55 protein-coding genes, 1 tRNA gene and 4 pseudogenes (1 of these 60 cut by a window edge) are annotated in these 57399 nt (G+C 56.1%); 28 read left to right on the forward strand and 32 right to left on the reverse strand.

What is annotated here, in order from left to right:
- On the forward strand, positions 1–371 hold the 3' portion of the coding sequence (locus KO498_RS17520; RefSeq protein WP_215961206.1) for an NAD-dependent deacylase. 325 nt of this gene lie to the left of the window's left edge; 371 of the gene's 696 nt are visible here — the last part of the coding sequence; its start codon lies beyond the left edge, outside the window; the stop codon is at positions 369–371.
- A 12-nt stretch (positions 372–383) separates the two neighbouring features.
- Here the strand turns inward: KO498_RS17520 and KO498_RS17525 are convergent, their stop codons facing one another.
- The 8 genes from KO498_RS17525 to parC all read right to left on the reverse strand — a co-directional run bounded on the left by KO498_RS17525 (position 384) and on the right by parC (position 10481).
- Entirely contained in the window at positions 384–893 is a 510-nt protein-coding gene (locus KO498_RS17525) for a copper chaperone PCu(A)C (RefSeq protein ID WP_215961207.1), read from the reverse strand.
- Positions 894–932: 39 nt separating this feature from the next.
- Positions 933–1280 (reverse strand): hypothetical protein, encoded by a 348-nt coding sequence (locus KO498_RS17530; protein WP_215961208.1) that lies wholly within the window; start codon positions 1278–1280, stop codon positions 933–935.
- Between the two features lie 135 nt (positions 1281–1415).
- Complete coding sequence (gene rpmB / locus KO498_RS17535; RefSeq protein WP_215961209.1) at positions 1416–1712, reverse strand: 50S ribosomal protein L28; 297 nt, start codon at positions 1710–1712, stop codon at positions 1416–1418.
- 162 nt (positions 1713–1874) lie between these two features.
- A complete protein-coding gene (locus KO498_RS17540) occupies positions 1875–3710 on the reverse strand; it encodes an ABC transporter ATP-binding protein (protein WP_252731519.1) in 1836 nt (611 codons plus the stop codon).
- Positions 3707–5539: an ABC transporter ATP-binding protein gene (locus KO498_RS17545; RefSeq protein WP_252731552.1), complete on the reverse strand. Its 1833-nt coding sequence runs from the start codon at positions 5537–5539 to the stop codon at positions 3707–3709. Before KO498_RS17545 ends, KO498_RS17540 begins: the two co-directional genes overlap by 4 nt.
- A gap of 225 nt (positions 5540–5764) precedes the next feature.
- Positions 5765–6898, reverse strand: coding sequence for a M48 family metallopeptidase (locus KO498_RS17550; RefSeq protein ID WP_215961211.1), 1134 nt, complete (start codon positions 6896–6898; stop codon positions 5765–5767).
- Positions 6898–8076, reverse strand: a complete 1179-nt coding sequence (locus tag KO498_RS17555; protein WP_215961212.1) for a YjgN family protein — start codon at positions 8074–8076, stop codon at positions 6898–6900. The genes KO498_RS17550 and KO498_RS17555 overlap by 1 nt, the downstream gene beginning before the upstream one ends.
- A gap of 68 nt (positions 8077–8144) precedes the next feature.
- A complete protein-coding gene (gene parC, locus KO498_RS17560; protein WP_215961213.1) occupies positions 8145–10481 on the reverse strand; it encodes a DNA topoisomerase IV subunit A in 2337 nt (778 codons plus the stop codon).
- A 170-nt stretch (positions 10482–10651) separates the two neighbouring features.
- On the opposite strand from parC, the gene KO498_RS17565 reads away from it, so the two are divergent.
- On the forward strand, positions 10652–11191 hold the full coding sequence (locus KO498_RS17565; RefSeq protein ID WP_215961214.1) for an SH3 domain-containing protein: 540 nt from the start codon (positions 10652–10654) through the stop codon (positions 11189–11191).
- Positions 11192–11206: 15 nt separating this feature from the next.
- Positions 11207–12034 (forward strand): SDR family NAD(P)-dependent oxidoreductase, encoded by an 828-nt coding sequence (locus KO498_RS17570; RefSeq protein ID WP_215961215.1) that lies wholly within the window; start codon positions 11207–11209, stop codon positions 12032–12034.
- On the opposite strand, the gene KO498_RS17575 is transcribed toward KO498_RS17570, so the two are convergent.
- Entirely contained in the window at positions 12018–12938 is a 921-nt protein-coding gene (locus KO498_RS17575) for a DMT family transporter (protein WP_252731520.1), read from the reverse strand. The two genes, KO498_RS17570 and KO498_RS17575, sit on opposite strands and share 17 nt — an antisense overlap.
- Positions 12939–13039: 101 nt before the next feature.
- Here KO498_RS17575 and KO498_RS17580 point away from each other — a divergent pair, with 101 nt between their 5' ends.
- From KO498_RS17580 to KO498_RS17600, 5 genes are all read left to right on the forward strand, one after another.
- Positions 13040–13243, forward strand: a complete 204-nt coding sequence (locus KO498_RS17580; protein WP_215961216.1) for a twin transmembrane helix small protein — start codon at positions 13040–13042, stop codon at positions 13241–13243.
- A gap of 17 nt (positions 13244–13260) precedes the next feature.
- Positions 13261–13833: a cob(I)yrinic acid a,c-diamide adenosyltransferase gene (locus KO498_RS17585; RefSeq protein WP_215961217.1), complete on the forward strand. Its 573-nt coding sequence runs from the start codon at positions 13261–13263 to the stop codon at positions 13831–13833.
- Entirely contained in the window at positions 13830–14552 is a 723-nt protein-coding gene (locus KO498_RS17590) for a hypothetical protein (protein WP_215961218.1), read from the forward strand. The genes KO498_RS17585 and KO498_RS17590 overlap by 4 nt, the downstream gene beginning before the upstream one ends.
- A gap of 215 nt (positions 14553–14767) precedes the next feature.
- Entirely contained in the window at positions 14768–15526 is a 759-nt protein-coding gene (locus KO498_RS17595) for an electron transfer flavoprotein subunit beta/FixA family protein (RefSeq protein ID WP_215961219.1), read from the forward strand.
- Positions 15526–16452, forward strand: coding sequence for an electron transfer flavoprotein subunit alpha/FixB family protein (locus tag KO498_RS17600; RefSeq protein ID WP_215961220.1), 927 nt, complete (start codon positions 15526–15528; stop codon positions 16450–16452). Before KO498_RS17595 ends, KO498_RS17600 begins: the two co-directional genes overlap by 1 nt.
- 353 nt (positions 16453–16805) lie before the next feature.
- Here the strand turns inward: KO498_RS17600 and KO498_RS17605 are convergent, their stop codons facing one another.
- Genes KO498_RS17605 through KO498_RS17635 form a run of 7 tightly spaced genes read right to left on the reverse strand, consistent with a single transcriptional unit; the run spans position 16806 to position 22213 of the window.
- Positions 16806–17696: a lysophospholipid acyltransferase family protein gene (locus KO498_RS17605; protein WP_215961221.1), complete on the reverse strand. Its 891-nt coding sequence runs from the start codon at positions 17694–17696 to the stop codon at positions 16806–16808.
- 18 nt (positions 17697–17714) lie between these two features.
- Positions 17715–17993, reverse strand: coding sequence for an HPr family phosphocarrier protein (locus tag KO498_RS17610; protein WP_215961222.1), 279 nt, complete (start codon positions 17991–17993; stop codon positions 17715–17717).
- A gap of 25 nt (positions 17994–18018) precedes the next feature.
- On the reverse strand, positions 18019–18408 hold the full coding sequence (locus tag KO498_RS17615) for a PTS sugar transporter subunit IIA (protein WP_215961223.1): 390 nt from the start codon (positions 18406–18408) through the stop codon (positions 18019–18021).
- Positions 18405–19313 carry an RNase adapter RapZ gene (gene rapZ / locus KO498_RS17620; RefSeq protein WP_215961224.1) on the reverse strand — a complete coding sequence of 303 codons (909 nt, stop codon included), beginning with the start codon at positions 19311–19313 and terminating at the stop codon, positions 18405–18407. The genes KO498_RS17615 and rapZ overlap by 4 nt, the downstream gene beginning before the upstream one ends.
- Positions 19314–19346: 33 nt before the next feature.
- Positions 19347–19763, reverse strand: a complete 417-nt coding sequence (locus KO498_RS17625; RefSeq protein ID WP_354667678.1) for an HPr kinase/phosphorylase — start codon at positions 19761–19763, stop codon at positions 19347–19349.
- A 5-nt stretch (positions 19764–19768) separates the two neighbouring features.
- Positions 19769–21460, reverse strand: coding sequence for a sensor histidine kinase (locus KO498_RS17630; RefSeq protein WP_354667679.1), 1692 nt, complete (start codon positions 21458–21460; stop codon positions 19769–19771).
- A 51-nt stretch (positions 21461–21511) separates the two neighbouring features.
- Positions 21512–22213 (reverse strand): response regulator transcription factor, encoded by a 702-nt coding sequence (locus KO498_RS17635; protein ID WP_215961225.1) that lies wholly within the window; start codon positions 22211–22213, stop codon positions 21512–21514.
- Between the two features lie 356 nt (positions 22214–22569).
- On the opposite strand from KO498_RS17635, the gene KO498_RS17640 reads away from it, so the two are divergent.
- Positions 22570–24168 (forward strand): phosphoenolpyruvate carboxykinase, encoded by a 1599-nt coding sequence (locus KO498_RS17640; RefSeq protein ID WP_215961226.1) that lies wholly within the window; start codon positions 22570–22572, stop codon positions 24166–24168.
- Positions 24169–24557: 389 nt separating this feature from the next.
- On the opposite strand, the gene KO498_RS17645 is transcribed toward KO498_RS17640, so the two are convergent.
- Positions 24558–25325, reverse strand: a complete 768-nt coding sequence (locus KO498_RS17645; protein WP_215961227.1) for a sulfite exporter TauE/SafE family protein — start codon at positions 25323–25325, stop codon at positions 24558–24560.
- 169 nt (positions 25326–25494) lie between these two features.
- On the opposite strand from KO498_RS17645, the gene KO498_RS17650 reads away from it, so the two are divergent.
- Complete coding sequence (locus KO498_RS17650; protein WP_215961228.1) at positions 25495–27165, forward strand: acyl-CoA dehydrogenase family protein; 1671 nt, start codon at positions 25495–25497, stop codon at positions 27163–27165.
- A gap of 196 nt (positions 27166–27361) precedes the next feature.
- On the opposite strand, the gene KO498_RS17655 is transcribed toward KO498_RS17650, so the two are convergent.
- Together KO498_RS17655 and KO498_RS17660 are read right to left on the reverse strand one after the other, a co-directional pair.
- Complete coding sequence (locus KO498_RS17655; RefSeq protein WP_215961229.1) at positions 27362–29032, reverse strand: sulfatase-like hydrolase/transferase; 1671 nt, start codon at positions 29030–29032, stop codon at positions 27362–27364.
- A 101-nt stretch (positions 29033–29133) separates the two neighbouring features.
- Positions 29134–31014, reverse strand: coding sequence for an acyl-CoA synthetase (locus KO498_RS17660; RefSeq protein ID WP_215961230.1), 1881 nt, complete (start codon positions 31012–31014; stop codon positions 29134–29136).
- A gap of 385 nt (positions 31015–31399) precedes the next feature.
- Here KO498_RS17660 and infA point away from each other — a divergent pair, with 385 nt between their 5' ends.
- The 6 genes from infA to KO498_RS17690 all read left to right on the forward strand — a co-directional run bounded on the left by infA (position 31400) and on the right by KO498_RS17690 (position 35189).
- Positions 31400–31618, forward strand: a complete 219-nt coding sequence (gene infA, locus KO498_RS17665; protein WP_008186030.1) for a translation initiation factor IF-1 — start codon at positions 31400–31402, stop codon at positions 31616–31618.
- Between the two features lie 4 nt (positions 31619–31622).
- Positions 31623–32198, forward strand: a complete 576-nt coding sequence (locus KO498_RS17670) for a Maf family protein (protein WP_215961231.1) — start codon at positions 31623–31625, stop codon at positions 32196–32198.
- Complete coding sequence (locus tag KO498_RS17675; protein ID WP_215961232.1) at positions 32195–33217, forward strand: ribonuclease E/G; 1023 nt, start codon at positions 32195–32197, stop codon at positions 33215–33217. Before KO498_RS17670 ends, KO498_RS17675 begins: the two co-directional genes overlap by 4 nt.
- Positions 33214–33396 carry a DNA gyrase inhibitor YacG gene (locus KO498_RS17680; protein ID WP_215961233.1) on the forward strand — a complete coding sequence of 61 codons (183 nt, stop codon included), beginning with the start codon at positions 33214–33216 and terminating at the stop codon, positions 33394–33396. Before KO498_RS17675 ends, KO498_RS17680 begins: the two co-directional genes overlap by 4 nt.
- 84 nt (positions 33397–33480) lie before the next feature.
- Positions 33481–33555 (forward strand) — tRNA-Phe (locus KO498_RS17685).
- A gap of 521 nt (positions 33556–34076) precedes the next feature.
- Positions 34077–35189, forward strand: coding sequence for a zinc-binding dehydrogenase (locus KO498_RS17690; protein WP_215961234.1), 1113 nt, complete (start codon positions 34077–34079; stop codon positions 35187–35189).
- A 260-nt stretch (positions 35190–35449) separates the two neighbouring features.
- On the opposite strand, the gene KO498_RS17695 is transcribed toward KO498_RS17690, so the two are convergent.
- The 5 genes from KO498_RS17695 to KO498_RS17715 all read right to left on the reverse strand — a co-directional run bounded on the left by KO498_RS17695 (position 35450) and on the right by KO498_RS17715 (position 39583).
- Positions 35450–35860: a GFA family protein gene (locus KO498_RS17695; protein WP_215961235.1), complete on the reverse strand. Its 411-nt coding sequence runs from the start codon at positions 35858–35860 to the stop codon at positions 35450–35452.
- A gap of 524 nt (positions 35861–36384) precedes the next feature.
- Positions 36385–36489, reverse strand: a complete 105-nt coding sequence (locus KO498_RS17700; RefSeq protein ID WP_215961236.1) for a DUF2474 domain-containing protein — start codon at positions 36487–36489, stop codon at positions 36385–36387.
- Entirely contained in the window at positions 36489–37493 is a 1005-nt protein-coding gene (gene cydB / locus KO498_RS17705) for a cytochrome d ubiquinol oxidase subunit II (protein ID WP_215961237.1), read from the reverse strand. The genes KO498_RS17700 and cydB overlap by 1 nt, the downstream gene beginning before the upstream one ends.
- 10 nt (positions 37494–37503) lie before the next feature.
- Positions 37504–38913, reverse strand: a complete 1410-nt coding sequence (locus KO498_RS17710) for a cytochrome ubiquinol oxidase subunit I (protein ID WP_215961238.1) — start codon at positions 38911–38913, stop codon at positions 37504–37506.
- Positions 38914–38947: 34 nt separating this feature from the next.
- Positions 38948–39583, reverse strand: a complete 636-nt coding sequence (locus KO498_RS17715) for a peroxiredoxin (RefSeq protein ID WP_215961239.1) — start codon at positions 39581–39583, stop codon at positions 38948–38950.
- Between the two features lie 119 nt (positions 39584–39702).
- On the opposite strand from KO498_RS17715, the gene KO498_RS17720 reads away from it, so the two are divergent.
- The 8 genes from KO498_RS17720 to KO498_RS17755 all read left to right on the forward strand — a co-directional run bounded on the left by KO498_RS17720 (position 39703) and on the right by KO498_RS17755 (position 46501).
- The gene (locus KO498_RS17720; RefSeq protein WP_215961240.1) at positions 39703–40173 is read left to right on the forward strand and encodes an Rrf2 family transcriptional regulator; all 471 of its coding nucleotides are present in this window, start codon (positions 39703–39705) and stop codon (positions 40171–40173) included.
- Positions 40170–40835: a Crp/Fnr family transcriptional regulator gene (locus tag KO498_RS17725; RefSeq protein WP_215961241.1), complete on the forward strand. Its 666-nt coding sequence runs from the start codon at positions 40170–40172 to the stop codon at positions 40833–40835. The genes KO498_RS17720 and KO498_RS17725 overlap by 4 nt, the downstream gene beginning before the upstream one ends.
- Before the next feature lie 98 nt (positions 40836–40933).
- Complete coding sequence (locus KO498_RS17730; RefSeq protein ID WP_215961242.1) at positions 40934–41149, forward strand: YgaP family membrane protein; 216 nt, start codon at positions 40934–40936, stop codon at positions 41147–41149.
- A 1-nt stretch (position 41150) separates the two neighbouring features.
- Positions 41151–41582, forward strand: a complete 432-nt coding sequence (locus tag KO498_RS17735) for a YeeE/YedE family protein (protein ID WP_215961243.1) — start codon at positions 41151–41153, stop codon at positions 41580–41582.
- Positions 41583–41585: 3 nt separating this feature from the next.
- The gene (locus KO498_RS17740) at positions 41586–42017 is read left to right on the forward strand and encodes a DUF6691 family protein (RefSeq protein WP_215961244.1); all 432 of its coding nucleotides are present in this window, start codon (positions 41586–41588) and stop codon (positions 42015–42017) included.
- A gap of 55 nt (positions 42018–42072) precedes the next feature.
- Positions 42073–42954 (forward strand): MBL fold metallo-hydrolase, encoded by an 882-nt coding sequence (locus tag KO498_RS17745; RefSeq protein ID WP_215961245.1) that lies wholly within the window; start codon positions 42073–42075, stop codon positions 42952–42954.
- Between the two features lie 14 nt (positions 42955–42968).
- Positions 42969–44648 (forward strand): bifunctional protein tyrosine phosphatase family protein/NAD(P)/FAD-dependent oxidoreductase, encoded by a 1680-nt coding sequence (locus KO498_RS17750; protein ID WP_215961246.1) that lies wholly within the window; start codon positions 42969–42971, stop codon positions 44646–44648.
- A 122-nt stretch (positions 44649–44770) separates the two neighbouring features.
- A complete protein-coding gene (locus KO498_RS17755; RefSeq protein ID WP_215961247.1) occupies positions 44771–46501 on the forward strand; it encodes a SulP family inorganic anion transporter in 1731 nt (576 codons plus the stop codon).
- 1245 nt (positions 46502–47746) lie between these two features.
- Here the strand turns inward: KO498_RS17755 and KO498_RS17760 are convergent.
- The 8 genes and pseudogenes from KO498_RS17760 to KO498_RS17800 form a co-directional block, all read right to left on the reverse strand.
- Positions 47747–48081: pseudogene (locus KO498_RS17760) on the reverse strand (integrase core domain-containing protein); the annotation flags it as partial.
- A gap of 157 nt (positions 48082–48238) precedes the next feature.
- On the reverse strand, positions 48239–48403 hold the full coding sequence (locus KO498_RS17765; RefSeq protein ID WP_215961248.1) for a hypothetical protein: 165 nt from the start codon (positions 48401–48403) through the stop codon (positions 48239–48241).
- A gap of 200 nt (positions 48404–48603) precedes the next feature.
- Positions 48604–49035, reverse strand: a complete 432-nt coding sequence (locus KO498_RS17770) for a universal stress protein (RefSeq protein ID WP_215961249.1) — start codon at positions 49033–49035, stop codon at positions 48604–48606.
- Between the two features lie 70 nt (positions 49036–49105).
- Entirely contained in the window at positions 49106–50599 is a 1494-nt protein-coding gene (nhaC, locus tag KO498_RS17775) for a Na+/H+ antiporter NhaC (RefSeq protein WP_252731521.1), read from the reverse strand.
- Between the two features lie 659 nt (positions 50600–51258).
- Positions 51259–52011, reverse strand: a pseudogene (locus KO498_RS17780) (Tn3 family transposase); the annotation flags it as partial.
- A 6-nt stretch (positions 52012–52017) separates the two neighbouring features.
- A pseudogene (locus tag KO498_RS18300) lies at positions 52018–52212 on the reverse strand (molybdopterin-dependent oxidoreductase); the annotation flags it as partial.
- Positions 52169–52591 carry a molybdopterin-dependent oxidoreductase gene (locus KO498_RS17790; protein WP_215961252.1) on the reverse strand — a complete coding sequence of 141 codons (423 nt, stop codon included), beginning with the start codon at positions 52589–52591 and terminating at the stop codon, positions 52169–52171. The gene KO498_RS17790 and the pseudogene KO498_RS18300, both read right to left, overlap by 44 nt.
- A gap of 329 nt (positions 52592–52920) precedes the next feature.
- Entirely contained in the window at positions 52921–53436 is a 516-nt protein-coding gene (locus KO498_RS17800; RefSeq protein WP_215961254.1) for a molybdopterin-dependent oxidoreductase, read from the reverse strand.
- 291 nt (positions 53437–53727) lie between these two features.
- Between KO498_RS17800 and KO498_RS17805 the strand changes: the two genes are divergently transcribed.
- From KO498_RS17805 to KO498_RS17815, 4 genes and pseudogenes are all read left to right on the forward strand, one after another.
- Positions 53728–54729 (forward strand): TRAP transporter substrate-binding protein, encoded by a 1002-nt coding sequence (locus KO498_RS17805; RefSeq protein ID WP_252731522.1) that lies wholly within the window; start codon positions 53728–53730, stop codon positions 54727–54729.
- Between the two features lie 185 nt (positions 54730–54914).
- A pseudogene (locus KO498_RS18480) lies at positions 54915–55244 on the forward strand (TRAP transporter small permease); the annotation flags it as partial.
- 165 nt (positions 55245–55409) lie between these two features.
- Positions 55410–56708 carry a TRAP transporter large permease gene (locus KO498_RS17810; RefSeq protein ID WP_252731555.1) on the forward strand — a complete coding sequence of 433 codons (1299 nt, stop codon included), beginning with the start codon at positions 55410–55412 and terminating at the stop codon, positions 56706–56708.
- A 115-nt stretch (positions 56709–56823) separates the two neighbouring features.
- A complete protein-coding gene (locus KO498_RS17815) occupies positions 56824–57150 on the forward strand; it encodes an NIPSNAP family protein (protein ID WP_215961256.1) in 327 nt (108 codons plus the stop codon).
- Positions 57151–57399: the final 249 nt, after the last annotated feature.

Consider the following 57399-nt stretch of genomic DNA (forward strand, 5'->3'; position numbering starts at 1 on the left):
AGCTTGAGGGCGCGCTATGTGGTGCCTGCGAGAAACGCTGGGCGGCCCCTTTGGTCATGCATCCAAGCGACACATGCCCGCACTGCAACGCGGCGGCAACGCGGCCCGACATCGTCTGGTTCGGAGAAATGCCCTACGGCATGGACACGATCGAAGACGCCCTTGCGCGCTCGACGTTGTTTGCTTCGATCGGCACTTCGGGCAATGTCTACCCTGCTGCCGGCTTTGTCGCCCAAGCGCGGCAAAACCGCATCCCGACCATCGAGCTCAACCTCGAAGCCTCACAAGGCGGCACCCTGTTTGACGAGCGCCGCCTAGGCCCCGCAAGCAAAGTTGTGCCTGCGTGGATTGATGAGCTGTTGTCAGCCTAGATTAACACCGGATCAATCGCTGTGGCTGTGGCTTTCGTCGTCGCCGTGCTTGTGCTCATGATCGTGGCCTTCCATCTTCATCTCGGGCTTGCGTTCAAGATCAACAGGAACTTCGACAACCATCTCGCCAGCTTTTTCAAACTGCAGCGTTACGGTGATCGTCTCGCCCTGCACAAAAGGCTCGTTGAGGCCCATGAACATCACGTGATAGCCGCCGCGTTTCATCTTCAGGCCTTCATGCGCAGGCACGGGCATACCGCCTTCGACTTCGCGCATTTGCATAACGCCATCATCGGCTTTGATATGCGTGTGAAGCTCGACACGTTTGGCCGCATCAGAACTGGCGCCGATCAGCGTGTCGTCTTCGCCATGGTTTTCGATGGTCAAAAATGCGGCACCGGCCTTGGCAACAGGGCTTGAAGAGCGCGCATAGCTGTCGGTGACCATGAGGCCCTCGGCATATGCCGGCGCAACGAGAGAAACAGCCGCAATGGCTGCGAGAATTGTGGTTTTGAATGACATGATATGTCCTTTGATTAGCTGATGTTTGAGTGGAAACCGTCAGATGATCAATGGTGGAGCGCGCGCGTTCTTGCGCAAAATGTGCTGCGTAGGAGCTTCAGTTCGTGTCGCCACGCTCAACAAAGTCGAGCCGCCGAGAACAAGCTCTGCCGCCACTGGCTGCTCTGTCAACAAAGCAGCAACCACAAGGGTGCAGTCAGGGCAGAGATGCGGCGCGCTCGTGGGCTGCCCCTGCGCGTCAACCAGCATCACTATCGGGCCGGAGCCGGAGCAAAGAACCATCAGCCCGGTCGCCGGGTTCACCATACGGGCTTGCACCATAGCACCGCCCGTCAGCACGAGGGCCAGAGACAGCACAATGGCGAGATATGAGCGAAGCGTGGTCATTCTGTTTTCGAGTCTACGCCTCTCATTGCGGAGTTCAAAGTGACAAAATGAAACAGGGCAAAGCCCGCCCATCCACACAAACAAAAACAGCCCCGCCGCTTGGGCAGGGCCGTTTCTAACTGTCAGCAAAGAGGCTTAAGCTTCGGCTGCTGCCGTCTGCGCCTTAGCAATCTCTTTTTTCAGCTTCAGGTTCTTTTCTGAAAGCTCGGTGTCTTTGGCTTTTGCCAAGAACTTGTCAAGACCGCCACGGTGATCAACCGAGCGCAGCGCCGCTGCAGAGATGCGCATCTTGAAGCCGCGGCCCAGTGTTTCTGACTGGAGCGTGACGTCGTTCAGGTTCGGCAAGAACCGACGGCGCGTTCTGTTTTTCGCGTGGCTGACATTGTTGCCAACCATCGGGCCTTTTCCGGTCAATTCGCATACGCGTGACATGGCTTGTTCCTCATCTTCTCATCTGCCGCTCGCCTCTTGGCAGAGACTGCTGGCAATAAACATGGGCGCCGTCGCGCAGCGCCCGTCAAATCCGTTGTCGGTCTTTAGGCGGAATCGCTTCGCCCGTCAAGCGCATAGAGCGCAGGTTTTGAGACAAGCCGCTCAGAGTTCCAGAAACCCGCCCGACTGATGCGCCCAGAGATCGGCATATATCCCGCCACGCGCCAGCAAATCATCATGGCTGCCCTCTTCCACGATCCGCCCCTCGCGCATGACAATCACCCTGTCCATCGCCGCAATCGTCGACAGCCGGTGCGCGATCGCCAGCACGGTTTTGCCCTTCATAACGGTCTGCAACGCCGACTGGATCGAAGCCTCGACTTCACTGTCCAAAGCGCTTGTTGCCTCGTCGAGCACAAGGATCGGCGCATCTTTCAAGATCGCCCGCGCCAGCGCAATGCGCTGCCTTTGCCCGCCCGACAGCTTGACGCCGCGCTCGCCCAAATGCGCCTCATAGCCCAAGCGCCCCTGCCCGTCTTCAAGGCTTTGGATGAACGCGCCCGCCTCAGCGGCATCAACCGCGCTCAGCAACTCTTGCTCGCTGGCGTCAGGGTGCCCGTAGGTGATGTTCTCGCGTGCCGAGCGGTTGAAAAGCGCCGTCTCCTGCGTGACCATGCCAATCGCGCGTCTGAGGCTCGGCTCGCTCACATCAGAGATGTCTTGCCCGTCGATTGTCACCTTGCCAAGCTCGGGGTCATAAAGCCGCAAAAGCAGCGAGACCAGAGTTGATTTGCCGGCACCGGATGCTCCGACAATGCCGAGCTTTTCACCAGCCTTGATGCGCAGATCAATGCCCTGAACGCCGCCCGCACCGCCGCCATAAGTGAAGCTCACATCCTCAAAGCTGATCGCACCCGCGGGCACATCAAGTGCCGCCCCGCTCCCCGCCTTCAAGCGTTTTGCAGGGGCCAGAGTGCGCATGCCGTCTTCAACTTCGCCAAGATGCATATAGATGGTCATCAAGACAAAGCTGATCCAACCCGACATCTGCGCCAGCCGGATGCTCACCGCGCCGATCGCCGCAATATCACCGGCGCTCACACCGCTATCACGCCAGGCAAGCGCCGCACCGACAAGGCCCACAGGCAAGAGCCCTGCGATCAGGATCAAGCCGTAACGAAATAGCGAAGAAAGCTCGCCAAAGGCCACCGCACGCCCGCGCAACACCTCAAGCACATCAGACGTTGCGGCTTCCTCGTGGGCGTCACCGGCAAACAGCTTGACGGTTTTGATATTGGTGATCGTGTCAACAACCTGCCCCGAGACCATCGCCTGTGCCCCTGCACGATCTTTTGAGCGCAGCCGGATACGCGGCAGGAAATAGCGCAAATAGAGGCCGTAAACCACCATCCAGACAAGCATAACGCCGACCAATCGCCCATCGACCATCGCCACCAAGATGCACGAGCCGATCACCGAAGCCAGCGCGAACAGGATGGCGTTGACCATCTCGATCACAACTTCCGTCAGCGAGCGGGTGGCTTGCACCTGTTTCTGCGCCAGACGGCCTGCATAATCGTCATCAAAATACCCGACAGATTGCCCAAGCGTCCAACGGTTGAGCCGCGCGAGTATCTGTTTGAACAGGTTCGGCCCCAAGACGACCGACTGAAAAACCGCATTGAGCCCGAAGAATACAGGCCGCAGCCCGATGAGCAGCAAAGCTCCGAGCGCCAGCAATCCGATGTTGTCTGTCAGTGGTGCGCCCGTCGCGGCGACGTCAACAACGCGGCCAAGCACATACATCGACAGCACTTCTGACGCACCGGAAAGCGCCGAGACAAACCCCGCCAAAGCGATGACAGGCCAGGCACCGCGCAGGCACCAAGCCGCAAAACGCCAAAGCGTTGTTGGCGGCGCGCCGATGGCGGGTTTCTCGGCGTCGATCATCCCCGCCGCGCGGCTGGCAACTTTCGCAAAAGCCTCGGTTGTGCTCATGTGGCCTCTCCTAAAAATCCGCCCGATTGACGTGCCCAGAACTCGGCATAAAGTCCGCCGTTTGCCAGCAACTCGGTGTGGGTGCCTTCTTCGGCAATCTTCCCCGCGTCGAGCACAACAATGCGGTCCATCTCGGCGATTGTCGACAGCCTGTGCGCAATCGCGATCACGGTTTTGCCCTCCATCATGCCATATAGGGTATCCTGAATGGCGGCTTCGACCTCGCTATCAAGCGCGCTTGTCGCCTCGTCGAGCAACAGGATCGGCGCGTTTTTGAGGATCACCCGTGCCAGCGTAATGCGTTGGCGCTGCCCACCCGAAAGCTTCACGCCACGCTCGCCAACATGCGCATCCATACCGCTGCGCCCCTCGGGGTCTTGCAACTCGCCGATAAACTCGAGCGCCTCTGCCGAACCAGCCGCCGCAAGCAGTTCTTCCTCGCTGGCATCAGGCCGCCCATAACGGATGTTGTCACGCAGCGAACGGTGCAAAAGCGAGCTCTCCTGCTGCACCATGCCGATCTGCCGGCGCAGGCTGTCCTGAGTGACTTGGGTGATATCCTGACCATCAATCAGGATTTGCCCGGCTTCAGGATCATAGAAGCGCAGCAACAGCTTCACGAGCGTCGACTTGCCAGCACCAGAGCGCCCGACAAGCCCGACTTTCTCGCCAGCCTTGATGCGCAGGTCAACGCCTTCAAGCCCACCGCTGTCACGCCCGTAGCTGTGTGACAACGCTTTGATTTCGATCTCGCCTTTGGCGATCTGCAAAGGCTTGGCGCTGTCGCTATCAACCAGCGCAATCGGCTGGGCGATGGTCTCCATGCCCTCGGCAACAACCCCGAGCTGGCGGAAAAACGATGTCAGCGCCCACATGATCCAACCGGTCATTGCATTAAGCCTGAGCGTCAGCGCCGTCGCCGCCGCGACGATGCCAACAGTGGCCTCGCCCTGCATCCAGAGCCAGACAGCCCAGCCAACAACGCCGACAATCAGCAAGCCGTTGAGCGTCACCAAAGCAAGATCCATGCGGGTGAATATGCGCATCTCGACCATGAATGTCTGGCGTGCTTTCTCGATGGCTTCATGGGCGAAATCAAGCTCTTGGCCTTGGTGGGCAAACATCTTCACCGAGTGAATGTTGGTATAACTGTCAACAACCCGCCCTGTAACCAGCGAGCGCGCATCGGAGGCCTCCTTGGAGGCGGGGCCAACACGGGCGATCACCCAGCGGATCAGCAATCCGTAAGCAACGAGCCAAACCAGCAAGGGCGCGACAAGCCGCACATCAGCGCCCCACAAAAGCACAGCTGCACCGATCACATAGGCCAGCGAGAATGTCAGCGCGTCAAACACCTGAAACACTGCCTCGCCCGCGGCGGGAGGGGTTTGCATAATACGGTTGGCGATGCGGCCGGCAAAGTCGTTCTCAAACCAGCCAACCGACTGTCGCAACACATGCCCATGCGCCCGAAAGCGGATGAGCGAGCCGAAGTTCGGCAGGATCGTCTGGTTGATCAGCATCACGTCGGCAACATGCAGCGCGGGGCGGATAAACACGATAAACAGCGCCAGATAGATCAGCGCCGTGCCGTGGTCTTGCCAGACTTGCTCGGGTGTGCCTGACAGCACGTCAACGATCCAACCCATGTAGTAAATCAGGCCAATCTCGACCAGCGCGACAACGACCGACAGAATGCCCGCCGCCCAGAACACCGCCTTAAAGGGCTTGGAATACCCGAGCATAAAACGCCAAAGCGTCTGCGGCGGCACATCCTCGGCAGGGTAGGCAATGTAAGGATCAACGAGGGCTTCAAAGTAGGAAAACAGCTTTTTCATCGGGTAGAACTTTCGGAGGTGTCCGTAGGGACAGAATACAAATGTAGCGGCGGCTGCAAACAGCGGCGCATCGGGTGGCCAGCGATGCTGTTAGTCGTGCCAGATCCCGTAAAACATTTGTCCCTCCTCACATTTGCCTAAAGCCTAGCGCAGCTTTTTGGTGCTGTCACCCCCTGCGTGGCCTCTGCGTCACCCCCTGCTTCACCTCTGCGTGGCTCAATCGCAAATGCTTTGCAGCGCGCTCCAGTCGGCATCACTCAGCACCGATGTCGTTGCGCCTTGGGTTCCGGCAAAACTGCGTGCCTTATTGGCGCGCTCAAGTGAGGGCGGGTGCGAGCGCAGGTAAGCCGGCGTCTCGAGGGCTCCTGGCAACTCGCTTTCCAGCCCGAGGACGTAGTCAAAGAAAGTCGCCAGCCCCTCGCCGCTCACCTCGGCCTTCTTCAAGGCTTCAAGCGCGTAGTCGTCGGCCTTGGCTTCAGCCTCACGGGTGTAGCTGGTCTCCAGCATTTGCTCGGCCAGTACGACAGCCAAAGCCCCGCCGGAAAAGTCGCCAAATACCATCGAGATCAAACCCGCCGAGCCCGCCGCCCTTAACGCGCCTCGCGTGGCATCGCGGTTCTCGACATGGCCGATCTCATGCGCCAGAACACCGGCAACCGCGTCAGCGCTGGTGGCGTCATCAAGCAGCCCGCGCATGATCACGATCTGCCCACCGGGAGCCGCAAAAGCATTGACCATCGGATGATCAAATACCTGAATGTCGAGCTCGTACTCCATGTTCATTTCAGCAGTCAAACGCACTTCCATCTGCTTGAGCGCCGCAAGCCCGTCAGGGGCTTCGCATACCGCGACATCTCCATGGCCACGCCTGACAAACCACTTAACCTGAGCAATCACCGCGCGGCCGAACTGCACTTCGCGCTCACGCGGCATCATCCGCGCCAGCGTGTCGGCCATCGCTGGCAAGATCACAAACAGCATCAAACACACCGCGGCGATGGCAGCTGCCAGCGTTTTAACAACCCGCATACCCGTGCCACGGTGCACATCGCGCTTCTTCAGGCGCGGAGCGATCTCGCGCAACCGCGCGTTCATCGCTCCGTCACGTACCGAAAGCCGCGCCTCATGTGAGAGCGTCTCGTCCTCATGCTCGGTATAGCGGGTGAACGTCAGCCAGCCCCCGCCGGGCTGATCGGCCAGCAAGCGCAAATCTTCCAGCCGCCAATGCTGGACAGCCTTAAGGCTTTCGCCCTCGAAAGTCAGGTATCCCGTCGCTTCGTCAAGCCTGACAACAACCTTGTGTTTGGCCGCGGACAGCCCGTCAAAATAGCTGCCCGCGGCCTCTTGCATCAGAACGCGCCGCCAACGTCGAGCGCATCGGCAAAGCCTTCAGCGTCAACACCGGTTTCGGCTGCGCGCTGGCTGATCGTGTTCAATCCGTCTTTGTTGTGCACTGTCAACTCGGTGACAAAATGTGACAACATCGGCTGAACGATAAACACCAGCGACAGCGCGCTGATCATCACCAGAAACGCTATGTAGAGGATGGCTCCTAAAACACCAGCAACGATCATCAAGGCCTCAGACCCAACCGCAAAGAGGCCACCAAAAACCAGAGATCCGACGATGGCGATGCCAAAAGTGATGCCTATGATGATCAGTGAGCCAAGAAACAATATCTTGATCAGCTCACCAGTGCGCGGCGTGGCGGTAAACGTCACTTCATCGCCCAAAGTGCGGTTGGCGGCCATATAGCGCATCGCGTGGACGCGGTAATAAATCGACCCAACGATCAGCCAACCATAGCCAACAATGACCAGCACCATGCCAAGAAACACAGAGGCCTGCGCGATAACAATGCCAACAATCAAGAGCGCAATACCAATGAACACATGCAGCATTGCGGCATAGAGCTTTGTCCACTTGCCGCCTTGCTCAAACTTCGCATCGCCATACCAGCTGCGATCAGCCATGTATTTCTCCAGCTTGAAGTTGGCCAGCGGCGCCAAAAGGCCGAGGCTGACGATCGTCAACAGCGTGTAGCCACAAGCGCGCAGAGCAAAGCCCCAAGCGCCCTGCTCCATGCCAAAGCGAACACCGCGCCAGCGCGTGCGCGCCATTTTGTAGCGACGTGCGCGGTAGGCTGCATAAAAGATCAGCGGAAACAGCGCAAAAAGGTTGATGTAGATCGCCGCGATCATCATGATCACTTCGGCTTGGCTGGTTGGCTCTGCGACAAAGCTGATGCCAAAGAAGAACAGCACCATCTGGATCACCCCGAGGTAGATCGCCAGAACAACGATCGCGACAAGGAAACCAAGAAATTTCTCCATGCCGGTGCCAGTGTATTCGAACGCATCCCCGTCACCCGAAACCGAGCTCCAGATGTATTTGCGAATGCGGGTTTTGGCCCAAAAACGGTAGATGCCAAGCGTCACGAGTGTGAGCAGTGATGTCACAAACGCGAGGTTAAACAGCTCGGATCGCGTGCCGCGATACTGGCCCTGAATGTCACTTTCTGTGCTCATAAGTTCTGTCCCTCAGAATTACTTTTGTTTGGATAATAATCGCCTGATAGTTGAATGAAACGCAACGATCAATCAAACTTCATATCACGCGGGAAGCCATAGGGCGGGCGTTTGCCAACGCCTGCGCGCTTGCCAAGCCATTCGCTCATGTCGGGCTCATTGCGGGTTTTGCCGCCGCCCATAGGCCAGCTAAGCCCCTGCTCCCACGTAAATGTCGTGAGGTCAGACAACCCGCCGTCAAGCTCAAGCGCGCCTTGTTTACCGCGCGCCATGTTATACTTTTGCAAGCGCACACCCTTGCCGCGGCCCATCTCCGGCAACTCATCCAGCGGGAAGACAAGGAACTTGCCGTTCTCGCTGACAATCGCCACATGGTCGCCGCTGACAGGCTTGCAAATCACCGCAGCCGCGTCTTTGACGTTGAGCACCTGCTTGCCGGTCTTTGTCTGCGCGATCACCTCGTCTTCGGGCACAACAAAGCCGTTGCCCTCGCTTGAGGCCACGATCAGCTTGCCGCCAGCCTTGTGAATAAACAGCGAGACGATTTCTGCCTCATTGGGCAGATCAACCATCAAGCGCAGAGGCTCGCCCATGCCGCGCCCGCCGGGCAGGTTTGCCGCGCCAAGCGTATAGAAGCGCCCGTTGCTGCCCATGAGCAAGATCTTGTCGGTTGTCTCGGCGTGAAAGACAAAACGCCCCTCGTCGCCGTCTTTGAACTTCAGCTCGCGGGTGAGGTCAATATGCCCCGACATTGCTCTGATCCAGCCCATCTTCGAGCAAACAACCGTGATCGGCTCACGCTCGATCATCGCTTCAAGCGGCACATCTTCAACAACGCCCGCCTCGGCAAACAAGGTGCGACGAGCGCCGCCTTCATAATCTTTGCCAAAGGTTTTCTTGGCATCTTTGAGCTGACCAGCGATGGCCGCCCATTGCAGTTCATGGCTCTCAAGCAAGTCTTCAAGCCCGGCGCGCTCTTCCATCAACTTGTCGCGCTCGGCCACAAGCTCCATCTCTTCAAGCTTGCGCAAGCTGCGCAGACGCATGTTCAAAATCGCATCGGCCTGCGCTTCGGTCAGCCCGTCATCACCGCCCTCGGCAGGCGAGCGATAGTCGCGCTCGTCTGTGGCGCGCACAAAATCCCGCCCCCAGTCTTCACGCATGAGCGCGGCCTTGGGCTCGTCGTCATAGCGGATAATGTCGATCACCCGATCAAGGTTGAGGAAGGCAACAATAAAGCCCTCAAGCACCTCAAGCCGCGCGTCGATCTTCTCCATCCGGTGAATAGAGCGCCGTTCAAGCACCTCACGGCGGAAATCAAGAAAGGCCCGCAGCACTTCCTTCATGCTGCAAACCTTCGGCGTCACCCCGTCGATCAGCACATTCATGTTGAGGCTAAAGCGCGTCTCTAGGTCAGAGTTGCGGAACATCATGTTCATCAACACATCCGGGTCGACGTTCTTTGATTTCGGCTCCAGCACGAGGCGGATATCATCGGCGCTTTCATCGCGCACATCGCCCAAGATCGGCATCTTCTTAAGCTGGATCAGCTCGGCGATCTTCTCGATCAGCTTTGATTTTTGCACCTGATAAGGGATCTCGGTGACAACAATCTGCCACTGCCCGCGGCCCAAATCTTCCACTTCCCACTTGCAGCGCAACCGGAAACTGCCGCGCCCCGTGCGGTATGCCTGCGCAATGCTCTCGGGCGGCTCGACAATCGTGCCACCTGTCGGAAAGTCAGGGCCGGGCACAAAGTTGAGCAGCGTATCATCGCGTGCGTCCGGCACCTTGATCAGATGCAAGCAAGCATCCACCAGCTCGGCAATATTATGCGGCGGAATGTTCGTCGCCATGCCCACAGCAATACCTGTTGAGCCATTGGCCAACAGATGCGGGAAGGTCGCCGGAAGCACAGCAGGCTCGTCCAAACGCCCGTCATAGTTGGGCCGGAAATCAACCGCGTTTTCCGCGAGGCCTTCCAACATAGACTCGGCAACAACCGTCATCCGCGCTTCTGTATAGCGCGAGGCCGCCGGGTTATCGCCGTCGATGTTGCCAAAGTTGCCTTGCCCGTCAACCAGCGGGTAGCGCACGTTAAAGTCCTGCGCCAAACGCGCCATCGCATCATAAATCGCCGCGTCACCATGCGGGTGAAAGTCACCCATCGTGTCGCCGGAAATTTTTGCGGATTTGAGGAACCCACCAGTGGCGTTCAACTTCAGGCGGCTCATCGCATACAAAATACGGCGGTGAACAGGTTTCAGCCCGTCACGCGCATCGGGCAAGGCGCGGTGCATGATCGTCGAGAGCGCATAAGTCAGATACCTGTCGCCAATCGCTCGGCGCAGGGGCTCGGACACTTCCGACCCGTGGGTATCATCCTCGTCAATCAAATCACTCATGCGACTGTCTTAAGGCCTTTCCCACTGAGTTTGAATCCTAAAAATGCACATGGCGCGTGGTAAATATATCAAACGGGGAACCAGAGGCGTTCTTTCTCCCTAATTTCGGGTGCGAATCGTGTATGGTGCTGACATTAGGGTTTTCATATTCGCTTAGGGGGTTTTGCGTTATGTGGCGGTTTATCGTTGTTACTTTTGGTCTATTGGGCTTTTCGTTTTACGAGCTCAGCGGCGGCGCCGACTACGCGCCGGCTGATGGCTCGCGTCAGGCTCTGGCCGCAGAACGCCATGAAGCCGAAGCCCAGCGCCTTCTGGCAGAAGCGCAGTCAAAGCCCACAGCTCCGACACCTGCGCCGGTCATCACAGCCGCTCAAGGCGAGGCCGTGATCGTGCTCGCCTCGGTTACCCAGCAAACCGAAGCGCCGCAAAAGCCCGAAGCGACAACACCGACAACCCCTGTGGTTGACCCCGACAAGCTCGCTGATGTGACAGCCCTAAGCCAAGCCGCAACCGACATCCGTGAAGTGACAGGCAACCGCGTTAACCTGCGCAAAGGGCCGGGCACCGACTACGCCGCAGTTGGCAAGCTCACACGCGGCCAAGCCGTGCAAGTGCTGGCCGACACAGGTGATGGCTGGCTCAAGCTGCGCGTCGTTGAGACAGGCCGCATCGGCTTTATGGCCGACTTCCTGCTCACTGCTTCAAACTAAGAAATCGCACACCGCGTGACAGGCACTATTCTCATTACCGGATGCTCGTCAGGCATAGGCTATGATGCCGCTCACGGGCTTGCCGCACGCGGATGGCGTGTCTTCGCCACCTGCCGGCAAGAAGCCGATTGCGCCCGCCTGCGCGCCGAAGGCCTTGAAAGCTTCCCGCTTGATTACGCCTCGACCGAAAGCATCAACGCCGCCCTCGCCAAGGTGCTTGGCCTCACAGGCGGCACGCTTGATGCGCTCTACAACAACGGCGCATTCGCCTGCCCCGGCGCAGTTGAAGACATCCCACGCGACGCGCTCCGGCATGTGTATGAAACCAATCTCTTTGGCCTGCATGAGCTGACTTGCGCTGTCATCCCCGTCATGCGCGCGCAGGGTCACGGGCGGATCATCAACTGCTCTTCCGTGCTCGGCTTGGTGCCGATGCAGTGGCGCGGCGCTTACTCTTCAAGCAAGTTCGCCCTCGAAGGCCTTACCGACACCCTGCGGATCGAAATGCGCGATACGCCGCTGCACATCATAACACTTGAACCCGGGCCGATCACCTCCGACATCCGCAAAAACTCGATCCCGCATTTCGAGCGTTTCATTGACTGGCGCACCTCCCCGCGCCGTGCGCAATATGAGAACAACCTGCTCGAACGCCTCTATAAAGACAGCGGCCCCGATCGTTTTGAGCTTCCTGCATCTGCCGTCACCAAAAAGCTCGCCCACGCGCTTGAAAGCCCGCGCCCACGCCCGCGCTATTATGTGACGACACCAACATATCTCATGGGCTTCGCCCGCCGTATCTTGCCGACACGCGCGCTCGACTGGCTTATTTCACGCGGGTAGCCGCCTTAAGCCGGCGCTCGCGCCAGACAATGAACAAGCCGCCAAAGGCAATCAGCAAGGCCCCGGGGAAGAGATCATCCCAAGGCGCTTCTCCAAAGGCCAACCAGCCAAGCCCGAACGCCAGCGGGATGCCAAAGTAGCTGAACGGTGCAAGGTTGCTTTGTTCGGTCATGCGGTAAGCAAACACGTAGAGCAACACAGCCACGCCGCCAAACCCGCCCATAAGCGCGATCAGCGCGAGGTCGGCCCAGCTCTGCAACGGGCTGAAAGCGCCGAAAAACGGCACAAGGATCAACGACCCTAAAAGCGCTCCACTGGCGGAATAGACATTGATAAGCGGCGTCGGCACATCGCTGTCAAACAAACGCGTGCTGATCGCCGCCAAAGCATAAAACGCCGCCGCCCCCAGCGGGACGGTCGCGGACCAGCCAAACACCTCACGGCTCGGCCCGACAACCAGAATCACCCCCGCAAAACCGATCAGCACCGCCAGCCAGCGCATCATGCCGACACGCTCGCCCAGCAAAGGCCAAGCCAGCGCCGTGGTAAAGATCGCCGAGGCATAAGACAGCGTCGAAGCCGTCGCAAAGGGCATGAACGTCAGCGAGAAGTAAAACAACAACTGTGCGAGGGCGATACAGCCACCGCGCAGAAAGCCAAGCCGCCACTGCCGTATCTTCCAGGCTCGGCCAGTGGCCTTCCAGCTTTTCGCCATATGCAGCGCAATCAGTGTCGGCACCAGACCAAACACATTGCGATACACCGACAGCTCGGCCGCCGTGTAACGCCCGCCAAGCGTCTTTATCACCAGCCCCATCAGGTCAAAAAACAACAGCGCTGTCAAAAACAGCCCGATCGCCAAGACAACATTATCGCCCTTCAGGGCCATGCGCGCATCACTCATAACAAGGTGAGTAGCGGCATTCCGCCCCGCATGCCAGTTTGCTATCGCATTCCCCGCAAAAGCCCCTAAAAGTAGGGCAGCACCAGCATAGGAACCACGCCATGACAGATGATCCACTCTTTATTCTCGTAATCCTGTCTTGCGCTGCCGTGGTCATCATCCTCATGATCGGCATCGGCGGCTTTGCCAAGGGCGGTGACTTTAACCGCAAACATGCCAACAAAGTCATGCGCTGGCGTATCGGCGCTCAGTTCGTCGCTGTGTGTCTGATCCTTCTGTTCACTTGGTTGCGCTCCAAAAGCTAACCTGAAAGACTGACATTATGGTCGTGCTCAACAAAATCTACACCCGCACCGGCGACAAGGGCGAAACCGCACTGGGCAACGGCAGCCGCGTCGCCAAGCACTCGGCCCGCGTTATGGCCTACGGCACCTCCGACGAGCTCAACGCCTTCATCGGCGTCGCACGTCTTTCGGCCACGGGCGACACCGACACAGCCCTCGCGCGCATCCAGAACGATCTCTTCGATCTTGGCGCCGACATGTGCACGCCCAACCCCGATGATGACGCAAACGCCGAATATCCGCCTCTGCGCATGGTCGAAGAGCAAACCCTGCGCCTCGAAGCCGAAATCGACGCGATGACCAAAATCCTCACCCCGCTCAAAAGCTTTATCCTGCCCGGTGGCTCGGCCTTGTCGGCGCACCTGCACGTCTGTCGCACCGTCGCCCGCCGCGCCGAGCGTTTGGCAACCGAACTCGCCGAGCAGGAAGCCGTGAACATGCACGCAGTCAAATACCTCAACCGCCTGAGCGACTGGTTCTTTGTCGCCGCCCGCATGGCCAACGAGAACGGCACAACCGACGTGCTCTGGGTTCCGGGGGCAAACCGTTGAACCCTGTCATGCAAGCCATCATCGAAGACGCCTACCAAGTCTTCAACCGCGCCAAGCCAGCCGACACCGAAGTCTGCAAAGCCTGCTGCCTTGATCCAAAAATCGAAGCCGATTTCTTCAAGCCCGACATCCGCGAACTGCCGCTCTCCTACTTACAAGGCTGGTTTGAAGCCGCAGCAACCCCTGCACAAGTCTCGCTCACCTTGTCGCGCTACTTGCTCCCGCGCGTGTTTGATCTCCTCGCACAGCGCGAAGAACTCACTCTTGTCGGAACCGAAGTCGCCTTGCAGCGCTTCGCCACAGGCGACACAAGCCGCTGGACTGAAACCGAGAACGAGCTCATCGCCAGTTTCACCCGGCTCCACCTAGATGACGCAGAACAATACGACACACTCGACGAGATCCTCTGCATGTTCAGTGCCGCGGGCCACAAAGCCCAAGACCTGATAGACCAAATCTGGGCATGGCCCGACGAGGAGGTTTTCTGCCGCCTTGCGGATTGTTGGGGCCCAAGCCCCGCCGTTATCATTCCCACAGCCTTCTGGAACGGCGGCTCTGGCGAAATGCCAATCCATGCCGAGAACGCCAAGACCATCGCTGACTGGTATCGCAGCGATGCCCTCAATGCCCGCGCAAAAACCGCCTATGAAACCGCCCCCGCCGGCTCACAGCTTCGCGACGACGCCCAGACCGTCCTAACCGCAATCGCTTCAGCATAGGGCCTTCGCGCGCCCGGCTTTTTCTTTTCGCAAAAATACTCGAAACAGCCCCGCCCACACGCTCCGCAACCGCAAGAATCCGTTAACGCGGCGTCCATGTGCTATTGCGCGACGTTTTTACACTGTTATAGCGTCCCTCAACTCGCTATCAAAGCCGTGTAATAAAGGGAGTCGCCGCAAGGTGCCTCAATTAAACCCAAGAGGAGAGACCGCAAATGAAGGTGCTTGTGCCCGTCAAACGCGTGATCGACTACAACGTAAAAGTGCGCGTCAAAGCGGACGGTTCCGGTGTCGATCTTGCCAATGTTAAAATGTCGATGAACCCTTTCGACGAGATCGCAGTTGAACAAGCGATCCGTCTCAAAGAAGCGGGCAAAGCCGACGAAGTGATCGCCGTGTCTATCGGTGTGAAGCAAGCGCAAGAAACACTGCGCACCGCTCTCGCGATGGGCGCTGACCGCGCGATCCTCGTTGTGGCTGCCGACGACGTGCACCAGGACATCGAGCCGCTCGCAGTTGCCAAGATCCTCGCCAAAGTGGTTGAAGAAGAAGCCCCCGGCATCGTTCTTGCCGGTAAGCAAGCGATCGACAACGACATGAACGCCACAGGCCAGATGCTCTCGGCCCTGCTCGGCTGGTCACAAGGCACATTCGCCTCCGAGCTCGACATCGACGGCGACAAAGCCGTTGTGACGCGCGAAGTTGACGGCGGTTTGCAAACCATCAACGTCAACATGCCAACCATCATCACGGTTGACTTGCGCCTCAACGAGCCGCGCTATGCGTCACTGCCAAACATCATGAAAGCCAAGAAAAAGCCGCTGGACGAGAAAACAGCAGCCGACTACGGCGTTGATGTCACACCGCGCCTCGAAATCGTTTCAACGACCGAGCCGGAAGCCCGCAAAGCAGGCGAAATCGTAGGTTCGGTTGACGAGCTTGTCGCGAAACTCAAAGAAGCGGGGGCCGTGTAATGTCAGTTCTTCTCCTAGCCGAAGTTAACAATGGCGAACTTGCGATGGACGCAACAGCCAAGGCCGTAACTGCCGCTGCATCACTTGGTGATGTCACCGTGCTTTGCGCCGGTGCCTCAGCCGCCGCCGCTGGCGACGCCGCTGCAAAAATCAACGGTGTGAGCAAAGTGCTCGTTGCCGAAGATGCATCACTGGGTCACCGCCTCGCGGAACCAACGGCAGCCTTGATCGTGTCACTCGCAGGCGATTACGAGCACATCGTTGCCCCCGCCACGACCGACGCCAAAAACGTGATGCCCCGCGTGGCAGCTCTGCTTGACGTTATGGTTATCTCCGACGCTTCCGGCGTTGTAGATGGCAACACATTCGAGCGGCCTATCTACGCAGGCAACGCGATCCAGACTGTTAAGTCTTCGGACAGCAAAAAAGTCATCACCTTCCGCACATCAACATTTGATGCCGCGGCCGAGGGTGGTTCTGCTTCTGTTGAAACCATCGGTGCGGCGGCTGACCCAGCCCTGTCATCATGGGTTGAAGACAAAGTCGCCGCAAGCGACCGCCCAGAACTCACATCAGCTGGTGTGGTTGTGTCCGGTGGCCGCGGTGTTGGCTCGGAAGACGACTTCGCGCTGATCGAAAAGCTCGCCGACAAACTCGGCGCAGCTGTTGGCGCATCACGCGCGGCTGTCGACTCAGGCTATGCGCCAAACGACTGGCAAGTTGGCCAAACCGGCAAAGTTGTTGCCCCTGATCTCTACGTCGCCGTCGGCATCTCGGGTGCGATCCAGCACCTCGCCGGTATGAAAGACAGCAAGATCATCGTCGCAATCAACAAAGACGAGGAAGCCCCGATCTTCCAAGTCGCCGACTATGGCCTCGTTGCTGACCTGTTTGAAGCCGTTCCCGAGCTTATCGAAAAGCTCTGAAGCCAAACTGACAAAACAAAAGAAGGCCCGCTCAACCAGCGGGCCTTTTCAGTTTGGCCCCCTGCTGAGTCGTCCCCCCCCAAAAAAAGCGCCCAATTCCAATGGTAGCAATGCGGACAAAGCCGTCGTTTGCTAAGCCGTGCATTGCCAGACCGTGGGATGGTGATTTGACGGAATTTCGGGCCACTTTATGTCAGCCAAACACTCCCTCGTTCAGTTGGTTGTGCTTCCGGCAGCCAATCACCAGCCCGCGGGACGGTCTGGCGATGCACGGCGGCCTGCGGCCTTGTTTCCGTGCAGTGCAAACTTCAACGTTAGCTTTGGCTCAAAGCCGACATTCCCAAAACCAAGAGCTAGCCCTTAAGCGCCAGCGTATGTTCACGCAGCCAAGCCATAAACCCGCGCGGGTCTTTGGACAGCAGTTCCATCTGCGCGTCAGTCAGCGGTTCTCCAACAACCGGTGCTTGGTTCTTGTTACAGCTCTTCACCACTTCATGCAGCAACAAGCCCTGACGCAATGTCGCCGAAATGCGGTTGGCGATCATATACAGTCGCGAATTCGAGCCTTGATAGAAAATCGGCACAACACGCGCGCCTGAGCGGCGGATCATCTGCGCGGTGAACACGTTCCACTCGCGTTCGATCACAGGGCCAAAAGCCGTATCCGACGAGGCAACAACCCCCGATGGGAACAGCGCCACAAGCCCGCCCTCTTTAAGGTGTGCCATCGCTTTTGAGCGCATCTCGACAAACTTTTTCTGCGCGCCGTCCTCATAAGGAAACGGCACAGGAATCATATACTCGGTTGCAGCCTCATCAATGCCGGTCAGCAAAGCGCGGGTCAAAATCCGGTAGTCATTGCGAACGCGGCCAATGAGATCAGCAAAGATCATCCCGTCAACAAGCCCGTGCGGGTGGTTGGCGACAACGACAACCGGCCCCTCAACAGGAATGCGATCAAGCTGCTCCTGCGGCGTTTTGAGCTCGATGCCCATCACCTTGAGCACGGCCGGCCAAAAGGCCTGCCCCGTCGGCGTGCCCTGCTTTTCAAACTTGCGCACAAGACGCAGGATTGTCAGCTTGCCAGTCAGCCACTCGATGGTTTTGATCACCGTTGACTTGCCCGCGCCGTCAAACGAGTTGGCATAGGTCAGCGAGCGCCGGTCATATTGTTGGGCAGCTTTGCCATCTCTTGAAACAAGGGGCTGTTTTTGTGTTTGGTCTACCAAGCGTTCCTCGATCATCTGCGCACCCTTGAGGGCTTACATATCTTCCCCGAACTTATCTGCCACAAGCGCTTCAAGCGCGCCTGCAAGGGCTTCGGCGTCCGGCCCCGAAGTCTCAACGTCAATAGAGCTTCCATTGGCCGCTGCCAACATCAAAAGGCCCATAATACTGTCGCCACTGGCGCTCATTCCGTCTTTGCTGACTTCTGCCCGCGCATCAAAGCCTTCAACAACTTCAACAAGCTTCGCCGAGGCGCGCGCATGCAGGCCCTTTACGTTGATAATCTGCAGTGTTTTCTGGTGTGTCTCTGACATCGCCTGCGCCCTGCCCCTTGCTCGCTTAAGTGTTCACATTTTGGCTGTCGATATATTTACGGCCCGCATCCAGCGCCAGACGCACCGCGTCAGGCACATCCTTATGGCGTGATTTTGCCAGCTTCACCAACATTGGTAGGTTCGCCCCGTAAAGAATGCGCCGGTTTTCAGCCTTGCAAGCCATAAGCGACAGATTTGAAGGCGAGCCTCCGAACATATCGGTCACAACTACGACACCGCCGCCTTGATCTACATCACTTGCGGCCAGGCAAATCTCGCGTTCCTTAGCGTCACGGTCGCAGTCAGCCTCGATCATAACCGCACGCACGCCCTGCTGGCGGCCAACAACATGCTCAACGGCGGCAAGATATTCCTGCGCCAATCCACCATGTGCAACGATCACAATACCGATCAAGATCTACTCCCGTGCTCCGGCTCATCGGGCTTTGGCCCAACAGCGCGGCGCTCCAATTCGCGGTGTCTTATTGACACCTGCCAGTCGTGCTCTGCAAGGGCTTTCGCAAGCATTTCTGCCAAAGTGACGGAACGGTGCCTGCCGCCACTACACCCAAAGGCGAGTGAAAAGTGCGCCTTGCCCTCTTCACGGTAGGCGGGCAACAACTCAAGCGCAAGCCCGCGCACCTGCGTAAAGAAGCTCTCGTAGCGCGCGTCGTCCTTCACATAGTCTTGCACCGCAGGGTCAAGTCCGGTCATCCCGCGTAGCTCTTCCTGCCAGTGTGGGTTGCGTAAAAAGCGACAGTCCAACACCATATCGACACCGCGCGGCAAGCCCCGTTTGTAGGAAAACGACTGCACCGATAGCGCCAGCCGCGGCGTGCCTTTGTCGCCAAACCAGCCCGAAAGCTCCGCGCGCAAATCATGCGGGCTTAGCTCGGATGTGTCGATCAGAACATCGGCCCGTGTGCGCACCGAAGCCAGCAAATCAAGCTCCCGCCGCACCCCGAGCGCGGGGCTCTCATGCGGGGCAAGCGGGTGCCTGCGCCGCGTCTCCGAAAAGCGCCGGAGCAGCACATCTTCGCGGCTGTCGAGGTATAGCAACTCGGCCTGCACATCAAAGCGCCGCGCGCTCGCGTCGATCGTATCCAACAATGCAGAAGCAGAAAAGTCGCGGTTGCGCACATCCAGCCCCAGCGCCAACGGCCGCTCAAGCGGCGGCCCGTCAAGCAGGCGCTCGACAAGGCTCAGAGGCAGGTTGTCGATCGCCTCAAAGCCGAGGTCTTCCAGCACCCCGATCGCCGTGCTGCGCCCCGCGCCCGAGGGCCCCGTGACAAAGACCAGCCGTTTTGGTGTTATGCTCATCTGGCAGAGCCCCTTTGGCCTATGGCAGGCAGTTCAGCCTACCCGCTCTCCCTTAACATAGAGCATTATTGCCGCAGCGAAATAGCTGCCCTCGATCTTGTGAAGACAGGGTAGTTCGACACCCCGCAACGAGCAGGTCCGGCGCGGCGGCAAACGCTCGGCTTCAATGTGGTCCATCTCTATCACCAGAACAACGGGTGTCGGCGCGGCAGGCTCGGCGCTGAGAATACCGACAAACCGCGCCTCGATCTGCCCTTCTAGGGCCTCCGGACAATGCGCCCAAAGCTGCCCGTCACGCGACCGCAGCTCAACCCCGTCGTCAGCAACCAGCTTTGCGCCAAGCGCCAAAAGCTCAAGCGCCAAGGCCGACTTACCGCTGCCCGAAGCCCCGCGGATAAGCACACCGCGCCCCGCGATCGAAACTGTTGTTGCATGAAGCGGCGCGCTCACCAGCGCTAGACCGGAAGGCCCACAACAAAGCGCGCGCCCAGCGGCTCGGAGGTGGCATCGATGTCTGTCGGGCGGATATTCTCGGCCCAGATCACCCCGTCATGTGCCTCGACGATCTGCTTGGAAATCGCCAGACCAAGGCCGGAATTGTTGCCAAACTGCTGCTCGGGGCGCTCCGAATAGAAGCGTTTGAAAATCTTTGTCAGCGCCTCGTCAGGGATGCCCGGCCCCGTGTCTTCAACCACAACCAGCACGCGGTTTTCGCGTTGCCGCGCCCAAACCCTGATTGCGTCACCGTCTTCACAGAAAGACACCGCATTGCTGATCAGGTTGACAAAAACCTGCGCCAATCGTGCTTCAAGCCCGTCGATCATTACCGGCTGATCGGGCAAGTCACTAATGAAATCAATACCCTTAGACTTCGCATCTTCCCCAAGGAACTGACAAAGGTTGCCGATCATATTGAGCAGATCAAACGGCTCCTGCTCTTCCTTGACAAGCTCGCTGTCAAGCCGCGAGGCGTTCGAAATATCGCTGACAAGCCGGTCGAGCCGGCGCACGTCGTGATCGATCACATCAAGCAGTTTTTCACGTTGGTCGTCGCGTTTGGCAACCCGCAATGTGCCCACAGCAGAGCGCAGGCTCGCCAGCGGGTTTTTGATCTCATGCGCCACATCGGCGGCAAACTGTTCGTTGGCGTCAATCCGGTCATAGAGCGCCGAAACCATACCCCGCAACGCGCCAGACAGGCGGCCGATCTCGTCAGGACGCGCCGTCAGGTCGGGAATGCGAATGCGCCCGGGGGCAACATTGCGACTGTCTTTGTCACGGCCAAGCTCGGCGGAAGCCGCCAAATCGCTCAGCGGATTGGCGATGGTCGAGGCCAGAACCGCGCTCAAACCGATCGAAATCAGAACCCCGACCAAAAACATCTGCAACAGCCGTTCGCGCTCAAGCCTAACCAGATAATCGATCTCGCCAGACGTGGTTGCCAAAACAACGACACCAACGACGTCTTCGCCCTGCCGGACTGGTGCCGACACAGCAAAGCCGCTCATGTTGTCGACACCGCCAATTTGCGGTTTACCACCCATCGTATCGGCAACAAGTCCGCGGGCCTGATTTTCGACGCTGACGAGCGGGGCGCTATCAGTCGCGCCGCCAAACAGCCCCGACACACTTTCCCAAACCCAGCTCAAGCCATTGGTTAGAATGGTGCGTTGGCGCACATCACTTTTGCTCTCGATATCAACCGGAAGCCCGCGCCCTTTGGTCTGTGCAATGAGCGTCTCGGCGCCATCAAAGGCGAAAACTTCAAGCCCTTCGCGCAGATGCAACCCATCAAGGGACGCAGCCACGTCAACGCCGTCAGCCGTTGCCAGATTCACCGGCGCACCTTGTGGCATCTGCACTTCAAGCACATTGGCGATCAACTCGACTTCGCCAACCAATTGTTTGGCGCGTTGCACGGCCAAACCGTCACGCGATGTGTTGAGAAAGAGAATGCCCGCCAGCAACAGGCACATGGCGATCAGGTTGAAAGTGATGATTTTCCGCGCCAGAGGCGAGCGCCGCAACGCAAAAAAGCCGCGCCGCTCACGGCGGGCGCGGATCGCATCATCAACGGTGTTGTGCGGGGCGATAAAATCATCGCCCAGCAGCACATCGCCGTCTCTCTCAGGTGCTAATTTCTGCACCACATTCCTCACTGCTTTTGCCAGAAAGGGCCCGACAAGGGCTTACCCTGTTTACTCTTCGTTATACCTGTAACCGATACCGTAGAGTGTCTCAATCGCCGAGAAAGTTTCATCAACACTGCGCATCTTTTTGCGGAGGCGCTTGATGTGACTATCGATGGTGCGGTCATCAACATAGACCTGGTCGTCATAGGCGACATCCATCAGCTGATCACGGCTTTTCACAAAACCGGGGCGCTGTGCGAGCGCTTGCAACAGCAAAAACTCGGTGACTGTCAGCGACACGTCCTGGCCCTTCCAGGCAACAGCGTGGCGCAGCGGATCCATACGCAGATCACCGCGGTCGATCACTTTTGTCTCTTCGGTTTCAGGAATGACATCACCTGAAATCGCATCCTGACGGCGCAAAAGAGCGCGGATGCGTTCAACCAGCAACCGCTGCGAAAACGGCTTCTTTACATAATCGTCGGCGCCCATGCGCAGCCCGAGAACTTCATCAATCTCGTCGTCTTTCGAGGTGAGAAAGATCACCGGCATCGACGTTTTCTGACGCAGCCTTTGCAACAGGTCCATCCCGTCCATCCGAGGCATCTTGATGTCAAGCACAGCCATATCAGGAAGTTTCTTGTTAAAAGCGTCCAGCGCTTGCTGGCCGTCATGATAGGTTTCAACCTCGAAGCCCTCGGCTTCAAGACACATTGCTACTGATGTCAGAATATTTCTGTCATCGTCCACAAGGGCGATCTTGGACATCTAACTGTTCCTTATACTGCTCTCTACTGCCGGCTTTATTGCCCGCTTTTTCTTTCACCATTGCCTTTTTTTCCAACCCAATCAAGCTCAAAGCGAATCAGTCGCTCCACTGAGTCGATTTTGTCACTCAAAACCCTGCGAAATGACTAAATTACCTCACTTTTCTGGTTTCGTTCCAAAATCACCGGCCAGATACCGGCCCAATACGCCCTCAGGTTGCGATATTCTGGGCTTGATTGCGCTAACTGCGTCATTCACGTCTGTTGCGTCACAAAACCGACATGCTATGACGCCTTCAAAGAAACCGTCGCGAACCAAAATGACCGACGGACAGGCACTGCTGAGGAGCACGACACATGTCTACAGGACGGGTAAACCCCAAATTCAAGCTGGAAGATCAAGGTATCACCGGGCTTGGCACGGTTTCATATAACCTGATGGAGCCCGCGCTGATCGAGGCCGCTCTCAAACGCGACGAAGGCACGCTTGGCAACGGCGGTGCCTTTCTGGTCACCACAGGCAAGTTCACCGGTCGCTCGCCCAAAGACAAACACGTCGTAAAGACGGCCTCGGTTGCCGACACCATCTGGTGGGAGAACAACGCCGAGATGAGCCCTGAAGGCTTTGACGCACTTTACAAAGACATGCTTGAGCACATGAAGGGCCGCGACTATTTCGTTCAAGACCTGGTCGGCGGTGCAGACCCTGCCAACGCGATCAATGTGCGCATGATCACCGAGCTCGCATGGCACAGCCTGTTCATCCGCCACCTCCTGCGCCGCCCGGAGCGCACCGAGCTTGAGGGCTTCCTCGCCGACTTTACCGTCATCAACTGCCCAAGCTTCAAAGCCGACCCTGCCAAGCACGACTGCCGCAGCGAAACAGTTATCGCGATGAACTTCGACAAGAAGCTGATCCTGATTGGCAGCACAGAGTATGCTGGCGAAAACAAGAAGGCTGTGTTCTCGTTGCTCAATTACCTGCTGCCAGAAAAAGGCATCATGCCGATGCATTGCTCGGCCAACCACGCCAAGGGCAACCCTGTTGACGCCGCGATCTTCTTTGGCCTCTCCGGCACCGGCAAAACCACGCTTTCGGCTGACCCTGACCGCACGCTGATCGGCGATGACGAGCACGGCTGGTCAGACAACGGCACCTTCAACTTTGAAGGCGGCTGCTACGCCAAAACCATCAGCCTCTCGGCCACTGCCGAGCCAGAGATCTACGCGACCACGCACAAGTTCGGCACCGTGATCGAGAACATGGTCTTTGACGAAGAAACCAAAGAGCTTGACTTTGAAGACAGCTCGCTGACGCAAAACATGCGTTGCGCTTACCCGCTGCACTACATCAGCAACGCATCGGAAACCGCGACAGGCGGTCACCCGAAAAACATCATCCTGCTCACATGCGATGCTTACGGCGTTCTGCCCCCCATCGCGCGCCTCACACCGGCGCAAGCAATGTATCACTTCCTGTCTGGTTTCACCTCAAAAACACCGGGCACAGAGCGCGGCGTTGTTGAGCCAGAGCCAACATTCTCAACCTGCTTTGGCGCGCCGTTCATGCCACGCCGCCCAGAAGTTTACGGCAACCTCTTGCGCGAAAAAATCGCCAAGCACGGCGCCACATGCTGGCTGGTGAACACCGGCTGGACAGGCGGCGCATTCGGCACAGGCCAGCGCATGCCGATCAAAGCCACACGCGGCTTGCTCACAGCAGCGCTCGAAGGGTCTTTGAATGACGCCACCTTCCGCAAAGACGAAAACTTCGGCTTTGACGTGCCAGTCACGGTTGAGGGCGTTGACGCGGCTTTGCTCGACCCGCGCAGCACATGGGCCGACGCAACAGCCTATGACGCACAGGCGCAAAAGCTGGTGACAATGTTCTCGGAAAACTTCGAGCAATACCTGCCCTTCATCGACGAAGACGTGAAGGCCGCTGCCATCAGCTAACGTTTTTTAGATATTGAACAGTTAAACGGCGTCTCAAACGAGGCGCCGTTTTTTGTTGATCTCCTTGAAACCACGATGTTCCAGAAAGCCGCCTTCGACAGGCATTTGCAAACCAAATTGTGAAAGTCCGCTCTGCGGGGCGAAGCTGCTGTTCGCGTCGGAGGCCAGCGTCAGCCCCTGGGGTGGCGATCCAACCGCAGTTTCGGAGCGCTTTATACCCGCCAAATGCTTCCTCAGAACGAACGACGCGCCTGCCTCAGAAAAATCGCCAGCCCATGGGAGGGGCTGACGCTGGCCGGGCCGCTTCGCGGCTGTTAACCGGCTGGGTGCTTAAGATAAGTAGCAACTCTGGGCTCAAACCCGCCGTCTCCGTAGCTCCACAACACACCCTACCCCATCAGCCCTCGCCGGATCAGGTTTAGCCCAGCCACAAACAGCACAATTTGCGTCAAACGCTTGAAGCTCTTCTGGTCAATCCGGTCATGGAACCGAAAGCCAAGCTGCATACCAATAAGCGCTGGCACCAGCATGATCGCCGAAAACGGCCAGGTGCGCGCGTTGAGCACGCCCGAGCCAATATGCGAGACCACCAAAAGCACCGCGCCCAAACCGTATATAACGCCTTGAATACGAAGCGAATCCCGTTTCTCAACATCGAGCGCGCTCAAATACATCACCGTCGGCGGGCCCCATATGCCGGAGACACCGCCGATCATTCCGGCCACGGCTGCCACCACCCCCTCAACCTTGGGTGAGCGCTCGCGCAATTCGGGTGAAAACCCAATGAGCTGCAGCGCGGTAAACAGGCTAACTGCCAGCCCGATCACGAGTAAAAGCACATGCGCCGGAATCACACTCACCATCTGCGCGGCGAGCAAAAGCATCACCCCGCCCACAATCAGAAACACCTTGAACGATTTCACCGAGGCCCAAGCCTCGTCCAGCCCCTGTCGCAAGGCTTGTTGCGCATTGGCCGCCACCGTCGACAACAGCAGCCCCGCCAAGGCAAGCTCGGGGGAGATCAGGCTCGAAAGCCCCGAGATCATCACCATGGGCATAGCGAATCCGACCATGCCTTTGACAACACCGGCCACAAACCCAACGCCCAAAGCCAACAAAAATACAGTGGGCGTCAGCCCTGACATAAATGCATCCATGCATTCGTCATACGCGCGCGCGCGCCTGCTTGCACTGGTAATTTTCGGTCTTTTTTCTGCGTTGCGGCGTATCTTTGTTGCGCTGCACCTGCAAAGTAGATAAATCATTCCCAACGCCCCAGTCAAAGCCCCAGTGGCTGATTCATCAATACACGGAACGGACAAACCCATGGCTCAAAGCGCTCTTCTCCCCGATCTTCTTACGCTGACAAGAGCCGCCATCGGCCCAGTTGAGGCCCTGCTCGAAAAAGCCCGCGAGGCCGTGCGTGAGACTGTCTCAAACGAAGGCCGCGTTTCAGCGCAGCTCTTGGAGGAGCACCAAACAGCCGCCCACGGCCTCGCTTGGCTCGCCACCTACGTCGAAAGCCTGCGCCAGATGCAAAACTGGGCCGAGCGCCTCACAGAGAACGGCCAGTTCGGCCCGCTCGAGCAGCACATTCACCAGATCGCTTTCGGTGAATACCTGCATCACATTGCAGGCGGCATCCCGATGAACCAATCCGAAGTTGTCAAGCTGCGTGACATGGGCCTCGGCTGGGACGCACTGCAAGGTTTTCACTGTGACGAGGTGCAAACCCTGATGAACAGCGGCAACACCCAAGAAGCCCGCATGGCCCTCGTTGCGCTCATGCAAGACGGCAAAGCCGAGATCACCTTTGGTAAAACCGGCCTCGACGACGAGCTCGAAATGATCCGCGAGCAGTTCCGCCGCTACGCCGTTGATAAGGTTGCGCCTTTTGCCCATGAATGGCACCTCAAAGATGAGCTGATCCCGATCGAGATCATCAATGAACTGGCCGAAATGGGCGTGTTTGGCCTCACCATCCCCGAGGAATACGGTGGCCTCGGCCTTTCCAAGGCCAGCATGGTTGTCGTCTCCGAGGAACTCTCGCGTGGCTACATCGGCGTCGGCTCGCTGGGCACTCGCTCCGAGATCGCCGCCGAGCTTATCCTCGCCGGTGGCACCGATGCCCAAAAAGAACAGTGGCTGCCCAAAATCTCCTCGGGCGAGACGCTCCCCACGGCCGTATTCACCGAGCCAAACACCGGCTCCGACCTCGGCTCGCTGCGCACCCGTGCCATCAAAAACGCCGATGGCGACTATGAGGTCACCGGCAACAAGACATGGATCACCCATGCCGCCCGCACCCATGTGATGACACTGCTTGCGCGCACCAATAGCGACACAACGGACCATAAAGGCCTCTCGATGCTGCTGGCTGAAAAGACGCCAGGAACAGACGAAGCTCCTTTCCCCACCGAAGGCATGACCGGCACCGAGATCGAAGTGATCGGCTACCGCGGCATGAAAGAATACGAGCTCGCCTTTGACGGCTTCAAAGTGAAAGGCGAAAACCTGCTCGGCTCCGAAGAGGGCCAAGGCTTCAAACAACTCATGCAAACATTCGAGGCCGCCCGCATCCAAACCGCCGCCCGCGCCATCGGTGTTGCCCAATCCGCCCTCGACGTGGGCCTGCAATACGCCGAAGACCGTAAGCAATTCGGCAAAGCCCTGATCAACTTCCCCCGTGTCGCCAACAAACTGGCAATGATGGCGGTCGAGATCATGGTCGCCCGCCAGCTCACCTATTTCTCGGCATGGGAAAAAGACAACGACCGCCGCTGCGACTTGGAGGCAGGCATGGCCAAACTCCTCGGCGCACGTGTGGCATGGGCCTCAGCCGACAACGCCCTGCAAATCCACGGCGGCAACGGCTTCGCGATGGAGTATCAAATATCGCGCATCCTCGCCGACGCGCGTATCCTCAACATCTTCGAAGGCGCTGCCGAAATCCAGGCCCAAGTCATCGCCCGTCGCCTGCTCAGCAAAGCAAACTGACCGCCCGCTTATCTCTCTTTTTCTTGGGGTAAGTATCCCGGGGGTGTGGGGGCTGGCCCCCACTTAAACCCGCGTGTGGGGGCTGGCCCCCACTTAAACCTGCGTGTGGGGGCTGGCCCCCACTTTGAAATCCCGCTGAGTCCGCGCAACAAGTGCGCTCTATCAGCCTACGCGATTGCTTTCGCAATACGCTTGCTCAGCGTTTCTTCAAATCCTGCCAAGGCTTGGCCTTCACCCCACGGTATTTCACCGTCAGCTCAGCGTCCATATCGCCCTCTTCCGGCACTCCAATCACAATCCCCTTGGTGCTCTTTTGCAGCCGCCGCGCCAGTATCTGATCATGGCTCACCGTCACCCGCTGCGACACCCGCCGCGCCCAGCGGTGTAGCTTCTCATACATCTCGGAGATTGCCCCGGCATGCTCGGCACTCTCGCCGAGATCATTCAGCTCATCCGGATCGGCAACCAGGTCAAACAGCATCGGTCGGTCGCCGCTTTCAAAGTGAATGAGCTTCCAGCGCTTGTCCGCAACCATATACATCTGCGCCTGTTCAACGCTGTTCCCGAGCCGGTTGGCCAAAGGCGCGCCGGAATAGTCGTATTCGCAAATCACAAAATCCCGCTCGCTCTCGACACGCGCCCCATGCAAAATCGGCACAAGGCTCTCGCCCTCAAGAATATGCCCAGCCACATCACCGCCTGACATCTCGACAAAGGTCGGCGCCAGGTCGATACTCTCGACAAGCGCATCGCTCACCGTCCCGCGTGTGGCGTCAGCGTCAGGCGACGGATCATAGATAATCAACGGCACCCGCACGCTTGGCTCAAAGAAGAACGTCTTTTCGCCCAACCAATGATCGCCCAGAAAATCCCCGTGATCAGAAGTCAGCACGATCACAGTGTTGTCCCAGCGCCCCTCCGCTTTAAGCCAGTCGAACAAGCGGCCCATCTGGTCGTCAACCTGCTTGATCAGCCCCATGTAAGCCGGAATAACCGCCTCGCGCACGTCCTCACGGCTAAAGCTCTGGCCGACAGGCGTATCCTGAAACGCCTTGAAAACAGGGTGCGCATTCTGACGTTCACTGTCAGAGCGCACAACCGGCATCACATGCTCGGGCCCATACATGCTCGCGTAGGGTTCCGGCACGATATAGGGCCAATGCGGCTTGATATAGCTGAGGTGACAGCACCAAGGCGCATCCGTGCTTTGCATAAAATCCATCGCCCGCGTGGTCAGGTAAGGCGTCTCGCTGTCAGGCTCGTCAATGTTCGCCGCGTAAGCCGAGTTCTTCAAAAACCAGCCAGAGATCACATTGCCCTCTGCATCCAACCCCGAGTTGGCAAAGTCGTGCCAGGGGTTGTCGCTCTCATAGCCCTTCTCGCGCAGCCACTCGTTGTAAGCCTGCGCGCCGCGTGGGTCATAGCTGCCCTCTGGCCCCTCGGGCTTCATCCCGTCGTCGCGCTCGAACACGTCAAAACCGCACTCGGCCACGCGCACACCAATGACGCTATCCGGCTCAAGCCCCAAGCGCGCCATGCCCTCGGCATCAGCCTCCATATGCGTCTTGCCAACCAGCCAACAGTCAACACCCTCGCGGCGCAGATGGTCGCCCATCGTCTGTTCGCCAACCTTGAGCGGCACCTTATTGTTGCTCGCACCGTGGCTGTGCACATAGCGCCCCGTATAGGTGCTCATCCGCGAGCTGCCGCAAATCGGCGACTGAATGTATGCGCGGTTGAACCGCACCCCCTGTGAGGCCAGCCAGTCGATGTTGGGTGTCTCAAGGTGCTTGTGCCCGTAACAGCTCAGATAGTCCCAGCGCAGCTGATCAAACATAATAAAAAGGATGTTTTTCTTGTCAGACATGACGCGCCTCTTTTTGTTAACGTGTTCAGTAAACCTTAAAGCAAATAAAAAGGGCCGCAAGCTTTCGCCCACGGCCCTCTGAAATTCAAAGCAGGTTTGGCTTAGCCAACCCACTCCCAAGGACGCGTAAATGCACCCAGCACTTTGCCAACATCTTCCTCAGAAGCGCCGTTGGCATCAAGTTGCGCGACAAGCCCGCGCTTTTTGTCGTCAATCACAACATTCACCCGTGCCGCAACGCCGGCCTTTTCAAGCGCTGCATTGTAAATCCGTGTGATCGCAGCCTTGCGCAGATCAGGCTTGAAGATCTTGCCAACGGCCGTCTTTGGCAACTCGTCGAGGACTTCAACATACTTCGGAAACGCCGCGCGCTCGTGAATGTGGCGCTGTGCATGCTCCAGCAACTCGTCTGCCGACACACTCGCCCCGTCAACCAACTCGACCGAGACACAAGGCACCTCGCCCGCATGTGCATCAGGCTGTCCGATGGCACCCGCAAAGGCGACATCCTTATGCGCCAGCATCGCATCTTCGATCTCGGCAGGGTCAATGTTGTGACCGCCGCGAATGATCAGGTCTTTCGCCCGCCCCGTGATCCAGATGTAGCCATCGGCATCAATGCGGCCCAAGTCACCTGTGCGCAGGAATTTCTCGTTGTGATAAAGCTCCCGGTTCTTCGCGGCTTCCGTATAGGTGTTGCCCGCCCAAACACCGGGGCCGGATACACATATCTCGCCGATCTCGTCAGCCTTACACTCAACGGGGCCGTCAGCCGTGTTGTTGTAAATCTTCACTTCAGTATAGGGAAACTGAACCCCGACCGAACCAACCCGCTTCTCGCCGTCAAGCGGGTTACAGCTGACCAGAACAGTCGCTTCCGTCAGCCCGTAGCCTTCAAGAATGTTGATGTTGGTGGCCTTGGTGAAGCGCGTGAACAGCTCAAGCGGCATCGGCGCCGAGCCGGAGAATGCGTTCTTTACTGTCGATACATCAGCATCAACGGGGCGCTGCATCATTGCCGAAACAGCCGTCGGAACCGTGATGATAAACGTGGTCTTCCAGCGCTCACAAAGCTTCCAGAAGTTGTCAAACACACCGTCGCCGCGGTAGCCCTGCGGTGTCGGGAAAACAACATGCGCCCCCGACATCACCGTCGCCATCAAGATCACGTGGCAGGCAAAAACGTGAAACAGCGGCAGCGGACACATGACGCTGTCTTCCTCGGTGTAAAGCAGCGTGTCGCCGATCCAACCTTGATAAATGATGCCCGAGTTCTTGTGCTGGGCGACCTTGGGCATGCCCGTTGTGCCGCCCGTGTGAAAGTAGGCCGCGACGCGATCAACCTTGCGGTCTTCAAAATCAAGCGTCTTGTTTTGCCGCTTCAGCTCTTTGGCGTAGCTCTTCACATCGGCATGGTGGCCCGTAGGGTTCTTGGGGCGCACCAGCGGCACGATCCAGCTTTTGGGCGGGCTCAGATAGCGATTAAGATCAATTTCAAGCACAGTGCTCACGTTCGGCGCATGACGCACGGCCTCGGCTGTCTTTTGGGCCAAGTCGGTTTTGGGGAAGGGCTTGAGTGTGATCACAACTTTGGCGTTGGTCTCGCGCAAGATCGAGGCGATCTGCTCAGGCTCCAACAGCGGGTTGATAGGGTTGACGATTCCGGCAACCATACCGCCCATCAGCGCAATCGCGGTTTCTGTCGCGTTCGGCAAGACCAACGCAACAACATCTTTTTCGCCAACACGGAGTTCGCGCATCAGGTTGGCAAACTGGCAAACCTGCTCATGCACCTCGCGCCAGTTCAGCGTCTCGGCTTTGTCTGTCGGGCCGGAAAGCAACTGATAGCTGATCGCCGGGCGCTCCGGAAATTTCTTCGCCGTTTTGTGCAGCATTTCATAAATCGTTGTCGGCACATTACGTGCTTCCCACGGCATTTCGTTGGTCATGTCCAGGCTGTCCTGAAGCGAGCCGAATGTCATAGTCGTCCTCCCCTTTTGTCTGCGATTTTGCAGGCCCCTCTTGACGGGCATACTGCCGAGAAACACAGCTTCACGCAAGGGTAGGTGCGTAACGTCAACTGCTTCTATTTGTGGAAAATATACTGGTTTTGCGGTGTTCTGCCGCCCGCAGCGTTAACCTTTCAGCGCGGCGCAAACTGTCAGCACGCATTATGCACTGTGGTATGCACTGCAGTATGCACGCAAGTCACAGCGCTTTTGCCCCATTAATCATTCGATCCGGCAACTCAAACCGCTTTTCAAGTCACACCCCGCGAACAAGCCACAGTTAGCCCTTGTAAAACCAGTGCAAAAGGCTCATTTAAGCCGCGTCTGCACCTAAGCAGGCATAACTCTAGGAGAGACCATGGCCAAGGAAGAACTGCTCGAATTCCCCGGTGTCGTAAAGGAACTCCTGCCGAACGCGACATTCCTGGTCGAGCTGGAAAACGGCCATACGATCATCGCTCACACGGCAGGCAAGATGCGCAAAAACCGCATCCGCGTTCTGGCTGGCGACAAGGTGCAAGTCGAAATGACGCCCTACGATCTGACAAAAGGTCGGATCAACTACCGCTTCAAGTAAGCACATGAAACTGATCCTCGGCTCAGGCAGCCCGCGCCGCAAGGAATTGCTGGCGCAAATTGGCGTTGTGGCCGATGATATCCGCCCGCCCGACATTGACGAAACGCCGCTCAAGGCCGAGCTTCCGCGCCCCTATTGCGCGCGCATTTCTCTTGAAAAAGTGCAGGCAGTTCAAGCGGATAGCGCAGATATCGTGCTTTGTGCCGACACCACTGTCGCACTCGGGCGGCGCATTTTGGGCAAGCCCGAAGATGCCGATGAGGCCGCAAAGTTTCTACGTTCAATGTCTGGTCGACGTCACCGTGTGATCACCGCAATTGCCCTGCGCAAAGGCACGCAAACCTGGCAGCGCGACGTTGTGACAACCGTCAAAATGAAGCGGCTTTCCGAGGCCGAGGTGGCTGGATACATCGCCACGAACGACTGGCAAGGCAAAGCCGGAGGCTACGCCATTCAGGGCCCCGCAAGCGCGTTCATCCCTTGGATACAAGGCTCGTTCAGCGCCGTCGTCGGCCTGCCCCTCGCCGAAACATCACAGCTGCTGCAAGCCGCTGGCTACCCCCTATGGAGGCGCCCATGAAAGGCCGTCAAATTATCCTCGATCACCTGAACGGGCGCGAAGCAGCTGCTCTCATGGTCGATGGAAAGTTGCATGACTTCCTCATCGACGCCGACGCCCCCCGCCCCGGAACGATCTATCGCGCCAAAGCGCTAAAGCCGATGAAAGGCCAAGGCGGCATCTTCCTTGAAACGCCCGACGGCAACGCTTTCTTGCGTCAAATCAAAGGCATAGCGCCGGGCGATATGCTCAACGTGCAGCTGACTGGATATGCCGAAGAAGGCAAGGCCCTGCCCGTCACGGCCAAGCTCTTGTTCAAATCCCGCTATGCGATTGTCACGCCCGACGCCCCCGGCCTCAACATCTCCCGCCAAATCCGCGAAGACGACACGCGCGATGAGCTCATGCTGATCGCCAAGGACGAAATGCAAGGCAATGACATGGGCCTGATCCTGCGCTCCTCCTGTGTCGAGGCCGCTTCTGAAGACATCGCCGAGGATATCCGCGCTATGGCCGCTCTCGCCCACAGCGTGGTGAACGAAGCCGGTAACACCGCCGAGACCCTCACAGAAGGCGATGGTCCGCATGTGCAAGCATGGCGCGACTGGGCAGAGCCCGCAGATGTTGTTACCGAAGCGGGCAGCTTTGAAACCCACGGCGTGCTTGAGGCGCTTGAAGCCCTGCAAACCGCCGAAGTCCGCCTCTCTGGCGGTGCTAAACTCTACATCGAGCCCACCCGCGCGCTTGTCGCGGTTGATGTCAACACAGGCAACGACGGCTCTCTCGCGGCGGGCCTGAAAGCCAACTTCGCCTGCGCCAAAGAACTGCCGCGGCAACTGCGTCTGCGCGGCCTCGGCGGGCAAATCGTGCTTGATCTCGCACCGATGCCCAAGAAAGATCGCCGTGGCTTTGAAGCGAGCTTGCGCGCTCAACTCAAGGCCGACGGTATCGACACCGTGTTGGCTGGCTGGACGCCCCTTGGCTGCTACGAGCTCCAACGAAAGCGCGCCCGCCTCCCGCTGAGTGAGGTGCTCACTTGAGCTGCCCGATATGCAACAAAGACACGGCCGAGGGCTTCCGCCCGTTCTGCTCCAAACGCTGCGCTGACATTGACTTATCCAAGTGGCTCGGCGGCAGCTACGCCATCCCGTCAGACGATCCGGATGACCTCGAACAGGTAATCGACGAACTGCAAAACAACAAACCTTTGCCGCACTGACAATTTCGCACAAATCCCTCTGGACACCGCTCGTCCCCTCGCCTAGAACCGCGCTACCCAGAGCGAAGCTTTCGTTCTTTCCGTGCCCGGGTAGCTCAGGGGTAGAGCAGTGGATTGAAAATCCTCGTGTCGGTGGTTCGATTCCGCCCCCGGGCACCATTTAAAACTCACACAACCCTGATTTTAAAAGAAAATATTTCGGCCGGCCAAAATTTATCCACCTAGATGTACACCCATCTTGTGTCGGTCAATGCTGCACCTTGCTTCTAGGTGTGTTGTAAGAGTTGCATCTGGCCCCCACTAGTGAGTCTTCACACACATATATCGAAGGCACATATTGACGCGTAGCGTCAATATGGGAACGGAGACTTAGGCTCTTTCGGCCCCAACCAGCCGTTCGCAAAGGGTCGCCACGCCGCGCCGTAGCATCCCCAAAGTGGACATTGGCGAGTGAGCGCAGCAATTTATTGACGCATTTTCAATCTTCGAACTAAGCGGCAGCCATCCCATCATCTTGGTTGCAACAGCGGTAGGTGGTGTGTTCAATGTTGTTGGTTGCTGCGTCGACGCTTGTTGCGTTCGATAGCGAGCCGTAGTTCGAGGCGCCTATCAGTCCATTTGGCCAGGTCTGCGATCCGAACCGATCTTTGCATCCTGAATCCGAGATAGGAAAATTCAACATGAGCACCACTGGCAAGCAACTCTTCACGACGCTCGAAAGCAATGGGACGCTGACCGTTGCCATCGAGGACGTAACCTTCCCCGCCCCCACCGGCAATCAGGTGCTTGTCAAGATGGAGGCCGCCCCGATCAACCCTTCGGATCTGGCCATTCTTGTCGGTGCTGCTGATCTGGAAAACGCGGAATATTCGCCGGGCAAGTATGTCGCCACCATGCCCGAGCCGTTCAATTCGGGGTCAAAGGCGCGTCACGGGTTGAAACTTCCGGCCGGTAATGAAGGTGCGGGCACCGTTGTTGCTGTCGGTGATGGCGACAAGGCCAAGGCGCTGATGGGGCAGCGCGTCGCTTGTGTGCCTGGCAACGCCTACAGCCAGTATTCTATCGCCGACGCCGGTATGTGCCTGCCGCTTGGCGATCACACGGCCGAAGACGGCGCGAGCGCTTTCGTCAATCCGATGACCGCCCTGGGATTTGCAGAAAATGCTAAGGCGGACGGACAGAGCGCGCTCCTGCACACAGTTGGCGCATCGAATCTTGGCCAGATGCTGACCCGCATCTGTCAGGAGGACGGGCTTGGACTGGTTAATCTTGTGCGCAAAAACGATCAGGTGGAGTTGTTGAAAAAGTTGGGCTCAACCCATGTGGTGAACACTTCCGATGATGATTTCATGACGCAGCTTAAAGCCGCAATCGACGAAACAGACGCGTTCTATGGCTTTGATCCGATTGGTGGTGGCAAGACGGTCGACAGCGTGTTCAAGGCGATGGAACAGGTGGCGGTCACCAAGATGGACGAATATTCGCGCTATGGGTCTAACCAGCAAAAGCGCATGTTCATCTATGGGCGTCTCGACACGGGTGCTACGATCCTGTCGCCAAGCTTTGGCTTTGGCTGGACGCTGTCTGGCTGGTTGCTGTTTCCTTTCCTGCAATCGGTCGGCGGGGAAACCGTGGGACGGATGCGCAAGCGCGTGCTCGAAAATCTAACGACGACCTTTTCCAGCAGCTACAAAAAGCGCGTTGATCTCGAAGAGATGCTGACCAAAGAAGCCGTCATGGATTATCGCGCGATGAAGACTGGTGAGAAATACCTCGTCATGCCTTGGAAATGAGGGATTCAGCACCCTTCGCAGTGAAGGTGCAGTCTCTTTTTCCAACGGTGGTTCAAACGTCGTCGCGTTTAAGCAGTAGGCGAACGGCCCAGTCCAGTCATTGACCATCACTTCAAGATGCTGCAATGCGGTCCGCCATTGCGGCCATTCGTGCATCTCGCAGCATCTCTGCCCCTCGAATGACAGCAGAACCGGACGGCGCCGATGGTCGCGTCCTTATCGTCTGGCTGTTGTCAGAGATGCATCATCGGCGCGAGTGTTCAGCCGGGAAGCCCGTCGATCCTTTCGATGGAGGCCAGGGCTTCGTCCCAGTCTGCGCGACTGGAACAACAGATATGCGCGTCGGGTCGAATGTCGATCGGGCTGTCAAGCGACCCTGCCGGAACCACAAGCAAACCGATCTCCGGCTGGGAGATAGGCAGCGCGGATCCGCAGTCGGAGCAAAAGTTCTTCATGTGGCGTGATCCGGGGAGACGGAACGTCTTGATCTTTGCCTCGCCTGAAACCCAGATGAGTTTGGCCGTAGACGAAAACAGGTTTGCCGAATGGGCCGAACCGCTGTCCTTGCGGCAGCGGGAACAGTGGCACAGGAAAAAGCTCTCAAACTCTCCTGATATGCGGAATTTCACAGCGCCACAAAGGCATTGTCCCGTGATCGGATTGTTGTCCATTCACACTCCTCACGACCGGCAATCCCTGCCACCGGTCAAACGCATTTCATTGTTCCCTTGTATCCGCGTGTTGGATCTCGGTCAAAACGGGCTCAAGGAGAGAGAGTCTCGGCGCCGCAGAGCATCAGCGAATTGAAAACTATGCCTTCCGTCGTTCACGGCCCTGACCTGCCGTTCGCAGAGGCTCAAGGCGCTACATTACAGCTTCCCCAAAGCTGCCGTTCGTCGATCATGCAGCATTTAAGCTCGTCGGATGTTCGCTACGCGGACAAAGCGGGCTTGTGCAGTTGCGGCTAATGCTAATGCAGCATCCGTTCACCCATGCCGCGCAAACAATCCCGATGGGCTGTCGATATCGTTAAAGCGGTCATTCAAAGCGATCAAAGAATTAGCAACATGGTTCGTTCCTTGCGTGCATTTTTTTCGTATTTGACGGACACTTGGCGAAGTTGCCCCCAATGGCCGTCTGTCGCCCGGCAAGGCCCAAGGTGTGGTCGATTTCGCATATGGCCGCCAATCAGCGTCTAAATGACCAGCTTAATGGCGTAGGCCACCACACCAAGGACGATGACACTGGCGAGCCATAAGGCCAAAAACCACGCCCATTTCGACAAAAGAGGGTATTTCATCAGTGATACCCTTCTGCCGGGTCAATTTTGCCACGGAAGACCCAATAGGCGTAGGCTGTGTATGCGAGGATGATCGGTACTAAGACAACAGCCCCAACCAGCGCAAAAGCGAGGCTGCTATCAGGGGCGGCGACTTGCCAAATGGTCAGCGAGGGTGGCACCATCATCGGATAGAAGCTGATCCCGATGCCGATGAAGCTGACGACGAAGAAACCCAGTGCGGACAGGAATGGTTGCAAATCCTTGCCGTCGTTTAAGCTGGTAAAGAACACCCAAACAAGGCCGAGCATGACAACTGGAACCACCATTGAAACCAAACTACCAGGCAGGTTGAACCAACGCTCGAAATAGATCGGGTCCAGGAATGGGGTGATCAGGCTGACAATGCCGATGAGGCCAAGCGTGCCTGCCCCAAGCCACCACGCGTAGCGACGCATCTGAACGTTCAATTCTCCTTCAGTTTTGAGTACGAGCCACGTTGCTCCAAGCAACGCGTAGCCGACAACAACGGCAAAGCCTGTGAGGATCGAAAATGGGGTAAGCCAGTCAAACCAATCGCCCGCATAAGCGCGACCAGAGATCTCAATTCCTTGGACCAATGCGCCAAGTGCGATGCCTTGTGCAAAGGCCGCTACAATGGAACCGCCGAAGAACGCGTAGTTCCAGAAGCCTTTCCAGCGGACTGTACGCCAGCGATATTCAAAAGACACACCACGAAAGACCAGCGCAAGGAGCATGATAGTGATCGGCATATAGAGGGCGGGCATAATGATGGCATAGGCGAGCGGGAAAACGGCGAACAATCCGCCGCCTCCTAGGACAAGCCAGGTTTCATTTCCGTCCCAGACAGGGGCGACAGAATTCATCATCAAGTCCCGATCTTTTTCAGACCTAGCGAAGGGATACAAAATCCCAATGCCAAGGTCGAAACCATCGAGGATGACATAGACGAGCACGGCAAAAGCAATGAGGCCGGCCCAGATAAAAGCAAGATCGAATATCATAGCGGTCTCCTTATCTGCCAGGAATAAAGTCGGGATCGACTTGAGGAGCAGGCGTGATGCCTGCAGTTCGAATGGGGCCGTCGTTGAGGCCAACGTTCGGAGTTGCCGGTCTCTTGTTCATCATCCGTAGGATGTAGAATGTGCCCGCGCCAAAGACGAAGAAGTAGACAACGATGAAAGCGATGAGCGAAGCCGCAACAGCCGGTGCTGCAACCGGCGCAAGGCTATCGGATGTGCGCAGCAATCCGTAAACTGTGAAGGGCTGTCGCCCGACCTCAGTTGTGATCCAGCCTGCCAACACGGCGATGAAACCGGTAGGGCCCATCAAGATTGCGGTGCGGTGCAACCATGGGGCGGTGTAAAGATGACCTCTCCAGCGGGCGAAAAGTGACCACGCCCCAAGGCCCAACATCGCAAAACCAAGGCCGACCATAATCCGGAAGCTCCAGAACACAATTGCGACGGGCGGCTCATCTTGGTCGGGGATCGTGTCGAGCCCGTCCATAGGCGCGTTCCAGTGGTGTTTGAGGATCAGCGAGCTCAGATAAGGAATTTCGATTGCGTAGTCGATGCGCTTTTCTTCAGGGTTCGGAATACCAAACAAGATCAACGGCGCACCTTCTGGATGACTATCGTAATGGCCTTCCATTGCCATGATCTTCGCGGGTTGATGCTCTAGCGTGTTCAGGCCATGCAAATCACCTGCGTAGATTTGCAAAGGGGTCACAATGGCCAGCATCCACATCGCCATGGAAAACATGCGACGTGCTTCTTTATCCGCCTTGTCGCGCAGCAGATGAACAGCACCGACGGCGCCAACTACAAGCGCGGTCGTCAGGAAAGCCGCGATGACCATATGCACCAACCGGTATGGGAACGACGGGTTGAAGACGATCTCCCACCAATCTTCGGGGACGAACTGACCAACCTCGTTGATGCTATAGCCAGCGGGCGTTTGCATCCAGCTGTTTACCGACAAAATCCATGTGGCTGATATCAATGTCCCGAAGGCGACCATGGCTGTGGCAAACATATGCAGGCGTTCGCCGACCCGCTCCCGCCCAAATAGCATGACACCTAGGAAGCCGGCTTCGAGGAAGAAGGCCGACATCACTTCATAGGCCATCAGCGGCCCCACGACGGGCCCGGCCTTGTCAGAGAAAACGGCCCAATTGGTCCCGAATTGATAGGACATCACGATGCCGGACACGACGCCCATGCCAAAGGCCACCGCAAAAATCTTCTTCCAATAGGAAAATAGCGTAAGATACGTCTCGTCCCGCGTCTTTATCCAAAGTCCGTTAAGCACGGCCAGATAGCTGGCGAGGCCAATGGAAAAACACGGGAAGATGATGTGAAACGACACCGTAAACGCGAACTGTACGCGGGCAAGTGTTTCTGCAGAAAAACTTTCCAACATGGCTGGCCTCTTGTTTGCTAATTAAGTCTGCGGATCAGCCTGCACCAATGTCAACAGTGCGCAGGTAAGGGCGGATTTCCTCGAAACCCTGCGGGAATTTGGCAGCAGCTTCGGCATTTGAAACCGACGGCGGGATGATCACGCGATCGCCGGGTCGCCAGTCGGCAGGCAAGGCCACGCCTTTGGCATCCCCTGTTTGAAGCGCATCAATCACACGGATAATTTCATCGAAGTTGCGACCAACGCTCATCGGATAGGTCATCGACAGGCGCAGCTTTTTTTCTGGATCAATGATGAAGACAGATCGAACAGCTGCTGTAGCCGACTCACCCGGATGGATCATTTCGTAAAGTGCGGCGACCTTGCAATCTGGATCAGCCACGATTGGGAACCGCAAGGTTGTGTTTTGCGTATCATTGACGTCTTCAATCCATTTGAGGTGCTCTTCGGTGGTATCGGTGCTAAGACCAATGGGCTTAACGTCCCGCGCGGCAAACTCGGATGCCAGCTGTGCGGTGCGGCCCATTTCCGTGGTGCAAACCGGCGTGAAGTCCGCAGGATGGCTGAAGAAAAAAGCCCATTCATTTCCAATCCAGTCATGAAACGAAATCGGACCTGTTGTTGTGTCAGCGGTAAAGTCTGGAACGATGTCCCCAAGAAGCAATGTCATTGTATTCTCCTATTGTTGTCTTAACCTCATATAGGTGGTGCCGGTGCCAGCTTCAGTGACAATGTCACCTATCTTGCATAAAGATATAAAGTAAATATAAGTTAACGACAGGAGGCACAATGAAGCTCACTTCATACACCAATTTCGCCATGCGCTCTTTGCAGTTGGCCGCGCTGAAAGCACCGGATTTGATTCGTGTTGATGATGTCGTTCGTATCCATGGACTTGCACGTCCGCATATTGTGAAGATCGTGCATGAACTGGGGCAAGCCGGTTATATCAAAACGCAGCGCGGGCGCGGTGGTGGGTTTCGGCTCGCGAAGCCAGCCGAGGAAATCATCGTCGGTGATGTCGTCCGTCTGACAGAAGGCCCCTTGGATCTGGTCGAGTGTTTCAATCCGGAAAACAACACCTGCCCGCTGATCGACATCTGCAAACTGTCACGCGCTTTGCAAGAAGCAACACGCGCGTTCATGGCGGTCCTCGACGATTTAACGCTGGCCGATATCGCATCAAACCGGAATGATCTTTTGGCACGGATTGCCCCCTTGGAAGACGGCATCATTGCCCCTGTCAGGAGTGCCAAATGACCATCTTGGATTGGACCGAACGATTTAAAGGAACAGCCGCCCTCCCGAAAGATGTTCGGGAACGGTTGAACAAATCCGCGCGCATCACCCATTTGAAAAAGGGCGATCAGGTGTTCGGGCCGATGAACATTCCTGATAGTCTGTTCTTCCTTTATGACGGGCGCATCCGTGTCTCCCAAACCTCGGAAGCCGGGCGCGAGATTGTGCTGTACCGGATCGAAGCGGGGGAAAGCTGTGTTTTGACCACTGCCTGCATGTTGGCCGAAGAGGCGTATAATGCGGAAGGGATTGCCGAAACCGACGTGACCGTCGTGGTCTTGCCCAAACCTGCGTTTGATCGTTTGTCATCCGAAGAAGACGCGTTTCGTAACTTTGTCTTTGCCGCCTATTCACGCCGCTTGATCGATCTGCTGCGCGTTGTGGACGACGTCGCCTTCGGGCGCATCGATGTCCGTCTGGCTGAACGGCTTTTGACCCTTGGTGACGTGCTGAAAGAAGTGCGTGCAACCCATCAGGACCTTGCAAGCGAACTTGGCACCGCCCGTGAAGTGATTTCGCGGGTATTGAACGACTTTCAAAAGCGCGACCTGATCGAGCAATCGCGTGGATTGATTACGCTCAAAGACAAGGCTGGGCTTGAGGCGATCGCGCACTCCGCCTAACAGTTTTTTCGTGTTTCTGTCGGTTAGGTGACATTGTCACTGACGATCCATTTTTGAAGTTATATCGTAATCCTAACTTTAAACGTTAGGAGATCGTTATGACACCCAATGTAGGCACCATCGACCGCCTCTTTCGCGCAGCTTTGGGCGCGGTTCTGTTCTATCTTGCATTCGCCAGTGGCATGCAGTTTTTTGCGTCACCGCTGTTTAAATACGGTGCAGCACTTGTCGGTATTGTAATGCTCGCCACGTCGGCGTTCAAGATGTGCCCGATCTATTCGATCCTCGGCCTCAAGACCTGCAAGGACTGCTAAGGTGGAGACGTTGTTCACACCTTTCACGTCTCTTGGCGGCGGTTTGTTGATTGGTCTTGGCGCTGTGCTGCTCATGCTCGGCTTGGGTCGTATACTTGGCGCAACTGGCATTATGTCGGGCATTGTCTTCGCTGAAAACGGGGGTGAGTTTGCATGGCGCGCGGCGATGGTTGCAGGCATGATCCTCGCACCGGGTTTTATCTTTCTGGTCACAGGCGCGATGCCAGAGCTGTCTGTTCCGGTCAGCCCGGCAATGATCGTCATCGGCGGCGTTATCGTCGGGTTCGGCGCAAGTCTTGGCTCTGGCTGTACGTCAGGCCACGGCGTGTGTGGCCTCTCACGATTGTCGGTGCGCTCTATCGTGGCCGTTCCGACGTTTATGCTGACCGCCGCAATCACAGTCTATCTCATCCGTCACGTTTTTGGAGCGTAGTCCATGAAACTAATCTTCGCCCTCGTAACCGGCCTCGTCTTTGGCGCAGGCATTGCCATTTCTGGCATGATGAATCCGGCCAAGGTTTTTAACTTCTTTGATGTGGCTGGCACATGGGACCCCAGCCTTGCGTTCGTGATGGGCGGTGCGGTTATCATCACGTTCATTGGCTATCGCTTGGTCTGGCGCCGCGATGCACCGCTTTATGACGACCGGTTTCAGGTGCCCACTTCAACCGCGATTGATGCGCGCCTGATTGGTGGATCGGCCATCTTTGGTATCGGGTGGGGGATCGCGGGCTTTTGTCCCGGTGCCGCAATTCCCGCACTTGGAACGGGCCGCTGGGAAGTCGCCCTGTTCTTGGTTGCGGTCACCGCAGGGTTCTACGCGCGCCGACTGATCGGGGCGACCCAAACCTCAGCAAAGGCAGCGTAAAGCGTTCACGACATTTTGGCGGCTGACAGTCGCTTGCACTGAAATGGAGGACACAATGAACTATCCCGTAGATATGAACATCACCCCAGAGGTCGAAGCCTTTTTTGATGAGCCGACCAACACGATCAGCTATGTTGTCAAAGACCCAAGCTCTGACGCATGTGCAATCATCGATAGCGTCATGGATTTGGACTATGCCGCTGGCCGGATCACACATGTGAGCGCCGATCTGATGATTGGCCATATTAAGTCACGTGGTCTGAAGTTGGAGTGGATCATCGAAACCCACGTCCATGCGGATCACTTGAGTGCCGCGCCCTACATCCAGCAGGAATTGGGCGGCAAAATCGGCGTTGGTGAAGGCATTATGATTGTCCAAGAGACCTTTGGTAAGGTCTTCAACGAAGGCACGGAATTCCAGCGCGACGGGTCGCAGTTTGACGCGTTGTTCAAGGATGGCGACACCTATCAAATCGGCAACATGACAGCTTTTGCGATGTTCACCCCCGGGCACACACCCGCCTGTATGGTGCACGTTATGGGCAATGCCGCCTTTGCGGGGGATACGTTGTTTATGCCAGATGGCGGCTCGGCACGGGCGGATTTCCCAGGTGGGGACGCGGGCGTTCTTTACGATTCAATCATGAAGGTTCTGAGCTTACCCGACGCGATGCGCCTGTTCATGTGCCACGATTACGGTCCGGGTGGTCGCACAATCGCGTGGGAAACCACAGTGGCTGAGCAGAAAGCCAACAACATTCACGTCGGCGGCGGCAAAACCAAAGAAGACTTCATCAAGTTCCGCACCGAACGGGATGCGCAACTGGCGATGCCCAAGCTCATCATTCCGTCGTTGCAAGTGAACATGCGGGCGGGCGAAGTGCCGACGGATGAAGATGGCAATCCGATGCTCAAGGTGCCAATCAACAGTCTGTAATTTAGGGGAAGATCATGGAAATCAAAAAAATCACAGATAAGGTTTCTGTCTCTCCGCAAATTGCAGCAGCGGATATGGCCGACATTAAGAAAGCCGGTTTTCGGGCAATCATCTGCAATCGTCCCGATGGCGAAGGCGCAGACCAGCCCAGTTTCGAAGAAATTGAGAAGGCGGCGAAGAAAGCGGGCCTTACCGCAGTCTACCTTCCAATTGCAGCTGGGATGGTCACAGATGAAAACGTAGAAGAATTCGGTGCGATCCTAAAGGAACTGCCACGACCCGTTTTGGGCTATTGCCGATCCGGCACCCGTTCAGCGACGCTCTGGTCCTTGCACGAAGCACAAAAACGCCCGTTGCCTGAAATTCTGGCGGCCACAAAGGCCGCGGGCTATGACATGAACGGTGTCGCGCGCCGTGTCGCAAACGGAGGCAAAACGCCAACCCAACAGGGCGATGCGAAGTTTGATGTCGTGATTGTGGGTGGTGGGGCTGGCGGTATCGCTACCGCGTCTAGTTTGCTCGCCCGTAAGTCGGGACTTTCGATTGCTATCATCGACCCCTCCGACGTCCATTACTATCAACCGGGTTGGACCATGGTTGGCGGAGGGGTGTTCGACGCACGCGACACCGCGAAGACGATGGGATCGCTCATCCCGCGTGGCGTGAGGTGGATCAAAGCAGCGGTCGCCGCGTTTGAGCCAAAGAACAACGCGGTCATTCTCGACGGTTGTACAGTGGTCACCTACGATCGCCTTGTTGTGGCTCCGGGGCTGAAGCTTGATTGGGGTGCAATTGAAGGGCTCGAAGACACGCTGGGCCGCAATGGCGTGACGTCGAACTATCGCTACGATCTTGCGCCCTACACGTGGCAGCTTGTTCAGGAATTGAAAGAAGGCCGCGCACTGTTTACCCAGCCGCCGATGCCTATCAAATGCGCAGGTGCGCCGCAAAAGGCGATGTATCTGTCAGGTGATGCTTGGTTCCGTAACGGAGCGCTCAAAGACATTGATATTCAATTCATGAATGCGGGCGGGGTTCTGTTCGGGGTGAAGGAATACGTTCCAGCATTAATGAAATACATCGAGAAATACGATGCGACGCTGAATTTCTTCCATACGCTGACATCCGTTGATGGTGCGGCCAAGAAGGCGACGTTCAAAGTGGCCAAGCCGGACGCCGATCCGACGGAAGTTACCGTCGATTTCGACATGATGCATGTTTGCCCACCGCAGGTTGCACCAGATTTCATTCGCGTTTCTCCTCTTGCCGACGCCGCCGGCTGGGTCGATGTCGATCAAGCAACGCTGCGGCATAGGACCTTTGACAACATCTGGGCCTTGGGTGACGTGATGAACGCGCCAAATGCCAAAACGATGGCCGCCGCCCGCAAGCAGGCCCCGACCGTCGCCGAGAACATCGTGGCCGACATCAATGGCGGTTCGCCGGTGGCGCAATATGATGGCTACGGGTCCTGCCCTCTGACAGTCGAGCGCGGTAAAATCGTACTGGCCGAATTTGGCTATGGCGGCGCGCTCAAGCCGAGTTTTCCATCTTTCCTTCTGGACGGTACGAAGCCAAGCCGCGCGGCATGGTTCCTCAAGGAAAAGATACTCCCGCCGATCTACTGGCAGGCCATGCTCAAGGGCAAAGAATGGCTGGCCAAACCCGAAGAGATCAAGGTTTCCGTTGAATAAGCGACTGCCTTGAATGGTGCCGCAGTCCGTCTGGTTGTCCTTGCCACGGCGGTCTGCGGTCATAAAATTTACCGACGCCCACGCGAGATGTGCCAAGCGCCGCCATTTCTGGACCAACTGCCATGAGAACACTTCGCCAATTCCTCCCAATCCTTGATTGGGGCAGCCGCTATGATCGCAATGCTTTATCAAATGACATGATTGCAGCTGTGATCGTGACAATTATGCTGATCCCGCAATCTTTGGCCTATGCTCTGCTGGCCGGACTGCCGCCTGAGGCGGGTATCTATGCGTCCATTGCCCCCATCGTTCTTTATGCGATCTTTGGCACAAGTCGCGCGCTCGCGGTTGGCCCCGTCGCAGTCGTGTCGCTTTTGACGGCGTCGACCATCGGTCAAGTGGCCGAAACTGGCACGGCCGGGTACGCCATTGCTGCTTTGACCCTGGCGTTTCTGTCTGGTGGATTTCTGGTGCTGCTTGGCGTCTTTCGGTTGGGGTTCTTGGCCAACTTCCTGAGCCATCCCGTCATCGCAGGCTTCATCACAGCCTCCGGTATTCTGATCGCCACGAGCCAGCTGAAACACATCCTGGGTGTTGATGCGCACGGGCACACATTGCTGCAGATGCTTGGGTCGATCTTCGAACACCTGGGACAGATCAACTGGATCACCGTTGTCATCGGGGTTGTCGCAACTGGGTTCTTGTTCTGGGTCCGTAAGAACCTCAAACCCTTGCTCAACAAACTGGGTCTGTCCCCACTAATGGCGGATGTACTGACCAAGGCTGGGCCTGTCGCGGCTGTTATTGGCACCACATTGGCTGTCTGGACTTTCAATCTTGGGGATCGCGGTGTCAAAATCGTCGGCGACGTCCCGCAAAGCCTGCCCCCGCTGACGATGCCCAGCCTATCCCCTGATCTCATAGAGTCGCTCTTGGTGCCAGCGATCCTGATTTCCATCATCGGGTTCGTCGAAAGTATCTCAGTTGCGCAAACCCTTGCAGCCAAAAAACGTCAGCAAATTGACCCCAATCAAGAATTGATCGGATTGGGCGCGGCCAACCTTGGTGCGGCTTTCACTGGAGGCTTTCCTGTGACGGGTGGTTTTTCGCGCTCGGTGGTCAATTTTGACGCAGGCTCTGAGACACCAGCTGCCGGAATCTACACTGCCATTGGCCTTGCCATTGCCGCGTTATTCCTGACGCCGTTGGTGTATTTCCTGCCCAAGGCGACGCTGGCTGCCACGATCATCGTGGCTGTGCTGAGCCTTGTGGACCTGTCGATCCTCAAAAAAACGTGGGCCTACAACCGCGATGACTTCGTGGCTGTGCTGGCGACTATCGTGCTGACGCTTGCCCTAGGGGTCGAGGTTGGTGTGGCCAGCGGCGTCACCATCTCGATCCTGCTACATCTTTACAAAACATCACGGCCTCACGTGGCCGAGGTCGGGCTTGTTCCCGGTAGCGAACACTTCCGCAATATCCTCCGCCATAGCGTTGAAACGGATCCAACACTCTTGTCGTTGCGCGTCGACGAGAGTCTTTACTTCATCAACGCGCGCTTTTTGCAGGACTTGATCCAATCGCGCGTCACAGAGGGCACGAAAATCCGCAACGTTGTGTTGATGTTCTCTGCTGTAAACGAAGTGGACTACTCGGCTCTCGAAAGCCTCGAGGCGATCAATCTGCGGCTCAAGGATATGAGCATCGGGTTTCATCTGTCTGAGGTGAAGGGACCCGTCATGGATCGCTTAAAGACATCGCATCTTATTAGTGACCTGAATGGCTGGGTATTTCTGTCGCAATACGATGCGGCCAAGGCTCTCACATCTAAATCCGCAGTGAGTGGTTCATAAGTTTCTGTGCCTTCGTCCAAGGCAGATCCGCCAGTTATACCGCAGCTGCGAGTGAATGCAGCTTGAGCAGTAGCTGTGCTAATAAAAGACGATTTTGACTGCGACTTGTGAATTCGACATTTGATCTCCGCTGCGGTTCTCATGAATGACCGCTTCGCTTGCTGCAAAACGGTACTATGTTTTCTGCCCACGCGGTATTTCTTACGCTGCGTGCGCGCGCAGCACAAAATAACAATGGCGGGGTTGGGCTCAAACCGGACTTGCGGCGGTGCGGCACACAAATCTTGACCTTGCAGGCTTCGGCGCGACCAGCCGGATGACTGGTCCCAGCCCATAGCGGGCATTCATGTTGTGAATTGGGTCAAAAACCGTGCCCGCAATTCCTCAGTCCAAACATTAAACATCTGGCATTTTGAAAGGATTAAAAACCTAGCTACTTGCTGGCAATTGTAGACCTCATAGGGGCCAAGAAGCGCGGTATCGCCATTGAAAGCATGAGCGGTCAGAAAATTTCTTAAGTATCCACATGAGTTAATAGCATCAGGCAAGGATAACTCGACGTCTCGCACTCTCTGACCATCGCTATAACTTGTCAGAGAGTTCCTTTTAGGGTGAGGTTTAACTTCGGTCTCATCTCCTCTAAAAATCCAATCGATTGTTCTGTCTGGATCAATGTTCGCAACTGACAACCGCGTTCGGATGTCTTCCAAAACCCTGGGGTTCCATTCAAAAGTTTCCTTATCGTTTCACCTTTGGTTCTGGGCGCTTGATCGAATATCTAATCCCAGCTCCTCGATTGCAGAATAGACAAGGGTTACCGCAACAGACGTTCCGACATGAGATGAAAACTCGCAACTATGCTTTTCAAAAATCTGACCATGTCGCGGATGCATCGAATGTGGGGAAACACTCTCTGTCGAAATGCTGTGAGCAAGCTTATGAATTGCATATACTAATTTTTTGTCGGGCCATGCTTTTGCTGCTATCGCTACAGCGGCTACAAGCTCTTCACGCCAGATGAATTTTTGAAAGTACCCGTCGGTTCGAAACACATTTTGAAATAACGTTTCGCGTTCAATTGGGTCGTCCGGTATCGGGAAACCACTTCCACTAAGCCCAAACCGATCTGGAAAACTGTCTGTCGTCATATAAAGTTGGACATCAAATCGGCTTGAGCACAGGAGGCTCTGGTTCGTTCGTGTGATTGATTATGCTGCTTGTTTTTGATGCTGCAAGCGGCGTTGCTCACTGCCCGACAGGGTTATGCGTAGCATGATCCCGAGAGGGGATTGTCTGTTTTTTGATCTTCTCCCTTTCCATCAGGATAGCTTTGTCGCGCCCGAAGTAGACGTCAGCGGGTGTGACGTTGTTCAGGCTCTCGTGGTAGCGCTGGTTGTTGTAATACTCGACAAAAGCCCCGATCTGGCGCTCGAGATCTCCGGGCAAGTAATAGTTTTCCAGCAGAACACGGTTCTTCATGGTCTGATGCCAGCTTTCCACTGCCCGGCAGTGGTTTGCTCGCAAACCATGAGAGGGATCTTGCCTTGCGTTTGCGGATGGAATGGTGCGCCACGGACATTGCCACGCCTGATGTGTTCGCTCCGAGCAGGCTCGCGCTCAACGATCCGACAACAAGCGCTACGACATAGCCAGGTAATCGGCGGCTGATGCGGGTGCAGACGATCAGGCTGGCCAGCGTCACTGCCGCAATGATGATCGCATCGGGATTTACCCCGCCTATGCCCGCGACAAGCTGCCCGAGCCTGTGAAGCACACCGCCTTCACCGCCCGAAAGGCCCAATGCGGGCCAACTTGCGAGACGCCGATCAGCACAGCTGCGGCGGCGGTGAACCCGACGATCACCGAATGCGAGATTGCAGAATTAGTGCAACCATCGATCATGGTTGCACACGACACCAAACTCTTACTTTTTCAATCAACCAAACGGCTCCAATTAGGGGCCGGTCAGCGTCCGAAAAACTCTTTGCTCGCGCGGTAAGAGTATTTCTATGGAAAACTAACTACCATTCATTTCAAAATACCTGACTAATTCGGGCCACCCCTGACCAAGGAACAGCCCTAACGATTGTAGCCGCAATAGGTTAGTCACGCACAACCATAACTGAGCAATGTGCATGCCGTACAACGCGCGCAGCGGTCATGCCGAGCAAGAATTCCTTCATGCCTTCTTTATGCGCTGCCAGCATGATGAGGTCCACGTACATTTCCTTGGCCACATCTACAACCTTGGAATAGGACCTGCCGCTCGCTACATTGACTGTACTTGAAATTTCCGACGGCACTTTCTTGGCGATCAATTCTTGCAACTGCTTCTCGGCCAAACCGGCATAATGCGCTTTCACATCGTCGAAGCGATCTATCATTGCACTGTCCAGATCAACATCAATGACGTTAAGAAATGCCAATGTCGCGCCAGTGTTTTGCGCCATCTCGACTGCTGACTCAAGTAGAAGCGCGTTGTCTTGCTTTTGATGAATATCCAATGGAACTAGTATTTTTTTAGGTGTCGTCATTTTGGTCCCCTTTGCTCTTTGGCTTTGAGAAATCGGAAAGGCCCCGCATTTTGCATGCGGGACCCCATGTTTAGCCGAGATTGAGTGCCGATGGCTTGACCAGGCTGCCGGGCACCATGACCCCGTCGATCAGGACGTTCTCATCGAGCTCTTTCCATTGAGCCAAGTCGCCCTCGGTCGATTTGGGGACAAATGCTCCCGTGAATGCATAGGCTATGTCAATCACGATAGAAGCCCAACACGCAATTGCCCAAGGCAGATAGGCCAACGTGGCCACACCCAAGGTGGCTGCGACGAAAACACCGCCTGAAGACCAAGGGATAAGCGGAGCCGTTAGAGTGCCACCATCTTCCATGGTGCGCGACAAAGTCGAGACGTGAATGCCTTTACCGCGGAAAGCAGGTGCGAACATCCGGCCCGGAATCGCCATCGCAAGATATACATCCCCTGTGCTGACATGAAGGCCAAGCACCGAGAACAAAGAGGCAAGCATTAGTTGCCCACGCGTCTTAGCAAACGACACAATCTTGTTGAGGATTGTCTCAAGGCAACGTGTCGACTCTAACAAGCCCCCAAAAGCCAACGCGACCAAGATCAAGGTCACGGCCCAGTTCATGGACATGATGCCGCCTTTGGACAGTAAAGCATCGACTTCAGCGACGCCTGTATCTGCCTTATAGCCGAACAGCATTGTGTTAAAAACGTCGTGAAGCCCGGCACCTTGCAGAGCCATCGCACAAACCGCACCAGCAAGCACACCAGCAAAAAGACCCGGAAGAGCAGGCATTTTTTTGAGTGCCAGGACAGCAACAACCACCGCGGGCAATAACGCAAGGAAGCTCAAAGAATACTTGTCTCGCAAAGTATTTATTGCGACATCCAATTTTACTTGATCAATTGCTCCATCCGCAAAGCTTAGCCCGAAGTATAGATATGCAGCCAGCGCAAGAAGCATAGCGGGAACCGTCACGGGCATCATGTTGCGAATATGTGTGAACAAATCAGTCCCGACAACAGCAGGCGAAAAGTTCGTCGTGTCTGATAGCGGCGACATCTTGTCACCAAAGAATGCGCCAGAAACAACTGCACCGGCCGTCATATGAGCAGGAACGCCCAGACCTTCGCCGATGCCGATCAGGGCCAGACCCATTGTACCGGTCGTACCCCAAGATGTCCCCGTTGCGATGGAAACAACCGAACAGATGATACAAGCAGCAAACAGGAAGTAGCCCGGATCAAGCACTTGTAGACCGTAGTAGATCATCAAGGGCACAGTGCCCGCATGAATCCAGGTGCCGATGATCATGCCAATAGTGTAGAGAATGAAAATAGCGGGTAGTGCGACGTGGATCACGTTGAACATGCCGTCTTGCATTTGCTTCCAGCGATATCCGCGCCACCACCCAAAGGCGGCAGTTATGAACACACCAATGGTGAGTGGAATATGTGGCGACACGTCGCCGTAATAGAAAACCTGCAGCGCCACCAAGGCGATTGTGATGAGCAAAGGCGCGACCGCAAATGGAAGCGTAGGCCTTTCAATTTCCTGGATTTCAGTAGTCAATTCGTCCTCCTTATTATCGTAGATCGTTCATTGGGCTTTAGCGGCCAATTGGGTTTTGGATTGCTGCGCTCAAACTGCGCTCTTTGCGGAGTCACCGACAAACAGGACACATCGAAAAAACGTATCTCGCCCTGCCCCAAACTGATAACCGCTGTGATTCGTTCGCACCTTCCAGCCAACGCTGAAGTGGCGAAACTTCGCGTCGCAGTTTGACGGGCAGAATGTCACTTTAGTTGTGGGAGACACCATAACAATGCTCGCCGATAGGGTCGCAAAAGTGGCAGGCGATCAAAGCCTCCGATGTGTTTTGGCACAGGCATCATAAAAGCTCGCGCCGTTTGAAAGGCAGCAGAGTCACGAAAAGCAGATGCAATCAGAATGGTGCCAGACTTCACGTTTTCACCCCCCTCGTGAAATGTTCCGTGTTAATAGAAATTTGCCGGGCACTGGAACAAGAGCATTGTCGGGAGACATGTATTCCGTTTGGTTACCAATATTTTTTTGGGGGGGGGAAACGGTTTGCTTTAGATTGCACTGAATCGTAGCAATGTAGTGCGCACCTCGGCCTTCGAAACATTCTGTCTAGTCAACTTGCATTGACCATAACGTGAGTAATGGGGGTCGATTCCGGTTGGGGGCGGAATCGTATCATAAGCTCTTTGGGTCAGGCCAATCTGGGCACGCCGCTGCATGTCGGCATCAAGCAACCAGTCTATAATGAAGAGCGAGCGCTCGATGCGGCCGATTTCCCGAAGGGCTATCGCCAACTCATGCTGGCGGGGATAGGATGCAAACTTTCGCAGGATCTGGCTGGGCGGCATGATGCCTGCGACCATGGTGGCCGCGCTTCTTAGGATATCCGGCCAGTTTTCAATGATCGTGTTTTCTCTAATTTTGCCACCAATCAATCCCTTCAGTTCTTTCGGTGTAGATGCTGGATCGAAGACATACAGACGTTTGGACGGCAGATCGCGAATGCGTGGGATGAACCGATAGGTCAGAAGTGAAGTTACAGCAAAAACGTGATCTGTGAAGCCGCCTGTATCTGCATATCGCTCGCGTATTATTCGACCTGTCGGGTTCATCAAAAGACCGTCGAGAATATAGGGCGCTTCGCTGACTGTCGCGGGAATGTCCTGTGTTGCAAAGGGGCTGAATTGATCCGAGACATGGGTGTAAGCCTTCAGCCCCGGATCGTTACCATATTTCGCATTGATGAGATTCATGGCTTCCCCCTGGCGGGTCGTTGAGAAGAATTGACCGTCGCTCGATGCGGTCACATCGGCACCCCAAAAAAGTGCCATAGGCAAATTTGATTGCGCCTCAATCACCGTCGCCAAAGCTTGATTGATAGCATCGCTTTCAATGTGTCAGCGCGACAAGCGTGAGAGCTGGAAATACTCATGGGTATCTGCCCTCTCCAGTGTTGTCGTAACCGGCAAGATGATTTTCGCATGGCGTGCCGTCGCATTCCAACATATTTCATTCACAATGATCATGTCTGGTTTGATCCAGGCCTGCCGCAATCTGTTGAGATCTTGATGATGGTGAAATGGATTCCCCCCCTGCCTACCAGATAAGATGCGTATCTGGATAGGTATGTTGGCCCCCATTGTAGCCAAAAGTGCCACCGGGGTTTTCAAGCATATCCGCGATCCGTGGTGCGGGAATAAAGCTGGTCACATTGTTCTTTTCTTGCGGAAATGCTGCAATCTTGATCTGCCTCCGGCTGGTGTCTGTGGCGTTTTCTGCTGAATACCCAAAACCAATGCCGGTTCCGGGTAAGCCTATACCGCCCAACAACGCCGCGAGCGCAATCGCAGCCCAATACGGTTGTTCGCCGTGATCTTGTCTGTTCAAGGACCACGCGATCGATATCATCGTTTTCTGGGTGCCCATGCGCTTTGCGAGATCGATGATCGCATCCGTAGGGAAATCGCAGATGCCAGACGCCCATTCAGCAGACTTAACAATCCCGTCCTGATCTCCCATCAAGTAAGCGCGGAACGCATCAAACCCGACGGTGTTTTTTTTGCCAAGAACGCCTTGTCGTGAAGGTCTCGAGAACAGATTTCATACGCTAGCGCCAAAAGCAGTGCCGCATCCGTGGAAGGCCTCGGCGCGAGCCACTGCGCATCAACCTCTTCTATCAAATCCGACCTGAGCGGTGATATGTTGACGAAACGCACTCGGGTCTACCCCGCTGCACGCAACCCGTCCCGTTGGACATGTCGACCCGTGCCGCCCGGCGATATCTGACCGTTCTTAAAAGCGACCCCTCCGAATGCGACAAAGAGCTCGCAATCTGTTGCAATCGTCTCCTAGCCAGTCATTGTATCAAGGTGCCCGTGAAAAGTGCCTAAAACATGAGGCACAATCGTCTGGGCGGCACGAAAGCTATAGCCACCAATGGAATATGTGAAACCGCCGATACAATTCAGAAACCGTTTGAGTTGGCGTTGCGCATGGTGAAACCTACCTGCACTTGCCCATCCGTAAGAGCCTGCATGAATTGCCTCGTTATCATGCTCACGTATGACGCGTTTGAGTTCCTGCGAGACAAGGCGATAGGCGTTGGGCCAACTCACCTCTACAAACGATTCCTTACCTCGCCCATCACCCGATTTTCCGATTTCATTTCGAAGCCACCCTTCGCGGATCATTGGTGCCCTGATCCGCGTTGGGCCGTCGATTGCCGCAAGCATGCCTTCGCTTATTGGTGAGGGGTCGGGGTCATCACTAGTCGGATGCAGCGTACTGATACAATCATCGTGCTTTTCGACGGTGTAGGCACCCCAATGGCTGGTGGTTCGTAGTGCGCGGTATTTCTTTTGCATTGGCACCCCCCTTCGGTCTATGCGGAAACCGAGCCCAATTTTCAAAGACAAATTGCTGTCTATCGTCGGCATCCGTCACGCCACAATCATCTATTGGGTCGGTAAGTAATCCAAACGCTCATGAGAAAGCGACGTTCAAAACTTGAGGTCGGACAGAAATTGCCAATCCCAATGCAGGAAAATTCTCGCCACTAATTACCAAATGTCATGATTGAAGCCAAAGTATTCATTTGTGCCATCATCTGTTCGTCCACACCCTAAAAAGATCAGTCCATTTGGGGAATCAAAGCAATGATGTTTACTACCAGACAGAACAAGATCACGGCCCGCAGCACGCTCACCGCAGTTCTATGCTCTTTCACGGCATTCGCGGCGTCACCCGCCATTTCAGAGACATGGGAGATGGCGACGCCCTATGCTGCAACAAACTTCCACACGCAGAACATCGTTCAATTTATCGATGACATCGCGCAAAACACCGGTGGAGAGATTGAAATCAATCTGCATCCGGGTGGGTCGTTGATCAAACATCCCGAAATCAAGAACGCCGTTCGCAGCGGTCAGGTGCAGATCGGCGAATTTGCGTTAAGCTTGCTGTCAAATGAGAACCCAATTTTTCAAGTTGATGCGCTGCCGTTTCTTGTTGGCAGCTACGAGGAGGCGGCCGAATTATGGAAGGCTTCCCGCCCCGCGACGGAGGCCGCACTAGCCGAACAAAACATCAAAGTACTCTATGCGGTTCCTTGGCCTCCTCAAGGACTTTATGCGCAGGAAGAAGTGACCGACCTCGCGCAAATGGCGGGGCAGAAATTCCGCGCCTACAATGCGACCACAACCACAATTGCCACGCTCATGGGTGCCGTCCCTGCCCAGATCGAGGCCCCCGATCTCGCTCAAGCCTTCGTGACGGGAAGAGTGGAATCTATGATCACCTCTCCGACAACCGGCGTGACATCCAAAGCGTGGGACTATGTCGGTCATTTTCACCACATTCAGGGTTGGTTACCCAAGAACATCGTGGTCATGAACCTCGACGTCTATAACGGGCTGTCCGAGGAAACCCAGATGGCCATCATGGAAGCTGCCGAGGCGGCCAATGCCCGCGGTTGGGCAGAAAGCGAAGTACAGACCAATGACGCTCTTGCAACTCTTCAAGAGAACGGCGTTCAGGTTCATCAACCCAGTGATGAGCTCAGATCTCAAGTGCGGAGCATTGGTGATCAGATCGTTGCGGAATGGCGCAACCGCGCAGGACCGGAAGGCGAAGAAATCCTGAAGAAGTTTGAAGAGTAAGCTGGATGACTTCTGACCCCATGCCAGTTGTCCGGACGGACCGCGGACTGATTGCAGCGTTGGTTACAGCAGGCGGTTGGGCATCTGCCGCCTGCATTGTACTCATTACATTAATCGTTTTGACGCAAGTCGGCTTCAACGTTCTGAATTCGGCGGCTGGTGTGTTTGGCAACGGACGTGGAAGTATGCAAATCCCCGCATACGCCGAATTCACCGGATATCTGTTTGCAGCCGGATCCTTTCTGGCCTTCGGTTACGCATTTCAATCTCATTCCCATATCCGGGTCGAGCTTCTTGTCAGCCGTTTGTCTACCCCGAACCAAGATCGTTTTGGCATCTGGGCGCTGTTCTTGGCTGGCGTAATCTGCGGGCTCTTTGCGTGGTACCTTTTGGGACTGGTTCGCGCGTCGTACCGGTTTGATGACACATCCATGGGGCTTATTCCCGTGCCGCTTTGGGCGCCGCAAGTGCCACTGTTTATCGGCATGCTTATGATGACACTCGCGATCGCGAGGGCGTGGTTTGTCATGCTGTCCACCCGACCGAAGCCAATACTAGGGCGTCTTGTATTCTGGGTCCAGATGGCTTTTCTCATCTGTCTTTTTCTGATTATCACATCCGAAAATCTAGGCACAACAGACATTCTCAAGGCTGTCAGAAACGTGACGCGTGAAAGCACATTGATCTGGGTCAGCCTTGGCATTGGCGGTTGCCTGCTGGTGTTTCTGGCGGCTGGCGTGTGGGTCGCAATCGCCCTTCTGGTGACCTCTGCCATCGCCTTGTTGTTCTTTAGCGGGACGCAAGTTGGTGCCAATCTGGCGCTGCAAAGTTGGGGGGCGGCAAACAGCTGGTCGCTTGCCGCGTTGCCTTTGTTCATCTGGATGGGAGAGATCCTGTTACGGTCCCGCATTTCTGAGGACCTTTTTGAAGGGCTGTCGCCGCTGCTGAGCCGCCTGCCCGGCGGGCTGGTTCATGTCGGCATATTGGGGTCGGGCATCTTCGCTGCCATCTCAGGTTCTTCGGCGGCCACGGCGGCAACAATCGGTAAGGTGACGATTCCCCGTCTGCTAGAGCGCGGATACAACGAAAAGCTGGTGATCGGTGTTGTCGCCGGATCGGGCACGTTGGGCCTGCTTATTCCGCCATCCATTATTCTCATTGTCTACGGCGTCGCGACAGAGCAATCTATCTCGCGGCTTTTTGCTGCGGGAATTTTACCCGGCATTCTGCTGATGGGGCTTTTCATGTGTTACGTTGGCATACACACGACCCTGTTCCCCGCCTATACCAAGCAAGCTCGCACTGCTGAAAAAGTTGAGTGGAAAGCCAGCCTGCGGCTTATCCCCATTGTGTTGATCATTGGCTCAATTTTTGGCGTAATCTACACGGGTTGGGCCTCCCCAACGGATGCCGCGGCCGTCGGTGTTTTCTTTTCGCTGATCTTCGCCATTGCAAGTGACCGCCACGAAGGCCGCACGAGCATAGCGCCCTATATTGAAGGCCTTATGGGGGCCGTCAGGACTAGTGCAATGATTGTTCTGATCTATATCGGTGCGTCGTTTCTAACGGTTTCGATGGGTTATACAGGTATCCCACGAGAGTTGGCTTTGTGGATCAACACGCTTGATCTAACACCAGCCCAACTGCTAATTGCCCTGACAATCTTTTTTGCCATTGCTGGCTGTTTTCTAGATGGCGTGTCCATCGTTCTTTTGACCACGGCCGTGATGGTTCCGATGGTACAGCAGGCTGGGTTCGATCTGATCTGGTTTGGCATTTATCTGGTGATCGTCGTAGAGATGTCGCAGATCACGCCCCCGGTGGGTTTCAATCTGTTTGTGATGCAAGGCCTGACTGGGAAAGATATTATTTACCTGTCAAAGGCCGCGCTGCCATTCTTCATGTTGATGTTGTTGGCCGTTGTGTTGATCTATGTTTTCCCACAGATCGTGACGTTTTTACCTAATAGCATGAACTAGAGTGTTTACTTGGACAAAATCTATTGTTCGAACGATCAAACCTAGGGCGTTTAGCGCATATCCCAACGGACAGGAAGCTGCCAATTAAGCAATTGTAACACAAGAGAAGAATCAAATGATCTATGATCATCGAACTTATACCTGTCGACCCGGAACCATCAAAAAGCAAATGGCCTTATACGCCGAACATGGCTGGCAAGCCCAATGCAAGATTTTGGGGTTGCCGATAATGTTTGGTGTGGTCGAGACCGGAGACGTGAACTCTTATGTTCACATCTGGCGATATGAAGATGCAGGTGATCGCGCGCAGAAGCGCGCTGCACTCGCTGCCGATTCCGCGTGGATTGCCTATTTGAAATTGAGCGCAGAAGCAGGAAATCTGGTCTCACAAGTCAATCAAATTTTGACGCCCACCGATTTCTTCAAGTCACGGCCGGATTAAAAACTACCGCCGTGACCCTGCAAAAGCATTTCAAAAATATGCAACCATAACGAACCACACTGAAAACAAAAAATGAGACAAAACACATAGTTTGGATCATAATTAGAAGGCGATTACGCGTTCAGCCGTGATGTCGTTGTAGGCAACATCTGCAATCTTTCTGGAGTCAAAGGCGCTGACCAAACGACATAGATAGCGCCAGAAAGTGTGACTGAAGTAACATCACATCTAAAAAGCAGCCCTTTTGGG

This window comes from Lentibacter algarum (assembly GCF_018860975.1).
Taxonomy (GTDB): Bacteria; Pseudomonadota; Alphaproteobacteria; order Rhodobacterales; family Rhodobacteraceae; genus Lentibacter; species Lentibacter algarum_A.

Bases quoted from the DNA above. Each gene is read 5' to 3' on its own strand.
- KO498_RS17525 (WP_215961207.1), bottom strand. From the start codon at position 893: ATGTCATTCAAAACCACAATTCTCGCAGCCATTGCGGCTGTTTCTCTC.
- KO498_RS17530 (WP_215961208.1), bottom strand. From the start codon at position 1,280: ATGACCACGCTTCGCTCATATCTCGCCATTGTGCTGTCTCTGGCCCTC.
- rpmB (WP_215961209.1), bottom strand. From the start codon at position 1,712: ATGTCACGCGTATGCGAATTGACCGGAAAAGGCCCGATGGTTGGCAAC.
- KO498_RS17540 (WP_252731519.1), bottom strand. From the start codon at position 3,710: ATGAGCACAACCGAGGCTTTTGCGAAAGTTGCCAGCCGCGCGGCGGGG.
- KO498_RS17550 (WP_215961211.1), bottom strand. From the start codon at position 6,898: ATGCAAGAGGCCGCGGGCAGCTATTTTGACGGGCTGTCCGCGGCCAAA.
- KO498_RS17555 (WP_215961212.1), bottom strand. From the start codon at position 8,076: ATGAGCACAGAAAGTGACATTCAGGGCCAGTATCGCGGCACGCGATCC.
- parC (WP_215961213.1), bottom strand. From the start codon at position 10,481: ATGAGTGATTTGATTGACGAGGATGATACCCACGGGTCGGAAGTGTCC.
- KO498_RS17565 (WP_215961214.1), top strand. From the start codon at position 10,652: ATGTGGCGGTTTATCGTTGTTACTTTTGGTCTATTGGGCTTTTCGTTT.
- KO498_RS17575 (WP_252731520.1), bottom strand. From the start codon at position 12,938: ATGAGTGATGCGCGCATGGCCCTGAAGGGCGATAATGTTGTCTTGGCG.
- KO498_RS17580 (WP_215961216.1), top strand. From the start codon at position 13,040: ATGACAGATGATCCACTCTTTATTCTCGTAATCCTGTCTTGCGCTGCC.
- KO498_RS17585 (WP_215961217.1), top strand. From the start codon at position 13,261: ATGGTCGTGCTCAACAAAATCTACACCCGCACCGGCGACAAGGGCGAA.
- KO498_RS17595 (WP_215961219.1), top strand. From the start codon at position 14,768: ATGAAGGTGCTTGTGCCCGTCAAACGCGTGATCGACTACAACGTAAAA.
- KO498_RS17600 (WP_215961220.1), top strand. From the start codon at position 15,526: ATGTCAGTTCTTCTCCTAGCCGAAGTTAACAATGGCGAACTTGCGATG.
- KO498_RS17605 (WP_215961221.1), bottom strand. From the start codon at position 17,696: ATGATCGAGGAACGCTTGGTAGACCAAACACAAAAACAGCCCCTTGTT.
- KO498_RS17610 (WP_215961222.1), bottom strand. From the start codon at position 17,993: ATGTCAGAGACACACCAGAAAACACTGCAGATTATCAACGTAAAGGGC.
- rapZ (WP_215961224.1), bottom strand. From the start codon at position 19,313: ATGAGCATAACACCAAAACGGCTGGTCTTTGTCACGGGGCCCTCGGGC.
- KO498_RS17635 (WP_215961225.1), bottom strand. From the start codon at position 22,213: ATGTCCAAGATCGCCCTTGTGGACGATGACAGAAATATTCTGACATCA.
- KO498_RS17640 (WP_215961226.1), top strand. From the start codon at position 22,570: ATGTCTACAGGACGGGTAAACCCCAAATTCAAGCTGGAAGATCAAGGT.
- KO498_RS17645 (WP_215961227.1), bottom strand. From the start codon at position 25,325: ATGGATGCATTTATGTCAGGGCTGACGCCCACTGTATTTTTGTTGGCT.
- KO498_RS17650 (WP_215961228.1), top strand. From the start codon at position 25,495: ATGGCTCAAAGCGCTCTTCTCCCCGATCTTCTTACGCTGACAAGAGCC.
- KO498_RS17655 (WP_215961229.1), bottom strand. From the start codon at position 29,032: ATGTCTGACAAGAAAAACATCCTTTTTATTATGTTTGATCAGCTGCGC.
- KO498_RS17660 (WP_215961230.1), bottom strand. From the start codon at position 31,014: ATGACATTCGGCTCGCTTCAGGACAGCCTGGACATGACCAACGAAATG.
- infA (WP_008186030.1), top strand. From the start codon at position 31,400: ATGGCCAAGGAAGAACTGCTCGAATTCCCCGGTGTCGTAAAGGAACTC.
- KO498_RS17670 (WP_215961231.1), top strand. From the start codon at position 31,623: ATGAAACTGATCCTCGGCTCAGGCAGCCCGCGCCGCAAGGAATTGCTG.
- KO498_RS17675 (WP_215961232.1), top strand. From the start codon at position 32,195: ATGAAAGGCCGTCAAATTATCCTCGATCACCTGAACGGGCGCGAAGCA.
- KO498_RS17690 (WP_215961234.1), top strand. From the start codon at position 34,077: ATGAGCACCACTGGCAAGCAACTCTTCACGACGCTCGAAAGCAATGGG.
- KO498_RS17695 (WP_215961235.1), bottom strand. From the start codon at position 35,860: ATGGACAACAATCCGATCACGGGACAATGCCTTTGTGGCGCTGTGAAA.
- KO498_RS17700 (WP_215961236.1), bottom strand. From the start codon at position 36,489: ATGAAATACCCTCTTTTGTCGAAATGGGCGTGGTTTTTGGCCTTATGG.
- cydB (WP_215961237.1), bottom strand. From the start codon at position 37,493: ATGATATTCGATCTTGCTTTTATCTGGGCCGGCCTCATTGCTTTTGCC.
- KO498_RS17710 (WP_215961238.1), bottom strand. From the start codon at position 38,913: ATGTTGGAAAGTTTTTCTGCAGAAACACTTGCCCGCGTACAGTTCGCG.
- KO498_RS17715 (WP_215961239.1), bottom strand. From the start codon at position 39,583: ATGACATTGCTTCTTGGGGACATCGTTCCAGACTTTACCGCTGACACA.
- KO498_RS17720 (WP_215961240.1), top strand. From the start codon at position 39,703: ATGAAGCTCACTTCATACACCAATTTCGCCATGCGCTCTTTGCAGTTG.
- KO498_RS17725 (WP_215961241.1), top strand. From the start codon at position 40,170: ATGACCATCTTGGATTGGACCGAACGATTTAAAGGAACAGCCGCCCTC.
- KO498_RS17730 (WP_215961242.1), top strand. From the start codon at position 40,934: ATGACACCCAATGTAGGCACCATCGACCGCCTCTTTCGCGCAGCTTTG.
- KO498_RS17740 (WP_215961244.1), top strand. From the start codon at position 41,586: ATGAAACTAATCTTCGCCCTCGTAACCGGCCTCGTCTTTGGCGCAGGC.
- KO498_RS17745 (WP_215961245.1), top strand. From the start codon at position 42,073: ATGAACTATCCCGTAGATATGAACATCACCCCAGAGGTCGAAGCCTTT.
- KO498_RS17750 (WP_215961246.1), top strand. From the start codon at position 42,969: ATGGAAATCAAAAAAATCACAGATAAGGTTTCTGTCTCTCCGCAAATT.
- KO498_RS17755 (WP_215961247.1), top strand. From the start codon at position 44,771: ATGAGAACACTTCGCCAATTCCTCCCAATCCTTGATTGGGGCAGCCGC.
- KO498_RS17765 (WP_215961248.1), bottom strand. From the start codon at position 48,403: ATGATCGATGGTTGCACTAATTCTGCAATCTCGCATTCGGTGATCGTC.
- KO498_RS17770 (WP_215961249.1), bottom strand. From the start codon at position 49,035: ATGACGACACCTAAAAAAATACTAGTTCCATTGGATATTCATCAAAAG.
- KO498_RS17790 (WP_215961252.1), bottom strand. From the start codon at position 52,591: ATGGGAGATCAGGACGGGATTGTTAAGTCTGCTGAATGGGCGTCTGGC.
- KO498_RS17800 (WP_215961254.1), bottom strand. From the start codon at position 53,436: ATGCAAAAGAAATACCGCGCACTACGAACCACCAGCCATTGGGGTGCC.
- KO498_RS17805 (WP_252731522.1), top strand. From the start codon at position 53,728: ATGATGTTTACTACCAGACAGAACAAGATCACGGCCCGCAGCACGCTC.
- KO498_RS17815 (WP_215961256.1), top strand. From the start codon at position 56,824: ATGATCTATGATCATCGAACTTATACCTGTCGACCCGGAACCATCAAA.